Here is a 57,671-nt window from a genome sequence, read left to right as displayed (position 1 = left end):
AGAGCTCGTAGTAGTATTCCACCAGCTCAAGGTAGTCAAGGTCCTGCCCCGCAAGGAGCGCACAGAAGCGCGGATCGACAGCGAAGATCCCCGTATCGAGCCGCACCAACGCATGCGCGGGCAGCTCGTGCCTGCAAACGTGGCATTTGATGCCTGGCATGCGTCGGCGCTCTTTGGGCTCAGATACCAGCAACTCGAGTGTTTCGAGCTTCGATGCCGGGATGCCGTATGAGATGAGGAGCGCCCGCGCGCGGGCAACCTCATCCGCCTGCGGAGCACCCGTTTTGAGGGGACTCGACACCCCAGGAAACTTCGGCAGGTAACGGGGCCGCGCGGGCGCGCGGTACAGCAGACGAACGGCGCTATGTGACAGGACGATACTCATGCCCTTATGTTCGCGCGCGATCGAGTGCAGGTGACGACAATCTCATTTTTCTGGTCCCGTTCTTGCCAAAAGCTGTCACGAATCTAACCGCCCGGTTAGATTCCCGTTAGATTCGTGCAAGAACTGGTCAGAAACTAGTTAGACGTTCGCTGAAGCGGTTTAAGTTTGCTGGTTGAAACTTTACTTGAAGCGAATCGCCACGCAACCTCCATGCCCCGTCGCGCTTGCGTGCCCACACCGCTGAAGACACCCGGCGCTCTGGATTCGCGCGCACCCGAGAGCCGGGTTCACGAGCGGGTTCATTGCCGCAAGTCCTGCCCGGGTTTTTCGCTGTTTGGCGCGCGCCGTGAACCCGGCAATGAACCCGGTAGTGAACCCGCAGCTCAGCGCGGTGTCCAAAAGAGGCGTAATCGACCGGCTCGATGGGCCTGGCTAGGGCGACTGCGGGGCGGGTTTCGGTTGCGGGTTTCGAGGAGGCGGACGGCGGGGCGGGATGATCGCCGAGGAGGCTAGGGCGGCCGTCAAGGGCGGAGGTGGCATGCGGCTGGGTGGGCCGCTGCGGGGCGAGTTGCGGCTCGCCCCGCGCCCGCGCCCGTCGCGCGACCTACCTCGATGAGAGGCTCTCGTGGTAGCGACGGCCTATCGGCACGCGGGTGCCGTCCGCGAGCTCGACCTTTGCGTGGCGCGCTGCGGCCACTTCGGCGCGGTTGACCACGTAGCAGCGGTGAATCTGCACGAACCCCGCCCCGCGCAGGCGCTCGGCATATTCCGAGATCTTGCCCCGCATCCGAAACGTTCCGCAGCGGGCGTAGACCATCAGATAGTGCCGACGAGACTCCAGGTAGAGAATGCTCTCGAGCGGGATGCGCACAAGGGCATTCCCGCTTTGCAGTGTCAGGTGCGCGCTTGCCATGGCGCTCACCGCCCCTCGGCTCGGTCGCCGTCGCGCTTGCGACCCTCTCGGTCGAGCCCCTCGAGGTAGGTGTAGATGCGCTCTGCGCACAGCGCGTCCTCCCCCATCTGGGAGAGCAGATGGTCAGGATCCTCAAGCGCAACGTCCCGCTCATCGATGAGGTAGCGCAGCGCCCGTCCGAGCGTCACCACATCGTAGTCGAGATGGTAGAAGTCGACGCTGCCCCCGCCCGCCAGCGTCATCTCCACGGTGATGGGATACATCGGCGTCGGGATCCCGCGCGTCCACGGTGTGGTAACGATCTGCCGGCTCCAACTGAGGCGCACGCCCGTGACCGCCGCCGTGGCGATGCGGATGTCCACCTCGGGATTCCGCCCGCGCAGCACGTCCCAGGCATAGCGCGGCCAATCCGAGGTCACGCCCAGCGAGCGGCAACGGATCTCGTCTTCGGTAAGCTGCCAATAGCGAGCTGAGGTAATCACCACCGACAGCACGAGCATTCCGAGGAGCAGCGCTAGAAGCACGCTCAAAACGCAGCGCGCAACAGGCGGAAGGGAGGCTAGCGCCACCGCGTCGTTGCCCAGAAGGGCCCACTGCCCCGTGACTGCCGTGATGGCGGCCAGACACGTCAGTGCGCAGATCAAGACGATGGTTGCCCGCGAGCGCGTCTTTCCGATGGTAAAGGTCTTCATGGCTCCTCCCTGTCGAGCGTCTTCACATCGCCCGGCCGAGCGTTCGCCATGAGTATAGCCAGCCCGCACGGCGCCTACGCCGTCCGTGGCACGAACGACATACCAAAGCGGCCCGCTCCCCTTGCGGAAAGCGGGCCGCTGTCAGCGGACTATGGCGGTAAGCGTCCTTGCCTAGCCGATGGTCTCCTCGTCGTCAACGTCGGAGTCATCAGAGTCGACGAGCTCGTTCAGCAGCGCGTCGAGCGAGGCCATGTCCTCGTTGATCACGTCAGACGACGCGCTCTGGCTCGAGGTGTCTGCCGGAGCGCCGAGCATCTCCTCGTCGGAATCGAGGTGGTGGCGCGGGGCGCTCGTGCCGAGCAGAATCTCGTCCGGGCCGTCCGGCGAGAAGACCATCTGCAGCAGCTGCGAGAGGTCCTCGGCGTCGGCCTTGTCGCCGTCGTTGTCGAGGATGTAGAGCAGGTTGTGCTGCTCAAGGCCGGCGCGCAGCTCCTCGAGGGCTTTGTGGCCGATGCCGTCGATCCGCAGCAGGTCCTCCTCGGACTTACCCACCAGGTCGCCGACGGTCTCGATGCCCACCTCGCTGAACTTGTTGGTCCAGCGCTGGCTCACGCCGAGGTCGTCAAATAGGTAGAGCTTGGCCTCCTCCGCGGTGACCGTGCGGCCGTTGCGGGTGAGCGAGCCGTCGCCGCCGCCGAGCTCGTCGTAGCTCGTCCAGTCAACATCGGGCGGAAGCTTCTCGTCGAGCTCCTTGAGCTCCTCGGGCGCCCAGTCGGGCAGCGTCTTGGCCGCAGGCGAGGTCGGGCCTTCGATGGGCTCGTAGCCGTCGGCCGTGCGGTAGGTGAGCTGCGCCTGCGCGTAGGGCTTGAGGCCCGTGCCCGCGGGGATCTTCTTGCCCACGATGACGTTGCTCTTGAGGTCGAGCAGGTGGTCGACCTTGCCCTCGATGGCCGCCTCGGTGAGCACGCCCGCCGTACGGATGAACGAGGCCGAGGAGAGCCAGGAGTCAATGGACGCGGCAACCTTGAGGGTGCCCAGAATCGCGGGCTCAGCCGCGGGAGCCTGGCCACCCATGCGGGCGATGCGCTCCACCTCGTCGGCAAACTCGTAGCGGTCGACGTACTGACCGAGCAGGTACTTGGAGTCGCCGGGGTTGGTGATCTGCACGCGGCGCAGCATCTGGCGCGCGATGACCTCGATGTGCTTGTCGTTCAGCGCAACACCCTGCGAGGTATAGACCTCCTTGACGTTCTCCACGAAGGTATGCATCGTCGACTCGATGTCGGTGAGCTTGCGGAGGTTGCGGAAGTTGACGAAGCCCTTGGTGAGCTGGTCGCCGGCGCGGACCTCGCAGCCGTCCTTGATGTCGGGCATGAAGCGCACCGACGCCGGGACGCGGATCTCGTCGATCACGCGGCCGGGGTTGTCGATGTCGGAGATGGTGAGCACGTACTCGCTCTTCTCGGGCTTGATGGAGAGCAGACCCGAGTGCGGCGCGAGGTCGGCCTCGCGACCGAGGATCTTCTCGTTAACGTTGCCGACGACGTCGAACATACGGCCAACCGTAGGCAGACCCTGGGTAATGTCGTCAACGCCTGCAACGCCGCCGGAGTGAATGGTACGCATCGTGAGCTGGGTGCCCGGCTCGCCGATCGACTGAGCGGCGATGATGCCCACCGCGGTGCCGATGGCAACGGGGCGACGCGTGGAGAGGTCCCAGCCGTAGCACTTCTGGCACACGCCGTACTTGGAGCGGCAGGTGAGGAGCGCACGCAGCTTGACCTTCTTGAGCCCGGCGTTGAGCATCTTCTGGATGTCGGCCTCGGACTCGATGTAGTCGTCCGCATGGAAGAGCACCTCGCCCTCGGGCGTCACGACGTCCTCGATGAAGCAGCGGCCCACGAGGTCGGCGTTGAGCTTCTCCTCGCCGTTCTCGTTGGTCATGAGCTTGTAGGTCACGCCCTCGGTGGTGCCGCAGTCCTCCTCGCGCACGATGACGTCCTGCGCCACGTCGACCAGACGACGGGTGAGGTAACCCGAGTCGGAGGTGTGCGACGCGGTGTCGACCAGGCCCTTACGGGCGCCGTAGGTCGAGATGAAGTACTCGAGCGGCAGCAGGCCCTCGCGGAAGTTGGCCTTAATGGGAAGGTCGATCGTCTCACCGGACATGTCCGCCATGAGGCCGCGCATGCCGCCGAGCTGACGCAGCTGGGTCTTAGAACCACGGGCGCCGGAGTCGGCCATCATGTAGAGCGGGTTCTCCTCGTCGAACATGTCGAGCATGAGGGTCGACACCTTGTTGGTCGCCTCGGTCCAGGCGTTAACGACCTCGGTGTGGCGCTCCTGCTCGTTGATGAAGCCTTCCTCGAAGTAGGCGTTGATCTGGTCGACGTCCGCCTGGGTCTTGGCAAGGATCTCGGGCTTCTCGGACGGGATGAGCGCGTCCCACAGCGAGATGGTGAGGCCGGCGCGGGTAGCGTAGTGGAAGCCGGTGTACTTGATGTTGTCGAGGATCGGCGCCACCTCGGCCTGCGGATAGCGGTCGCAGCAGTCGGAGACGAGGCGCTTCACGTCGCCGGAGTTCATCTTGTAGTTGATGAACTCATAGTCGGCCGGCAGGCACTGCTTGTTAAAGATGATACGGCCGATCGAGGTCTCGAAGCGCGCGGTCTTGGCGCCCGTGACGTCGAGCTCAACGATGTCGCCGCCGCCGTTGTTGATGCGGAACGTGCGGGTGCCGTCCTCGGCGATCACGTTGGCGTCGGCGGCGCTCACGCGCACCTCGATCTTGGCCTGAAGGTCGATCTCGGTACGGGCGTCGTAGGCGTTGAGCGCGTCATCGAAGCTCGCGAACACGTGGCCCTCACCCTGCATGCCCTCGCGCATCTGCGTGAGGTAGTACACGCCGATGATCATGTCCTGACGCGGGGTGTTGACGGGCTTGCCCGATGCCGGCGAGCGCAGGTTGTTGGACGAGAGCATGAGCACGCGCGCCTCGGCCTGAGCCTGGAGCGAGAGCGGCACATGGACCGACATCTGGTCGCCGTCGAAGTCCGCGTTGAAGGGCTCGCAGACGAGCGGGTGCAGGTGGATGGCCTTGCCCTCCACGAGCACGGGCTCAAAGGCCTGGATCGAGAGGCGGTGCAGGGTAGGCGCGCGGTTGAGGAGCACGAGGCGGCCCTGAATGACCTCCTCGAGGATGTCCCACACGTAGCTCGCGGAGCGGTCGATAGCGAGCTTGGCGCCCTTGATGTTCTCGACCTTGCCGAGCTCGACGAGGCGCTTCATCACAAACGGCTTGAAGAGCTCGAGCGCCATGGTCTTGGGCAGGCCGCACTGATGGAGCTTGAGCTCCGGGTCGGTAACGATAACCGAACGGCCGGAGTAGTCCACGCGCTTACCGAGCAGGTTCTGACGGAAGCGGCCCTGCTTGCCCTTGAGGGCCTCGGCGAGCGACTTGAGCGGACGACCGCCACGACCCACGACCGGACGGCCGCGACGGCCGTTGTCGAAGAGCGCGTCCACGGCCTCCTGCAGCATGCGCTTCTCGTTGTTGACGATGATCGCCGGGGCGTCGAGGTCGAGCAGGCGCTTCAGGCGGTTGTTGCGGTTGATGACGCGACGGTAGAGGTCGTTCAAGTCCGACGCAGCAAAGCGGCCGCCGTCGAGCTGCACCATCGGGCGCAGGTCGGGCGGAATGACCGGGATGACGTCGAGGATCATGTTGGCCGGGTCGTTGTGGCCCTTGAGGAAGGCGTCGACGACCTCGAGGCGCTTCACGGCCTTCTCGCGGCGCTGCTTCTGGCCGTCCTCGTCGGCGATGATGGCCTTGAGGGTCGCGGCCTCCTGCTCGAGGTCGATGGCCGAGAGCAGCTCGCGGATGGCCTCGGCGCCCATGTCGCCCGAGAAGTACATCGAGTAGTAGCGCTTCATCTCGCGGAAGAGCGGCTCATCGGAGATGAGGTCGCGCTCGTGGAGCTTCATGAAGGCGTTGAAAGCGTCGGTGCGGAGCTCCTTCTCGTCCTTCGTCTCCTCCTCGATGTCAATGATCCCGGCGGCGATCTCCTCCTGGGTGAGGGGCTCCTCGTCGGAGAACTCATCGAAGTTCTCGGGGTTGCCCTGCTCTTTGAGGCTCTCGATCTGGCGGGCGCACTCGGCGTCGAGCTCCTCGAGGTCGGCGGCAAGCTCCTCGCGCAGGTCGTCAGCATCGGCCTCGCGGGCCTCGTAGTCCACGTGGGTCACGATGTAGCTCGCGAAGTAGAGCACCTTCTCGAGGTCCTTGGACTTGATGTCCAGAAGACGACTCATGGGGAAGCTCGTGGGGCTCTTGAAGTACCAGATGTGGCTCACGGGCGCGGCCAGCTCGATGTGGCCCATGCGCTCGCGGCGCACCTTGGCGGTGGTCACCTCAACGCCGCAGCGCTCGCAGACGATACCCTTAAAGCGGATGCCCTTGTACTTGCCGCAGGAGCACTCCCAGTCCTTTGCGGGACCGAAGATCTTCTCGCAGAACAGGCCGTCCTTCTCGGGCTTGAGGGTACGGTAGTTGATGGTCTCGGGCTTCTTGACCTCGCCGTGCGACCAGGAGCGGATCTGGTCGGCGGAGGCAAGCGAGATCTTTACCGCATCAAAATCAGTAGCTTCGAAATCTGCCACAGTCAACTACTCCTTCTCGGTGGTGGTGGCGAGCTCGTCGATGAGGGCGTCGACCGCCTCGACGGAGGTGTCGAGGTCGTCGATCTTGTCGAGGCCGACGAGGTCGTCGGACTCGCCCTCGGCCTCGGCCGGAGCCTCGTCGACGCTCTCGGCGCGCTCGGGCTCGGCGTCGTGCAGGGGCTCGATGTCGAGCGCGAGGGAGCGGATCTCCTTCACGAGCACCTTGAACGACTCGGGGAGACCGGCCGTGGGGATGTTCTCGCCCTTGACGATGGCCTCATAGGTCTTGACACGGCCCACGGTGTCGTCGGACTTGACGGTGAGGATCTCCTGGAGGACGTTGGCGGCGCCGTACGCGTAGAGCGCCCAGACCTCCATCTCACCAAAGCGCTGGCCGCCGAACTGGGCCTTGCCGCCGAGCGGCTGCTGGGTAACGAGACTGTAGGGGCCCGTCGAGCGCGCGTGGATCTTGTCGTCGACCATGTGGCCGAGCTTCAGGATGTAGGAGGTACCCACGGTGATCGGCTCGCGGAACTCCTCACCGGAGCGGCCGTCAAAGAGGCGGGTCTTGCCGCGCTCGTCGAGCTGGGTCACAAAGCGCGGGTCCATGTGCTCGCCGTAGCGCTCAGTAGCGAGGTTCAGCATGTTCTTGTTGGCACGGCGGATGACCTCGGCGATCTCGTCCTCGGTGGCGCCGTCAAAGACCGGCGTCGAGACAAAGAACGGGCCGGGCACGTACTTGTCGGAGTCGGCGCTCTCGGGGTCCCAACCGCAGGCAGCGGCCCAGCCGAGGTGGCACTCCAGCAGCTGGCCGACGTTCATACGCGAAGGCACGCCGAGCGGGTTAAGGATGATGTCCACCGGGGTGCCGTCGGCCATGTAGGGCATGTCCTCGACGGGCAGGATGGTGGAGATAACACCCTTGTTGCCGTGGCGACCGGCAATCTTGTCGCCCTGCTGGATCTTGCGGCGCTGCGCCACGTAGACGCGCACCTGCTCGTTGACGCCCGGGGTGAGGTCGTCGCCGTTCTCGCGGCTAAAGCGCACCACGTCGATAACGCGGCCGTAAGCGCCGTGCGGCATCTTGAGGGAGGTGTCGCGCACATCGTGGGCCTTTGCGCCAAAGATGGCCTTGAGCAGGCGCTCCTCGGCGGTCTGGGTGCTCTCGCCCTTAGGCGTGACCTTGCCGACCAGGATGTCGCCGGGGCCGACCTCGGCGCCGATGCGGATGATGCCGTCCTCGTCGAGGTTGGCGAGCATCGACTCGGAGAGGTTGGGCACCTCGCGGGTGATCTCCTCGGGGCCGAGCTTGGTATCGCGGGCATCGATCTCGTGGCGCGAGATGTTGATGGTGGTGAGCAGGTCCTCGGCCACCACGCGCTCGGAGACGACGATAGCGTCCTCGTAGTTGTAGCCTTCCCAGCTCATGTAGGCCACGGTGAGGTTCTGGCCGAGCGCGAGCTCGCCATGATCGGTCGACGGGCCGTCGGCGATGGGCTGGCCCTCGGTCACGGTGTCGCCCACGTTGACGAGCGGACGGTGGTTGATGCAGGTCGACTGGTTGGAGCGCTCGTACTTGGGGAGCACGTAGCTGTCCATACCGCCGGAGTGCTTGATGGTGATCTTGGAGGCGTCGGCAAAGATGACCTCGCCGGCGTGGCGCGCGAGCGTAACCTCACCGGAGTCGAGGGCGGCGCGGCGCTCCATGCCCGTGCCCACGTAGGGGGCTGCGGGGTGGATGAGCGGCACGGCCTGGCGCTGCATGTTGGCACCCATGAGGGTACGCTTGGCGTCGTCGTGCTCGAGGAAGGGAATGAGCGTGGCGGCGACCGAGATCATCTGGCGCGGCGAGACGTCCATGTAGTCGACGTCGTCCACCGGCACGTCGGCCGGGGCGCCGAAGGAGCCGTCGAAGTCGCGCGTACGGGCCACGATGGTGTGCGGGCGCACGAGGTTGCCATCGGCGTCGAGGGTCACGAAGTCGCCGGTCTTGGGGTCGACGGGCGTGGACGCCGGCGCGATGATGTGGTTCTCCTCCTCATCGGCGGTCATCCAGTCGATCTGGTCGGTCACGTGCCCGTTCTCCACGCGACGGTACGGAGCCTCGATAAAGCCGTACTCGTTTACGCGGGCGTAAAGGGCAAGACGACCGATAAGACCGATGTTGGGGCCTTCGGGGGTCTCGATCGGGCACATACGGCTGTAGTGCGAGTTGTGAACATCGCGGACGGCCGTCGGCACGTTGGTGCGGCGGCTCGAGCCCGACTTGTGACCGGCAAGGCCGCCAGGGCCGAGCGCGGAGAGGGTGCGCTTATGCGAGAGGCCGGTCAGCGGGTTGGACTGGTCCATGAACTGCGAGAGCTGCGACGAGCCGAAGAACTCCTTGATGGCCGCCACGATCGGGCGGATGTTGATGAGCGACTGCGGCGTGATCTCGTCGATATCCTGCGAGCTCATGCGCTCGCGGACGACGCGCTCCATACGGCTCATGCCGATGCGGAACTGGTTGGCGACGAGCTCGCCGACGGTGCGGACGCGGCGGTTGCCAAAGTGGTCGATGTCGTCGACCTTAAAGCCGGGCTCGCCGGCGGCAAGCGCGAGCAGGTAGCGCAGGGTGGCGACGATGTCCTCGTCGGTCAGAATCTGCACGTTCTCCTCGGTGGTAAGGCCGAGCTTCTTGTTGACCTTGTAGCGGCCCACGCGCGCCAGGTCGTAGCGCTGCTGGTTGAAGAAGAGGCCCTCGAGGAGGCTGCGGGAGGCGTCCACGGTGGGCGGCTCGCCCGGGCGCAGGCGACGGTAAATCTCGATGAGGGCGTCCTCGCGGGTGAGGGCCGTGTCGCGCTCGATGGTGCGGCGGACCACGTCGGAGTCGCCGAGGAGCTCAAAGATCTCGTCGTTGGTGACGGCAATGCCCAGGGCGCGAAGGAACATGGTGGCGGACTGCTTGCGCTTGCGGTCGATGGAGACCACGAGCTGATCGCGCTTGTCGACCTCAAACTCGAGCCAGGCGCCGCGGGCCGGGATGACCTGCGCCTTGTAGACCTGCTTGCCGCCGTCCATCTCCTGCGAGTAGTAGACGCCCGGCGAGCGCACGAGCTGCGAGACCACGACACGCTCGGTGCCGTTGATCACAAAGGTGCCCTGCTCGGTCATCATGGGGAAGTCGCCCATAAAGACGAGCTGCTCCTTGATCTCGCCCGTCTCGCGGTTGGTGAGGCGGACGTCGGTAAGCAGCGGCGCCTGATAGGTCATGTCCTTCTCACGGCACTCGTCGACGTCGTGCGCCGGGTCGCCAAACTGGTGCTCGCCAAAGGTGACCTCGAGCACGTGGTTCTGGCTGCGGATCGGGCTCGACTCGCGGAACGCCTCGCGAAGGCCGTCGGTCATGAAGCGCTCGAAGGACTCCTTCTGCACCGAGATGAGGTTGGGGAGCTCCATCGCGTCGGCGATCTTGCCAAAGTTGACGCGGGCGCGTTCCGTTGGCGTTGCTTGCGGGATTAACGTTGCCACCAGCTTGTTCCTCCTTCTACCAAAGGCGGTTTGTAAGATCGGGAGCCCACCTGCCCCGCTCGGCGCTGTGCCGACGGGACGCTTGGTGAGTTCTCGACCGAATTAACGCATCCTAGTAGTTTACGCACCGGGGTACCGTTCGGCAAGTTTGTTCTTGACGTTTGACCGTATTTGGAGTAGTCAAAATACTTAGTTGCATTTGCGCTGGTACCTGGCTTGTTTCGAACATGTGTTCATGCGTTTTATGTGAGCGGGCTTGGGATTTGCTGCGTCCGGCACCAAGTTGTAATGCAACGGGTCGACACGTGGCGCGCAGCCACGCCTAGCCGCATGCCCCAGATTCGCCCGGCGGCACCCCACGACACCCTTTCGCGCCCGCTGGCCACGCGTCCGGAAAACTCAACCCTCGATGTGAGTGCATCTTTTGGAAACGTCTTGTATCACTTTATTATACGAAAGCACTCAGCTGGGATGTTGTCGTGTTTTATCGCCCGAAAGCGCCGTGCTACTGGCACATCCCAAAAGATGCACTCACATCGGGGGTCGAGATTAATCAGGGCACCATCGCAATCGCCCACGCGGGCTGGTGAGTGCCACGCAGGGCCTCCGACTGCCCTATCGAGCCGCTCGGTCCGCCCGCAGCTGATTCCCCACCCGCTCTGCGACGATGTAGCGCGGGCGCGCCTTTGCCTCAAGGTAGGTCTTGCCCACGTACTCACCGATCACGCCGAGGCTCACGAGCTGCACCCCGCCCAAAAAGAAGATCGCGCAGATCATAGACGCCCAGCCCGAGACCGCGTGGCCCGTCGCCACGGTGACGATAGCCCAGACGATGCCCGCCACGCTGCCGAGCGCGATGATGAGTCCGAGCACCGTGATGAGGCGGATCGGCCGGATAGAGAGCGAGGTCACCCCGTCGAGGGCAAGGCCGAGCATGCGGCCCACACTGTAGCGGCTCCACCCTGCCGCGCGCGGCGCGCGCTCGTAGGCAACCTCGCAGCTTTTAAACCCCACGAGCGGCACAAGACCGCGCAGGTAGAGGTTGACCTCGGTAAAGTCGGCAAGGGCCTCGAGCACGGGGGCTGCCATGAGGCGAAAATCGGCGTGGTCGGGCACCACCTCGGCGCCGAGGAGCCCGAGCAGCCGGTAGAAGGCACGAGCCGTAAGACGCTTTACTGCGCCGTCGCAGTCGCGTCGCGAGCGCACGCCAAAGACCACGTCGTAGCCGGCACGGTAACGCGCGACCATCTCGGGGAGCACCGACGGGTCATCCTGCCCGTCGGCATCGAGCGTTATGACGGCATCGCAGTGGCCGCGCACCTCGTCGAGCCCCGCTGCGAGCGCGTTCTGCTGCCCGCGGTTGCGGCTCAAACGCACCCCGCGCACGCGACGGTCCGCTGTGGCAAGCGCCCGCACCACGGCCCAAGTGTCGTCGGTGGAGCCGTCGTCCACCACCATGAGATAGCTCGCCGGGTCCACCGCACCGTGCGCTGCAAGCTCGGAGAGAGCAGCTAGAAAGAGAGGCGCCGTGCGCGGGAGCACGGACGCCTCATTAAAGCAAGGTATGACGAGCGCGAGCACGGGAGCCGGACGGAGGTCGGCGGGGCAGAGCTTCTGCTCGACGCCCTCCTCCGTGTGCGCCGAGGACGCAGGGCCAGACTCGGCACCAGCGGCCGCGCCGACGCCAGACAGCACGTCCACGGGCGGCACGCTACCGCTTGAGTCCGCCGCGGGCGTCGACGGCCTCCCAGAACGCGCCCGAGAAGCGCGGGTCGGAGGCGGCCATGAGGGCGTTGGTGGCCATCCAGCCCGAGGGCGTGCCCGTGTCGTAGCCCGAGAGCGGGTCGATCACGACGGCGTACATGGCCTCGCGGTCGAGCGAGCGGGCCATGGCGTCGGTGAGCTGCACCTCGCCGCCGGCGCCCGGGGCCTGGTCCTCGAGGAGGTCCATGACGAGCGGCGAGAGCAGGTAGCGGCCCACGATGTAGAGGTTCGAGGGGGCCTCGGCCGGGTCCGGCTTCTCCACGAGCCCGGAGACGCGCCACACCGCGCCCGGCTCGGAGTCGCCCGCGCCCTCGCAGCCCGGCAGCGACCCGGCGCGCTCGCCGGCCACGATGCCGTAGCGGCTGACCTCGTCGGGGGCGCAGGCGGCCACGGCGATCACCGAGGCGCCGCCGCGGGAGGCCGAGACGGCGAGCATCTTGTCGCAGATGTCGCGCGCGGGAACCACGTAGTCGCCGAGGAGCACGAGGAAGCTCTCGCCGGCGACGGCGTCGGCGGCGGAGCGGATGGCGTGGCCCAGGCCCTTGGGCTTGTACTGGAAGCGGAAGTCCACGGGCATGGAGCCGGCCTCGGCCACGGCGTCGGCGTAGGCGCCCTTGCCGCGCTCGCGCAGGAGCTGCTCGAGCGAGAGGTCGGGCTGGAAGTAGCTGAGGAGCTCGGGCTTGTTGGGCGAGGTCACGATGATGGCGCCGTCGACCTCGTCGGGCTCGAGCGCCTCCTCCACCACGTACTGGATGACCGGCTTGTCGAGCACCGGCAGCATCTCCTTGGGGGTGCACTTGGTGGAGGGCAGGAAGCGCGTGCCGAGGCCGGCGGCGGGGATGATTGCCTTCATGGCTGGTGACTGGTCCTTTCTTGGGCGCGCCCGCGCGGGGCGCGGCACCGGGCCGGGGCCCGGACGTCGACTAGACTTATACGCGGGGTATCGTAGCGCAGGGTGCGCGGGCCCCCTCAAAACTCAAGCAAACTCCAGAGTGCCGGGCGCGCGGGCACCGCAAGCGGTCGCTTAGGCCGGGCGAGCGGTCGGCGGTGAGGTTGGATGTCCCGCGCTCGACGCGGCAGTCAGGACCGAAGGGCTGCACGCCATCGATCGCGTGGCACCTTCAGCGCTCGACGCGGCGGTACCAGCGGCCCCGCGCACGGCACAGGCAACCCGGCGCCCCGCGGCAACAACGGGGCGGCTCGCCTCTCCCCTGTTTGGAAGAAGCGAGCCGCCCGTCAACGTTCTTTCAACGGCGAGGTGCGGCGCCATATGCCCCTACGCCACATAAACCGCCCGCCTGCGCACCTTACCCTTGGCGGTAATGCGCAAAGAAGTCGGCCAGATCGGTGAGCGCCTCGTGCAGGACCTCCATGCGCGGCAGGTACACGATGCGGAAATGGTCGGGCTTGCCCCAGTTAAAGCCGCCACCGCGCGTGATGAGGATGCGCTTCTCGTGCAGGAGGTCGAGGGCGAATTGCTCGTCATCGGTGATGTTGAACCGCTCGACGTCCATCTTGGGGAAGATGTAGAACGCCGCCTTGGGCTTGACCACGCTGATGCCCGGAATCTCGTTGAGCGCCTTGTAGACATACTCGCGCTGCTCGTAGATGCGCCCGCCCGGCTCTACGTAGCGCTCTACGCTCTGGTAGCCGCCGAGCGCCGTCTGCACAACGGACTGCGCCGGCACGTTGGAGCACAGGCGCATATTGGAGAGCATGTTGATGCCGTAGATAAAGTCCTTCATGCAGCGCTTGTTGCCCGAGAGCACCATCCAGCCGATGCGGTAACCCGCGATCATATGGCTCTTGGAGAGGCCCGAGAACGTCACGCAGGGCAGGTCGGGCGCGAGCGAGGCGATCGAGATGTGCTCCACACCGTCCATGCAGAGGCGGTCGTAGATCTCGTCCGAGAAGATCATGAGACCGTGCCGACGGGCGATCTCGACAATCTGCTCGAGCACCTCGCGCGGGTAGACGGCGCCCGTGGGGTTGTTGGGGTTGATGATGACGATGGCCTTGGTATTGCTCGTGATCTTGGACTCCAGGTCGGCGAGGTCGGGGTTCCACTCGGCCTCCTCGTCACAGACGTAGTGCACGGGCGTGCCGCCGGCAAGCGTGGCGCAGGCCGTCCAGAGCGGGTAGTCGGGGCTCGGAATGAGGATCTCGTCGCCGGTGTCGAGCAGGGCGTTCATGCAGAGCTGGATGAGCTCCGAGACGCCGTTGCCGGTGTAGATACCGTCCATCGAGACGTTGGGGATATGCTTGAGCTGCGCGTACTGCATGATGGCCTTGCGCGCCGAAAAGAGGCCCTTGGAGTCGGAGTAGCCCTCGCAGTCGGGGAGCTGCTGACGCATGTCGGTCACGACCTCGTCGGGCGTGCGGAAGCCGAAGGGCGCCGGGTTGCCGATGTTGAGCTTAAGGATGCGCAGACCCTCGTCCTCCATGCGGGCCGCCTCGTCGGCCACGGGGCCGCGGACATCGTAGAGAACGTTATCGAGCTTGGTGGATTTTTTGAACTCGCGCATGGGGGTGCTCCTTTGGGTGGAACGCGGGCCGGGGCCACTTTGGAGGACGGACTCGGACGCCGCGGTGGATGACGGGAAGGGGGCTGCGGTCTCAGGCCGCGCGGCGGCTCGCGCCGGGGTGGGCGGGGCCGCGGCGAATGCAGAGGCCGCCGAGGCCGTGGCGGCCGCCGAGCTGGGAGCGGCGGGACCGCTGCCGTCAGTGGCAGTAGGGGCTCCGGAGGCCGCTGGGCCCTCCCCTGCGGCAAGCCAGCGCTCGTCCACGTTGAGGAGCTCGGCTAACAGGCGCATCACGCGCGGGCGCGGCAGGGTCTTGCCGCTCACGTACTGGCTCACCTGGCTCTTGCCGAGCTTCTGCCCGCGCGCACCCGCCGCGCGGATAAGGTCTGCTTGCTTGAGGCCGGCGGCGTCGAGCGAGCGGTTCAGCCGCTCGGCAAACGTGCTCCCGGTGCTCTCCCCCATCGCGCCTCCTCTCACCGAAAAATTGAACTCCTGCGCCTCAGCGGACGGTCAGAAGTTCAATTCGTTCAATTGCAGGCAAGTGTACCACGCCAGGAGCATCCTGCAAAGTTCAATTTTGTGACAGTGGGACATTTGGGGACGTGTTCCGTTTGACCCATTTGCAAATGGGTCAAACGGAACACGTCCCCAAATGCCCCACTGTCACGCTAGAGGGCCTCGTCGCCGTGCTCGCCCGTACGCACCCGCACCGCATCGATCACGTCGGTGATGAAGATCTTTCCGTCGCCAAACGACGCACTCCCCAGCTCCGCAACGAGCGTATCGACCACCTGCTCGGCAAGCGCGTCCTCCACCACCGTGCGCACCGAGACCTTGGGCAGGATCTTTACGCCGCGGTCGTCGTCACGCGTATAGACCTGCTTAAACCCATGCTGATGCCCATAGCCAAACCCCTGCGCCACAAAGATGCCGCTCTTGCTAAACGTCGACAGCAGCTGCATGACGCGGTCCAACTTGTCGCCGTTGATGATGAGCTCGATCGCCTTCATCGTGCACTTCCTTTCAGCTGTTTTATCCTGCGTGTCCCCGCCTTATCCAAAGAGCTTCAGATACCGGTCGACGAGCCCCATCGTTCCGTCCAGATACCCCTCCATATAGCCCTGCACGGGCGTTGAGTCCTGATGGCTCGCGAGCCACGCGAGCATCTGGATGCGGCGCTGCAAAATGAACGTGTCGATCTCTACAAAATCGGTATCGGTAAACGGCAGCACCTTGCGGTAACCGTCGAGCCACGCGTTCACCAGGTCGGGCACGTCGTCGCGCTCCTCGATAAAGGTGAGGGCACCGGCGAGGTCGTGCAGGTGCCAGCCAAAGCCGAAGTCGTCGAAGTCGATCACCTTCACCGCGTCGCCCTCCACGATGATGTTGGTGTCGCGCAGGTCGGCATGGATAACGCCGTAGTTTTGGGGCGTCTTGCCGTACCGCTCGAGCCGGCGGTAGATGATGCCCACGCAGCGCTCGATCGCCCCCTGCGTCTCGGGCGTGAGCTCGGGATAGGCCCGCCAGTCGCCCCAGATGGCGTGCGGCCCGATCATGTTGTCGCAGTCCCAGTGGGGGCGGACGATTTCTTTGGTGCCATTCCAAATCTCGGTCTGACGGTGCAGGTAGGCCGTGATCTCGCCGAGCATCTCAAAGTGCCGTGGAACGGCGGCGGGGTCGGTCTCGTGCTCGAGGGTCTCGCCCGAGAGAAATTCCGTTGCCATGCAGAAGTAGACGTTGCCCGTTGCGGGGTCGGTCACCTCCTGGATAAAGGACCCATCGCGCGCGGGAATGGGATTTGCCACGGTGAGCGGCGTGTAGTCGTTGATCTGCCGGAGCCAGCTGATCTCGCTCTCGTACTCCGGGCGGGTGTGGTAGCCGGGGCGTCCCACACGCAGCACGCAGAGCTTCTCACCGGTTACGGGGTCAAAGATGAGGTACGTGGCGTTCTCGGAGAAGGCCAGCAGACGGCAGCCCGGGTTATCGAAGGGGTAGCGCGCGGCCGCCTGCTCGGCCACCCATTGAAAGAGCTCGGGGTTATCAAAGTTGGTTGCCATGGGGGATCATCCTTTCCTGCGAGGGTGGACGGGGCGATGGGTTGTGGAGCCGTGCGAACGCAGGCGGGACGGGGCGTGGGCGCTCCGCACCCCGCACGCGGCGCGCAGGCGCTACACCCCCAGCGCCGTGAGCGCCCGCTCGAGCGCGGCCACAAAGAACGCCAAGTCGTCCTCATCAAACACGAGCGGCGGGCGAATCTTGAGCACGCTGCCGTAGGGGCCGCAGAGCGAGATGAGCACGCGCTCCTCGCGCAGCTGCTCGATAAGCCGCACCGCGAGCGCGCGGTCGGGCTCGGTCGTGCCCGGAACCACGATGTCCACGCCCACAAACAGGCCCGTCCCGCGCACATCGCCGAGCACGGGGTGCTTCAGGGCCATGGCGAGCAGCTCGTCCACCAGCTTGTCGCCGATCGCGTCCACATGCTCGAGCACGTGCTCATCCTTGAGGTAGTGGAGCACCGCCAACGCCGCGGCCATGGCCACGGGGTTTCCCGCAAAGGTGTTGAAGTAGGGATAGGTGCGCGCAAAGGCGTCGAGCACCTCGTGCTTGATCGCCATGCCTGAGCAAGCGATGCCGTTTGCCATGGGTTTGCCCATCGTCACGATATCGGGCACGATGCCGTGGCGCTCAAAGCCCCAGAACCCCTTGCCCGTACGGCAGAACCCGGGCTGCACCTCATCGGCAATGTAGACGCCGCCCTCGGCATGCACAAGGTCCACCACCGACTTGAGAAAGCCCGGCGCGCCGGGAATCACACCGTCGGACGAGAAGATGCTGTCAAAGATCACGCCTGCAAACTCGATCCCGTGCCGGCGCATATCGGCAATCTGCGCGCTTATCTGCTCGCACATCCACGGGCCGATCTCGTCGGTGCCGAGCCGGTAGGTGTCGGGGCTCTCGATCATGCGCATCGTCCGGCTCATGGGCACGTCCTTGCCGATGGAGGGCGAGACGCCCGAGACGAGCTCGGTGTTGCCGTGGTACGCCTCGGAGGTCACGATAATGCCCTCGCCGCCCGAGTAGAGCTTGGCGCAGCGCAGTGCGAGGTCGTTGGCCTCGGAGCCCGAGAGCATGAACATGATGCGGTCGATAGGCTCGGGCAGGGTCTCGAGGAGCTCGTCGGCGTAGTCGAGCAGATTCTCATGCACGTAGCGCGTGTGCGTGTTGATAAGCTCGAGCTGGCGCGTCACCGCCTCGGTCACCACCGGGTTGGCATGCCCGATCGAGGGGATGTTGTTATACATATCGAGGTACTCGGTGCCGTCGGCGTCAAAGAGCCGGCACCCCCGGCCGCGCACCAGGTGGAGTGGTCGCTGGTAGAAGAGCCGGTAGCAGGGGCCGAGCACCTCGCGGCGGGCAACGAGATCGTGGAGCTCGCCGGTGAGCGTGGGCAGGTCGGCCATGTCAAAGCTGTTGGAATTGAGGATGCCTACGTTCTCCTCGGGGACGGAAGGTTGAGCCATGGGAGGCCTCTTTTCGTGAGTGGGGTTTGGGCTGGGGCAAAGGAGCCGGACACCGGACGGTGTGGGACGGGGACTGTGCTAGGCGAGCTCCGCCTCGGCCGCGGCGAGGGCCGCGAACTCCTCGTCCGGGGCATTTGCCACCAGGTGGTGACGCGAGTAGACGAAGAAGTAGACCATGAGCGCCACGAGCACGGCGAGCGTGCAGCCGGCGGCGACCACATCCACGAAGAAGGTCGAGACCAGGGCCACCAGCGCGAGCACCAGCGAGATCGAGGTGAGCGCAATGCCGCCGGGCGCCACGAACGCGCGCTCCATCTGGGGCTCGTGGAGGTGCAGCAGGATGTGCGAGAGGTTCATCATGGCGTACGAGACGCAAGCAGCAAAGACAGCCATGTTGAGCAGGGCGCTGCCGTTGCCGATGCCTACGGCGAGGACGACCTCAATCACGCCGAGCACCACGAGCGAGACGAAGGGCGTCTTGCGCGAACCGGTATAGGAGAGGAACTTCGGCAGGTAGCCGGCGCGCGAGAGGGCGAACGCCTGGCGCGAGGCGCTGTAGATGCACGAGAAGAACGATGCCACGAGTCCGGCGAGGCCGGCCACGTTCACGAACGCGGCAAAACCGGGGGCGCCGACCTCGTTCAGGGCGTCGACGAGCGGGGCCGCGGCGGTTCCGGCAAAGAGCGCCCCCGCACCACCCGTGACCAGCATGACGGCCGCAAAGCCCGTGATAAAGAGCAGGAGCATCGCGCCGATGATACCGCGTGGCATGTCGCGCTCGGGGTCGCGCGCCTCCTCGGCCGCAAGGGGCACGCCCTCAACGCCCAGGAACAGCCACATGCCGAAGGGCAGCGCCGCGATCACGCCGCTCACGCCAAACGGCAGGGCCTCGCTCGCACCGGAGGCTGCAGGAGCGATATCAAAAAGGTTTCCCACCGAGAACGACGGGGTGATCCCCACGGCAAAGACCACAAGGGCGGCGACCGCGATGAGCGTGATGCCAAAGGTCACCTTGAGGGCCTCGCCCACGCCCACGATCTGCAGCCCCACGAACACGGCGAAGAAGACGGCGATGATGAGCGCCGAGGGCACGTTGGAGAACCAGCCCAGCGCGTGCACATAGTCGGCGATGAAGGTCGAGATGGCGGCGGGGCAGATGGCAAAATCAACCAGGATGGCAAACCCGGTGAAGGCGCCGCCCACCTTTCCCATCGCGCGGCGGGCGAAAGCGTAGCCCGCACCCGCCGTGGGCATGGCGCACGACATCTCGGCGAGGCCGAACGACATGAAGAGGTACATGGCGCCCATTACCAGAAACGCGATGAGCATGCCGACCCAGCCGCCCTGCGCGATGCCGTAGTTCCAGCCCGAGAAATCTCCCGAGATCGCGTAGGCCACGCCGAGCCCCATGAGCATCACCCAGCTCACCGAGCCCTGCGCAAGCGAGCGCTTCTCAAAGTATTCCGAGGTCTCGGCCGCTGGGGCGGCCTCCCTCCGTGCGTTTGTCGTCATATGGATCACTCCCCCTGTTCCGTTGGTTTGCGGGCGCGCAGCCGCTGGTACCGGGCAGGCCGCACGGGGCATGGGAGACGTCTCGGGCGCACCGGGATGGGAACGGGCCGAGCGCCCGGGACGTGTCCCCGAGTCGCGCGCGAGGGGTTAGCGGGCGCGCGACACGACCATCCTAGGGCGCGCTGGGAGAGGCTCCGGGCGGGCGACGGCAAGGTTACGGAAGCGCAACCGCGCCGAAAACGCGCAGAAAACGCCTCGTAACCGGCTTGTTATCTGTTTGTCAGCCCGAAATGAACCCGAAAACGGGGAGAAACATACGAAATGGGTCAAACGGAACACGTCCCCAACTGACCCATCCGCCGCACATGACAATGGGGACAGGTTGCTTTGTCACGTGACAAAGCAACCTGTCCCCATTGTCACGTCTCAGCAACGGAGCCGGCCCGCCGCAGTGCGCCAGATTGCCGTGAAGCGAGGCGGCATAGGCCTTCGTGCCATGCACGAAGGCTTGAGGGGCAAGGTGGCGTGCCCCTCCGCTACGGAGCCGGCCTCCTGTAGTGCCCGAGATTGGCCTGAAAGAGGAGGGAGGACGCCTTGCGTGCGCCGACCGACGATTGAAGGCCAAGATCAGGTGCTACAGGAGGCCGGCCGGGTCGAGAAGGCTACTCCCGGCCGTTCCAGCAGTACGTACACACCTGCGTGGGGTCGATGCCGATGGCCTCGAGCATGCCCGGCAGGCTCTGATAACCAAGCGAGTCAAAGCCGAGCTGCTCGCAGATCTTCTTCAGCATGCACTTGCCGCGCTCGGTGGAGCTGTCGGCGTACTCGTCCAGATGCTCGTCGCCCTCGGGCCCCTCGAGCTCGCGCACCACGCGGCGCGCAATGAGGTCCTGGTCGGACTTTCCGCGCGAGAAGCTCAGATACTTGCAGCTGAACATAATCGGCGGGCAGGCGGAGCGCATATGCACCTCAGACGCGCCGGCTCTGTAAAGAAAGTCGACGGTCTTGCCGAGCTGCGTGCCGCGCACGATGGAGTCGTCAACCAAAAGCAGGCGCTTGTCGCGGATGAGCTCCGGCACGGGAATCTGCTTCATCTCGGCGATGCGGTCGCGCACGGCCTGGTTCTGCGGCATAAACGAGCGCGACCAGGTGGGCGTGTACTTAATGAACGGCCGCGCAAAGGTGGCGCCGCACTCGTTGGCGTAGCCGATGGCGTGCGGCAGGCCCGAGTCGGGCACGCCCGCCACATAGTCGACCTCGGGAAGCGTCCCGGCGAGCGCCTCGTCGCGCGCCATAATCCGCCCGTTGCGGTAGCGCATGACCTCGACGTTCATGCCCTCGTAGTTTGAGTTGGGATAGCCGTAGTACACCCACAAGAAGGCGCAGATCTTCATCTGGCCGCTCGGCGCCACCACGCTCTCGTACCCCTCGGCCGTAACGCGCACGATCTCGCCGGAGCCCAGCTCATAGGCGTCCTCGTAGCCCAGCTTGTGGTAGACGAACGACTCAAACGAGATGCAGTAGCCATCGCCCGCTGCGTCGCGCCCGATGAGCACAGGCAGGCGCCCCATGCGGTCGCGCGCAGCGTAGATAACGCCATCTTCTGTCATAACGAGCAGGGTGAGCGAACCCTCAATCACCTGCTGCGCATAGACGATGCCCTCAACAAGGTCGTCCTTTTGGTTGATGAGCGCGGCCACGAGCTCGGTGTGGTTAACCTCGCCCGAGCTCATCGCCATAAACTGGGCGCCGCCCTCCTCAAAGTACCGCTCGATGAGCTCGTCGGCATTGTTGATGATGCCGACCGTGGTGATGGCAAAGGTCCCATGGCGCCCGCGAACGAGCAGGGGCTGCGGGTCGGTATCGGATATGCAGCCGATGCCGCTTGTACCATGAAAGCGGTCGAGGTCCTTCTCAAAGCGCGAACGGAAGGGCGCACTCTCGATGGAGTGAATCTCCTTCTGAAAACCGCCCGTACCCTCGCAGAAGACCATGCCCGCCCGGCGCGTGCCGAGATGCGAGTGATAATCGACCCCAAAAAACACGTCGAGCACCACATCGCGACGCGACGTCGCCCCAAAGAAACCGCCCATTGGCACCCCTCTCGCCCGGTTTTGCTACGGCAGCAGTATACCGGGTTGAGCGGTGCCGGAGCGGCAGGGTGGGGCGTCGATTAGATAGACGGGTGACAGGCGGGGCGGGATGGTGGACGGCAAGCAAACGTGGGCGGGCAGCGGACGGGGCGAGAAGGCTGATGATGGGGCAGCAAGCTGGAACGAGGCTCGGCGGTGCAGCAGCCCGCCGACCGACAGGGCGACCGGCACGGTACAATGGGCGGCAAGACTCGACCCTCAGGAGGACCCCATGGATATCCAGGCCATCATCGACCAAGTCGTGCAGACCGTGACCAACGCACCCGAGAAGATCAACGACATTCTCGCCGACCCCCGCGCCGCCATCGAGGACATCACCGGCCAGACGCTCGGCGAGGGCGACCTCACCCAGATTGTGGACGGGGTCAAGGACCGTGTGCTCTCCGGCGGCATCGACCTCTCGGCCATCGACCTTTCTCAGATCGACCTCTCCAAGCTCGGCGGCATCACGAGCCTCCTCGGTGGCGGCTCGGGCAGCTCGCCGCTCGGGGGCATCATGGGCGGCATCGGCAGCCTCTTTGGCAAGAAATAACCCACAGCATGCAAAGCGCCTCGGCACAGCCCGCCAAGCTGACAGACCGTACCGGGGCGCACATGGGCCAGTTGGAACACGTCCCCAACTGACCCAACTGACCCTTAGAAGATGCTGTGCGAATCGTGGCGCAGATAGACGGCGACCGTACCCGGCTCGTCGAGGTCGGCTACGAGCGTGACCGTCCAGTTGGAGGGGTTGAGCACCATGCCGCCATCGTCGGTGATAAGCACCAGATCGGCCTGGTCCACCCCGTAGGAGGCGAGGATGCGCTGCGCATTCGCCCAGTTCTCGCCCACAATGGCAAGAAGATCGGCGGCGCAGAGATTGTCGGGGTCGATGGCGTCGTCCTCATCCGCATCGTCCGCAGCCGCACCCGAGCCCGAGGTGCCGCCCACATCGTGTGATCCGGAAGCATCGGCCGAGCCGCTCGAGCCCACGGAGCTACCGCCCACAACACCTACCTCCGTCTGAGGCGTGCTGGGGTCGCTCGGCCCCCAGACAGACCAGGCAAGGGCACCAACTGCGCCCGCCAACAGCACCGCAACGCACGCGAGAACAACGACCGCCGTCCGCAGGCGCTTGACCCGCGCACCCAGGCCGCGCAGCTCCTCGCGGAGCTCATCCGCCTCGGGCAAGGGCGTCGCAGCTGGGGGCGGAACGGGAGCGGGCAGGGTCGCGTCGGGGACGGCGGCGGCAGCCTCCGCACACGGCGGGACGACGGTCGTCCGCGCGGCGTCATCAGCCGGCGCGGCAACACGGGTCGCTCCCGCGCCGCCATCGGCAGGCGCGGTAACACGGGTCGCCCCCGCATCGGAAGCACCCTCATGCATCCCCTCGTGGCGCTCGGGAGTAAGGTTCTCGGTCATACACGTTCCCTTTCGGTGTCGAGCGCCCGGCAGGGGCGCGGCACGCTATCGGGAGAGAGATACCCCGCGGCGCGGCCGCCCAATCAGCATCACGCAGCACACAAGACCCGCAAACGCCACCGCGGCGCCAACAACTCCCACAAGGCCGATGCCCGGGCACGTCACTACCGTGCCACCCAGCCACGTACCCAAGCTGATCCCCAGGTTAAAGAGCCCCGAGAAGATCGAAACTGCAACCGCGGCGGCCTCCGGCGGCGCCAGGCGGATGATCTCGGCCTGAAAGGCCACGTTAAACGCCGTGGCGCACAAACCCCAGAGCACGCAGACGGCGCAGGCGCTCGCAAACGAGGCGCTCGCCGGCAGCATGAGCGCGAGGGCCGCGGCAACGCCGCCCACCATGATGCGGATAAAGGCCGCGCGATGCCCGTCAAAGCAGCGCGAGAAGAGAAGGCTCCCCACGATACCCGCGCACCCAAAGACCGTGAGCGCAGCGGTGACCTCGCCCGCCGCCAGATGCGCAACCTGCTGCATAAACGGCTCGATGTAGCTGTAGCCGGTGTAGTAGCCCGTCGCCACGAGCACCGTCGTCACATAGATGGCCACGAGTCCGCCGTTTTTCATAAGCGACGGGAGCTCGCGCACGCTAAAAGGCTCGCCTCGGTCGAGCCGGGGCATCACTGCCGCCAGCAGCAGCAAGACCGCCCCCGCCACCACGGCAACGCATACGAAGGTCATACGCCAGCCGAGGGCAAGCCCGATCACGCGGCCGAGCGGCATGCCAAGAATCATGGCCACCGATGTGCCCGTAACAACCATGCTCATGGCGAGCGAGGCATGGCTCTCGTCGGCAATGCGCGAGGCATAGGGCGAGGCGATCGACCAAAAGACCGCATGCGCCGCAGCCACGAGCAGGCGCGCGGCCACTAGCAGCTCAAACGTGGGCGCCACCGCCGAGAGCACTTGTCCAGCAAGAAAGAGCCCAATGACTCCCAAGAGCAGCCGCTTGGGGTCAAAGCGCGAGCATACGACCATGAGCGGCACCGAGAGCACGAGCACGGCGAGCGCATAGACCGAAATCATGGTGCCGGCCTGCGCCTCGTTGAGCGCAAACGACGCTGCGATGTCACTCAGGAGCCCCGTGGGGATAAACTCCGACGTGTTAAAGATAAAGGCCGCGACCGAGAGCCCCACGAGCGGCGCCCACATGCCGAATCCTCCCGAGCCGCCCCCGCGGCGAAGCTGCTGGTTCACAATAGCCCCCTCATTACCCAAACGACGGCGGGCGGAGCGCCCATGCCGCTCCGCCCGTCTCGCGCGTCCTGTTCGTTCTGCCTGCTCCGACCGTTCGCTCGCCTATCCGAGCTCGATCGCATCCGCCTCGTCAATCGTAAGATCGGCCTCAAAGAAGGCCTGGAGTGCCTGCGCGGCAAGCGTCACGTCGCGCACACCGGCCGTCTCGTACGACGAGTGCATCGCCAGCTGCGCACAACCGACGTCGACCGCGTGCATGCTCGCCTGGATGTTAGAGAGGTTGCCGAGCGTTGAACCGCCCGCCATGTCGCTGCGGTTCGCAAAGGTCTGGTACGGCACCCCCGCACGATCGCACACGGCCTCAAACGCCGCGCGGCTAAAGGCGTCGGTGCAGTAGTGCTGGTTTGCCGCCTCCTTGATCACCAAGCCGCCGTTCAGCCGGCAACGGTTGCCCGCGTCGTGCTTCTCGGGGTGGTTGGGATGCACCGCATGCGCGTTATCGCAGCTCACGAGCATCGACTTGGCAAGCGCGCGGCGGTAGTCCTCCGGCGTGAGGCCGAGCGCGGCGGTGAGCCGGGTGAGCGTGTCGGCCAGAAGCGTCGACATCGCGCCCTGCTTGGTGTTGGAGCCGACCTCCTCGTTGTCAAAGCAGCAGTACACTGTCACGCACGCGGGGTTCTGCGCAGCGAGGAACGCCTCGAGCGAGACGTAGGCGCACATGAGGTCGTCGAGCTTGGGCGACGAGACAAACTCCTGCGCCGCGCCCCACACGCACGCCGGCTGACGGTTGACGAGAAAGAGGTCGCGCGCGAGCACCTGCTCGGGTTCAACGCCGACCGCCTTGGCCACATAAGCGTCAAAGGCGCCCTCGCCCAGCTCGCCCGCGGTAATGAGCGGGCAGAGGTCGACCGCGCGGTTGGGCGAGAAACCGTCGTTGACCGAGCGGTCGAGATGGACGGCGAGGCTCGGAATGAGCGCGATGGGCTCCTCGGGCGCGATGAGGCGGCTCTCCACCCGGCTCCCCTCGCGCACGAGCACGCGACCCGCCACCGAGAGCGGCCGGTCAAACCACGTGTAGTCAATCATGCCGCCGTAGGCCTCGACGTTGAGCCGACGAGTGCCCTCCGGACCCTCGAGCTCGGGCACGGCCTTGATCTTAAAGGTGGGCGAGTCGCCGTGCGCCGCGGTGAGCTGAAAATGAAAGCGCCCGTCCTTGGCAAGCGCGCGCTCCCCCACGCGGAAGGCGATCACGCTCGAATTGTTGCGCTGCGTGTAGTACGCCCCGCCCGGCTCGACCGTCCAGGCGTCGCCCTCCGGCAGATAGGTAAAGCCCGCCGCGTCGAGCCGGCGGCGGATCGCCGCGCAGGTATGGAACATGCTCGGACTCTCGCCGATAAACGCGAGCAGCCCCTCGGTAGCCGCGACCTCGTCGTGTGACATGAATGGCCTCCTCAGTGCGTGATGCCCGGTTGTGCGCACCCGGGCCAGCACAGGGCGGCCTGGGCGCAAAAGGCGGGCGCTAGACGAGCTTGCCCGCACAGTGGTCGATCGCGTGCTGCACGACCTCGGCCGTCCACCCGTTCAGGCGCTTCGTGCGGCTCACGAGGTTCTCGCCCGAGAGCACCTGGTACGACACGGTGACCATCTGGAAGCGGCGCACCTCGCTCGGCTCCTCGAGCGACAGGCAGCTCTCCTGCGTCTTGTAGGGCTGTGCGCCGCGCTTGATCTTGGGGTTGAGCATCACGGCAACGCGGTCGCCGTCGCGGTAGGCAATGACGGCCTTGGTGGAGCCGATCTGGTTGGCGGCGAGGCACACGGCGTCGTCGAGCGACTCGAGCGTGTCGCGCAGGTCCTGCACCACCTCGGCGTCGGCCACGGTGGCCTCCTCGGCCGGCTTGCTCAGAAACTCGCGATCCTTGACGATCTCTTTGATCATGAAACTACCCTCCACGAATCCGCCGCGTCCCGCGCGACGGCATCTTATAGCACCCGGCATGATACGAGACAGACGGGCCAGTGGCAAACGGTTTTGCCCGCAAAGGGACGAGCGGGCGGGTTGACGTGTCTGATTGTTTCTACTGGGGCGTCTGATTCCTTCTGTTAGCGGGTCCGACCCCCCCTGTCGGCGAACGCTACGCGAGCTCCTCGGCGATGTAGCGCCCCGTGACGCTCTCGGCGCAGGCTGCCACCTGCTCCGGCGTGCCCGCACACACCACGCGCCCACCCGCGTCGCCACCGCCGGGGCCCATGTCGATCACCCAGTCGGCGTTGGCGATCATGTCGAGGTCGTGCTCGATCACCACCACCGTGGCGCCGTTGGCGATAAGCCGCTCCAGCACGCCGAGCAGCACCTCCACATCGAGCGGATGCAGGCCGATCGTAGGCTCGTCAAACACAAAGAGAGCGTCTGCCTGGTCGCGCGTGAGCTCGCTCGCGAGCTTGAGGCGCTGGGCCTCGCCGCCCGAGAGCGCCGGCGTGGCCTCGCCGAGCGTGAGGTAGCCGAGCCCCAGGTCGGAGAGGGTCTGCAGCTTGCCGAGCACGCTTTTGAGCGTAAGGCCGACGAGCACCTCGCGCGCCTGGTCCACCGTGTACGACATGAGCTCGGGCAGGCTGAGGTCGCCCGCGAGCTTGATGTCGAGCGCCTCGCGACGGTAGCGCCCGCCCTGACAGTCGGGGCAGGGAATGTCCACGTCGGGCAAAAACTGCACGTCGAGCGAGATCTGGCCCGTGCCATCGCAGGTGGGGCACCTGAGGCTTCCCGTGTTGTATGAGAACGCGCCTGCCTTGAGGCCGCGCTCGCGCGCCGCGGGCGTCTTGGCAAAGGCGCGGCGCAGGTCGTCGAGAACACCCGAGTAGGTGGCCACCGTCGAGCGCACATTGGCGCCGATGGGCGTGGCGTCGATGAGGTGCACGCGCCTGAGGTCGCCGGGGTCCACACTGCGCACGTGGCCGGGCAGCGCCTCCCCCGCAATCGCCGCGCGAAGCCCCGGGATGAGGCTCTCGAGCACAAGCGTCGTCTTGCCCGAACCCGACACGCCCGTCACCGCCGTGAGCCTGCCGCGCGGCACCTCGACCGCCAGCGGCTTGACGGTGTGGATGGCCCCGGTCTCGAGCCGCACCGCCCCGCGGGCAAAGACCTCGTCCGCCGCGGCGCGCTCGCGCACCCGCACGCGGCGCACGCCCGAGAGAAAGGGCCCGATGCGCGTGGACGAGCTCTGCTCAACCTCCTCCACGCTCCCCTGCGCGATGACCGAGCCGCCCGCCGTGCCCGAGCCAGGGCCGATCTCTACCAGATGGTCCGCATGGCGGAGCACCCGCACGTCGTGGTCCACCAGCACCACGGAGTTGCCGTCGGCCAGAAGGTCGTCCATCACGCCGAGCAGACCCTCCACGTTGGAGGGGTGCAGGCCGATTGAGGGCTCGTCCAGCACGTAGAGCACGCCGCAGGTGCGGTTGCGCACGGCGCGGGCGAGCTGCACGCGCTGACGCTCGCCCGTGGAGAGCGTGGAGCTGGCGCGGTCGAGCGAGAGGTAGCCCAGGCCCAGCTGCTTGAGCCGCTCGATGGGCTCGGCCATCTCGGCGACGATGCTCTGGGCCATAGGGCGCATGGCCTCGGGCATAAGGGCGGGCACGCCGGGCACCCAAGCCGCAAGCTCGTCGAGCGTCATGCGGGTGGCCTCGCCGAGGTTCATGCCGTCGATGACGGGGCCGCGGGCACGCGCATTGAGGCGCGTGCCGTGGCAGTCGGGACAAACGTCCTCTTTGAGGAACTTTGCCAGGCGCGCAAGGCCCTTCTCGTCCTTGACCTTAGAGAGCGCGTTCTCCACCGTGTAGACCGCGTTGAAGTAGGTAAAGTCCATCTCGCCCACGTCGCCGGTCTTGGAGCTCTGATAGAACATGTGGTGCTTCTCGGCCGGGCCGTGAAAAACGATCTCGCGCTCCTCGGGCGTGAGGTCGCGAAACGGCACATCGGTGCGGACGCCCATCTCGCGGGCAATATCGCGCATGAGCTTCCACATGAGCTGCTGCCACGAGGCAACGGCGCCCTCCTCGATGGAGAGCGACTCGTCCGGCACGAGCGTGGACTCGTCCACCGTGCGCACGATACCCGTGCCGCCGCAGGTAGTGCAGGCGCCCGCGCTGTTAAAGGCGAGATCCTCGGCGCCGGGGCCGTAGAACTCCTGGCCACAGGAGGGGCAGGTGGTGGGGCGCATGAGGGCGACGTCCATGGAAGGCGGCACATGGGTGCCGCAGTGGGGGCACTGGTGGCTGCCGAGGCGCGAGAACATGAGGCGCAGGTAGTTGAGGAGCTCGGTGGAGGTGCCTAAGGTGGAGTGCACCCCGGGAATGCCCGGGCGCTGGCGCAGGGCGAGCGCTGCCGGCACATGGCGCACCTCGTCGACGGTGGCGCGGCCGACCTGTCCGATGCGCCGGCGCGTGTAGGTGGAGAGCGCGTCGAGGTAGCGGCGGCTGCCCTCGGCGTAGAGAGTGCCGAGCGCGAGCGAGCTCTTGCCCGAGCCCGAGACGCCCGCGATGCCCACGAGGCACCCGAGGGGAATGTCGACGTTGATGTTCTTGAGGTTGTGGACGCGGGCGCCGCGGACCTCGATGTGCGTCGGGGCTGTGTAGGCGTGCGCCGGTGCTGGGGCGGGAGGCGCCGGGGTCGGGGTCGGGGCGACCAACGCTCCGCTATTTTCCGCGCTGTTTCGAACCGATTCTCGCTCCATCGCGTCCCCTCTCTCATGTCGTTTTCGACGCCTACGGTACCACGTCGCAAGCGGCGCCGGCGCGAAACGTTGTTTCGCATTGGCCGGTGCCGATGGGCCTCAAACCGTGTGCAGATTTTGCGCGCGATCGCCACACACACGCGAGGGGGGGGGCGAGGCTATACTTGCCTCGTTTCGTTGCTTGGGGTGGCGGTCCAACCGCGTCCACGCGCGCTGACAGTCCGCCGGAGCCGCAGCTCCGGCCCACATCCGCCCGCCCTGCACTCGGAAAGGAGCCGAGATGGATACGATCCTACCCCTGGCCCTCGGCATTATCACCGCAGGTCTCGGCGTCTACATGTGCGTGACGGGCGACGTCCGCCTGCTCCACAGCTACCATTACGCCACCACGCCCGAGGCGCTCCGGCCCCGGCTCGCGCGAATGACCGGCGCGGGGCTCATCGGCTGCGGTGCGAGCATCGTGTTCCTTATCTCCAGCCTCCTGCCCGATTGGTTCACCATCTTAGGGATCGTGCTTCTGGTGCTGTCGATTGCCGAGATGCTCCTCGCCATCGTCCGCTGCAACGGCGGGCTCATGACCTTTCCCGGCGACTCTGTCACGCGCCGCGGCTTTCTGCCCAGCCTGAGCATGCCCGCCCGCATGGCTGTCTTTGCGCTCATCGGGGTGGTGTGCGCGCTCTTTACCATCGTGCCCGGCGTGCAGATGATCGCCACGGGCGACGTTACCCCGCTCCACAGCTACCATTACGTCAACGTCTCCCCCGCTAACCTGCCGCGCCTTGCCACGGCCGAGGGAGCGTGCATGATCGCGCTCGGCGTAGCCCTCGTAGCGGGCATGATCGGCTCGGCGGGTATGATGTCGGGCCAGAGGCCGACGCCGCTGTGGAGCAAGATTACCCTAGGGTTTGCCGTCCTGCTCCTCTGCGCCGCGCTCGCCGGGATGTTCGGCGCCATCATCTACTTCAACGGCTCGCTCATGGGCTAGCGCAGGGTCCGACGCGCCGCCCACCGTGCGGTGAAGCATCAGCCTGTGGACAGGCGCTCGCACTGCCAGACGGCGAGCGAGGCCTTTTACCCGGCAGACGGCCCGGACCCCCTCAAGCAGTGTTTCCGTTCCATTGCAAAGGGCGCCGTGCGCACATGCCGCTGCCGCGCGGGTACACGATGGGTGCACAACACGAGTACCGCGCGCCTCGAAACGCGCCCGCAGAAAGGCGAGCCATGACACGCACACCCCAAGACAACCAGATTGAAGTACATTCCCACGCTATCCGCTACGTCGCACCCGACGGCACCATGCTCGCCGAGGTCACGTTCCCCGAGGAGACGGAGGGCACGGTCCAGATCAATCACACCTTTGTGGACGAATCGCTCCGCGGCCAGGGCATTGCGGGCATGCTGCTCGAGCAGACCGCGCGCGAGCTCAAGGAGACCCACCGCAAGGCGCACCCGACCTGCTCGTACGCCGTGGGTTGGTTTGCGCGCCACCCCGAGTGGGCGGAGCTTGTGGCATAAACGGCGTGCCCCGCGCACGCTGGGGCGTTCTCCCTCGGTCCGCCGCCCATCCCACACAGCACCTCACTCCGCGACCAATCGCCCCTCAGAAGAGGCGTATGCCATCCTTCCCGCATATTTGATGCAAAAAAGCGCCACGATAGGGTCCGAGCAAGACCCATCGCGGCGCTTCTTGCATCAAATACTCCGTGCCGAGCGGTCGCCTCGCCCGAGAAAACGTCCCGGGACAACGCGACCGCTCGGCACGGGCTCCACGTCACACTACGCGTCAAACACCTCGGCGCACTTCTTGAGCAGCTCGATCACCGGAAGGCTCTGCGGGCAGGCGCCTTCGCACTGTCCGCAGGCGATACAGTCGCTCGCGCGTCCGGCGCCCTCGGCCGAGACCGCCTCGGCATAGCGCTTGCGCGCGCCCTCGTCGTCGTCCCACACCAGACGGCGGTTGTAGGCCGAGAAGATGTCGGGAATGGGGATGTTCTGCGGGCAGCCGTCGGTGCAGTAGTGGCACACCGTGCAGGGGATGGAGTCAACAGAGGTCAACTCCTGCCGCGCGTGCTCGATCACTGCGAGCTCGTCGGTGCTGAGCGGCGTGAAGTCGCGCATGTACGAGACGTTGTCTTCCACCTGCTCAAGATTCGACATGCCCGAGAGCACCGTGATGATGCCGTCGAGCGACGCGGCGAAGCGGATGGCCCACGAGGCGTACGAAGCATCCGGGTTGGCGGCGCGCAGGATGTCGGCAACGCGCGGCACGGGGTTGGCAAGGAGCCCGCCCTTAACCGGCTCCATCACCACCACGGGGACATTGTGCCGGCGCGCGACCTCCCAGTTGGCGCGCGATGCCTGCTTGGGGTCCTCCCAGTCGGCGTAGTTGATCTGCAGCTGAATAAAGTCAACGTCGGGGTGCTCGGTGAGGAGCTGGTCCAGAAACTCTGGCGAGTCGTGGAACGAGAAGCCCCAGTGCTTAATGAGGCCCGCATCGCGCTGCTCTTTGACAAAGTTCCAGGCGTCGTACTCGTCGTACTTGGCGATGTTGTTCTTCTGGACGGCGTGGAGCAGGTAGTAGTCAAAGTAGCCCGCGCCGGTGCGCTCGAGGCTCGTGAAGAACTGCTGGTGCGCCGCCTCTTTGGTGGGCGCCTGCATCCAAGCGTTGAGCTTGGTGGCAACGGTAAAGCTCTCGCGCGGGTAGCGGTCGATGAGCGCCGCCTTGAGGGCCGCCTCGGAGGCGCCGTTGTCGTAGACAAAGGCCGTATCGAAGTACGTGGGCCCGGCATCCATGAAGCGATCGACCATCTGCTTGGTCTGCTCGAGGTCGATCGTGCCGTCCTCGAGCTTGGGCAGGCGCATAAAGCCAAAGCCAAGCTTGGGCGTAGACTCTCCGAGATAGCGGTCCATGTTCTCCCCTTTCCTACCGCCGGCAGCCGCTTGCCGGCGACGGGCTCCGCGTATCCACCGCGGGATGTGGCAATCAGCTTCCTTATTCCCTTGAAGTGCACTCCAATAAACAGACGGAGATTCGAGCAGCAACATTGACTCTTGCCGTATCGAAAGGGTTGCGCAGAGCACACCGTAGCTCGCACCCCCATCAACCAATTATGTGCGCGGAGATATCCTCCAGCACATCGATAATCTCGTCCGCCTGATAGACACCCTGCAATGGGCGTTTCCAACCTTGCGCGGCATATCGTAACCGCATGCACACTCTAGGATGCATGCTTGGTTCTCCATGGCCTAGCGAATTTATCATAATCATGATAGTGTCTAAGCAAACAAAGTACGGAGGTGCGCGATGCAACAGATTCGTCCTATCTCGGATTTACGCAACAAGTTTGCGGAAGTCTCTCGCGATGTTCATGAAACGAACGAGCCGGTGTTTCTCACCAAGAACGGCGTGGGCGACATGGTGGTCATGAGCATGGAATCGTTTGCAGCCCTCGAATTTGATAGCACGGTTTACGCCAAGCTGCAGGAGGCAGAGCGTGAGGCCGAGGCCACCGCAACGCGCTATTCATCGGCAGAGGTCTTAGCAACACTTCGCGAAACACTGGAACCCCAGGTTATCGGCACTCCGCCCGCAGTTCCCTCATCCTCAAGTGTCGAATCGCGCACGGCCGACGTCAAAACAACAGCTCATGTATAGCGTCGCATATCTCCCGATCGCCCTGCGCGACCTTCAAGAAATCGTTCGCTATATCGCGGACTCGCTGCACAACCCTACCGCGGCGATGCAAGCCGCCGAGGGAATCGTCGCGGCGATAGAGCGTCTCGGCACCATGCCGTATCGCCGAGCCGTCTATGCGCCCATCTTGCCCCTCTCCCATGAATTCCGGACCATTCGGTACAAAAGCCATGTGGCCTTTTACTGGGTCGAAGAGGATTGCAAGACAGTCACGGTCGCACGCATCCTGTACGCAAAAGCGGACATTAGCAAGCGGCTTGCCGAAGCGGAGCGGCAGCTGCCGTAACGGCAATCGTGCCGCACCGCCCCGGGCTCGCCGAGGCGAGCATGCTGAGCGAACCGACGATCTGCGCCGCCTCGCCGAAGAACGGGTATCAGCCGCTCCTACCTCTGGAAGATCGAGACGGGAACGGCTGATATCGGTATCGATGTGCTTATCAAAATCGCACGCGCACTGGACGTGCGCGTGGGCGACCTCATTGAGTTTTAGTCATTGTGCTCCGACCGAAACACGATGCGACGCCGTTTTATACAACATCGCCATCTCAACAATAGAACTTGGCGCTCCCAAAATAGATCACCCATTGATCGATAATCTCCGAGCTTTTCGCTTCGATGATGCGCATTATGTTGCGCGGGGGTTTAGGTGGGATGCGAGAATTGTTATGACATACTTTTCCCAGCACCCCAGCGAAACCGTCGCAAATCTCGCCGCCCACCTCGGGTGTTCCAAACGCTCCGCAGAACGCATCGTGGCAAGTCTCCGCGATGAGGGCCTCTCCAGCGCGAGGGCCCCGCGCGAGGTGGAGTCTGGATTGTTAGACGCGATGCAACGGGCACGGCTCACAACGGGTGACGCTGGGCACCCTACGGTGCCCAGCGCAACAACAACCAATTTACTGCGTCACGCTAGCGAGCTTGGCAGTAATCCGTCCTGTCACCTCAATGTAGTACGCATAATCTGCCGCCGACAGGTTGTTCTCGTCGATGCTATCCATCGACTGCGTCATATCGGCATACCGTGCCATCATATCAGCATATTGAGCCAACAACTCAGGTGAGCTGGCATTCGCCTGATACGCCACCATGAAGTCGGCGTACTCGCTAAAAAACGCCTCGTAGCTGTCCATCGTCGCCTTAAAGTCGGGACTTACTCCGCCGGTGTCTGCAGGTGCCGCATCTGTCGCAGGCGTCTCCGCTGTGGTGGGCTCGGCAGAAGTATCCGCTTGATCAGTACTCCCCGTATCGGTCGACGCATCCTCCATCGAAGCAGAGATTGAAATCCCCATCATGCCGAACCGTTTCCACATAAGGCTCACGTGCACACCTGCAGCATTATCGGCGTGGAAGTAGTCGTCTCCCTTGTCGTAATCCACGGTGAAACCCGCCCCCATGCAGGTATCCGCGTAAGCGTTAAACGACTCCGCCGTGAGACCGTCAACGGTTGCGGTAAATTGCGATCCGCTGTTAACGGTAACCGAACCATGGGTCGAGGGAGGAACTGGCACCGAAGCCGCAGGTCCCACCGTAGGCCAAGCGAAATCAGCCATCTCCAGGGCAGCCTCGAGGTCGATATTCAATCTCTCGCTGCTCGAATAATAAGAGAGTGATAGGTGCTCGCCCTCTTCCGTGAAGCCATCGAAACTATCGGACTCGCTTTCGATATCCACCGTGAAGCCCTTGTCCTGGCACTCCTGAACATATGCCTCATATGCGTCCGCAGAAACCTCATCGATATGCACAGACAGCTGGTCTTCGTCATTGATCAGAACGGTTCCCTTGGTGCTCGGAGGATCGGGGAGGAGCTGCGCCAACCCGCTCGACGGCCACTGTAAATCTTCCGAGCCTCCTCCCGAACAGCGGCTTATCGCCCCTCCTACAATCGCTATCAGAATGATGACGGCAATTGCGATAAGGCAGCCACGACGCTTCCTCGGCGATTTCTTGCCTGTGGACGCTGCTTCCCACTCCACTGGTACTCCAATCCCCAAACGGCAATTCGTCAGCTTGATTGTGAGTTCGAAGCGCATTGAATTCCTCAGCTGGCAACTGAATCGAGTGCACGGTATTCAGTTGGCAACTGAGGAATTCGGAGTTATCATCACACAAACTTGAACTGTCGGCCCCATGGGACGGACTGCACACGGCTAAACAACGGGTTCGACGGGAAAGACTGCCAAGCCCGTTTTCAACGTGCACACGGGATGCTGACGAACAACTTGGGCCATCCCCATCGATGGCATCAGGCGCGTACAGAGTCATGCCGACGTGAGGGGAGGGTTATGGCAGACTGGCTGTCCACTGAGGAACTGCTTCAACGGCTGCGCAGCGTTGCTTCCCCTGACGACTATCTTGAGCATGGGGCGACGGTCGAATGCACGCTTCGGGAGTATCTCAACCGTTTGCTCGACAAGAGAGGAATGCGGCGCGCAGAGGTAATCCGAGCCTGTGGTCTTCATCCCACCGTTGTATATGACATCTTCGCAGGTAAAAGCCGTCCCGGCCGTGACCATGCCATCATGCTCGCCTTTGGTTTGCATGCTTCCCTTGATGAAGCACAGCAGATCCTGCATTTGGCAAACAATGCCGAGCTCTGGCCCAACACCAAACGCGACGCCATCATTATCTGGTGCCTTGAGAACGGCAAGACACGAGCCGAATGCGACGACGAGCTTTGGCGCTTACAAGAAAAGACACTGCTCAAAACAGATAAGAGAGCTAAATCCCTAGAATCTGGCGTTTCTTTGCCGCAAACTCCTCCTCAGTCACAACACCAGCGTCCATAAGACCCTTGAGCTTCTCGAGCAGCTCGAGCTGTGAAGCAAAGTCATCAGGAGATGACTGGTCCCCCGGTCGACCGTCCTGAGGCACAGAAGCCCCCGGTGCGCCCGACAACATCGCTCCCGCCTGAGACGCGTTTACTGGATTTAGCCCGCTCGCAAGGTTCATGCCAAACAGCATGCCGCCGGCATCTCCCAAGCCATTATCCCTAACTCCTTGAGCAATCATCTGCTGAGCGGCAATATTTGCGGCGGTCTGGGACACATCCTCATAAGCTCTGACGCTCATCCGCTGCTCGGCAAACTGCTGAATCAGCGCACGCGACTGCTCGGAAAGCTCGATATTCTCAATCCCAACCGAAACAAGCTCAAGACCAAAGCGCGCCGCCCAGGTTCCGGCGTTCGCCGTATCCTCCACGATTCGCCCGCGAATTTCATCTGCCTGCGAGGGCAACATGGACACACGGTACTGCGATGACAGCTCTCCCACTGCGACAATGAATGAGTGGAGAAACTCAGTAAGCATCTGAGAACGTACCGCCGGATCATTGAAACTATAAGAGACAACGCCTGCGGGAACATAATTCCGGACGAATAGGACCGGATCGGTTACCCTCACCGTAAAAGAACCATATGAGAAGATTTCGAGATCGCACTGGTAGTACGAGTCGTTATACACCAAGGGGCCACGCGTACCGAACTTTATGTTGCGAATCTCGCGCAGATTAACAAATGCAACGCGCTTCTCTTCGGGCGACATGCCAGAAAAGCCAAAGCGCTCCCCCGCTTCGTCGAGCAAGATCTTACCGATGCCCTTGCTCTTGCGGCTCTGCTCATCAAATACGCTCGCTTCACCATCGCGATACTCGTAACCACCGGGCTCAGTAATTACCTGTTCGATTCCCGATTGGCTGAAAATGAAGGCGGCCGTGTTCTCGGGAATAAAGATAATCGAACCGGTTGAGAGAATGTCATCGCTCCCTCGGTTTGCCCCAAACCCACTCTGCTCGCGCTTACGAATTCCTGGAGCAACGACCGTGTGCTCGTCAAAGGGAGCTGATGTGACAACATCCTTCCACTGGTCGGCAAGCATACCCTCAAAGGAATCGAATGCTGAATCCAAGATACCCATGATATCTCCTACAAGGTATACGGCGAATCGCAGTAGGGGCAGGTCACCCTTGTCCCCTTCCTTCCGCTGAGTGGCGCGTGGCAACTGGGACAAACCGCCGAAACCATGGCGGGCTTGTTCGCTTGTTTGCCGGCGCCTTCTCGCACCATTCTCGCACCCGCCCCGACGATGCTGCCGAGCAAATCCTTCGCTCCTCCAACAACACCCGCAAGCTCCGGAGGCATCACGCTCTCCGAAGGTACGCCGGAAAGATCACCCAGTGCCACGTTTTTGATGGCCGTTGCAAGACGCTCTGCCTCTAGACGATTGTTGTTGGCATTTCGCAAGCGAAGCACTTCGTTACCAAAAACAGCCTGAACCCACCAAACTCCTTTAAGCTTAGTGGTCATGACGGCTGGAGCGCCCTGCTCGTCGAGCACGCGATCCAAAGGGCACTTCATAACCATGGGGACCTTCTTAAACAGGCCCTGCTGAACCTCGTTGACCAAAACGAGATTGCGGCTAGTCAGCACGATTTCGCTCAGCTGCTTCTCGCGTCCCGCATCATCCAGAATCCAGCGTTCCCCATGTAGGACAACCAGTTCGTCAGGTGCCGGCTCATAGGCTCCCATCGCATGCTCCCATCAGCGATATCAATAGCACTGTCTTCCTATGCTATTGAGCCTCTGACTCATTTCATCAGTTGCCAACTGAATTCAAGCTGAGGGCGTGCAGATGTCGGCCTCTCCAAACAGCCTGTGACGTCAAACGACAACGGCACGAAGCGGAGCTCGTTATCCGTCTGTTACCACGGGTACGCATGGACCTCCACGGTCGTGTAGGCAGGCACATCACTCCCGAGCGACGTCACCTCGAACGGAACGGTTGCGCCCACCGCGGGCTCGGACACAAAGCCAACCTCGCCCCATACCATCTGTCCCTGTGCATCGCGGCCAATCGCCACGATCGCCACCTGGTTGCTCCCGTACGCCTCGTCCCCGCGCGCAACGAACGTCAGCTCCCCCGTCACTACCGTTCCGCCCAGCAGGTCCTGCGAGGTCATCACGCCCGATACGGTATAGGAGCTCGATGCACCCGACCCCTGCTCGACCTCCCAATCACCCGGACGCGCGATGCTAAACTCAACGCTTGCGGGTGCGGCCCCATTACCGGCCTGCCCTCCCCAATAGTGCGTCTCACCGGGAAACAGGCTGTTCAGCACCTGCGTGTCTGAAAAGAGGACGTTGCCGTCGGCATCGCGCCCTGTAATCAGAACGGTGGGAAAGAGGGCCGTCACATCATCGTCCGTGTTGGCGATACCGACCGCATAGCGCACGAAGCCCCCAGAGCTGACATACCACGAGCTCTCGGTAATCGTGAGGGCCTTCGCCGCCTCCTCCACCAGCTCGCCTGTGGAGGTACCGGCCCCGACGGTCGTCTGACCGCCTGATGGCGCGCGATCCTGCTGCTGCACGGCACCTTGCTGAGCGTCCCCGCCACGGTCGCCCGCAGGGTCAGCAGGGGCAAAGAGGCCGCCCGACGCAAACCACGCACCGCAGGCGATCGCCGCCACAAGCACCAGCGTCGCCACCGCAAGCAGCGGGCGGCGCATTGACCGCCGGGGGCGAGGGCTCGCGAAGTCTGGGGGCACGGTAGGCGACGGTGCGCCGCCGAACGCCGGCGCACCGGAAGCGGCCTGCACTTCGGCCGTCTGCTGCCCCGAGGCAGCCTGGCTCCCCGCGCCCGCGCCGGACGCTGCCCCGGCAAAAGCTGCGCCGAGGTCTGCCGCCGTCTGATAGCGCGCGCTCGGCTCAAAGGCGCATGCGCGCTCAATCACCGCGCGCAGGCCCTCGGGCAACCCTGCAATGTGCGCACGAAGCTCCCGGGCAGAGTTGCCCTCGGGCCGCGCCCCGGTTGCCGCGTACGCAACCACACGGCCCACGGCATACAGGTCCGCCCGCGCATCCACCATCGTGAATCCATGCTGCTCGGGCGCCGCAAAGCCCCATGTTCCCTGCGGATTCTTTTGGCTATCGTCCTCAAGCGCCGGCACGCCCGCGCACCCGAAGTCGATAAGATGCGCCCCGTCTTTTGCCAGCACGATATTGGCGGGCGCAACGTCCCGGTGCACCGCGCCGTGCGCATGCAGGTCGGCAAGCGCCTCGCACAGATCGTGCGCCAGGGCACGCGCACGCTCGGGGGCAAGCGCTCCCTCGCGCTCCACAACCTCGGCCAAGGTGTCTCCCGGCACATAGTCGCATACCACCACAAACTCATCCGGCAGCTCATAGGTCGTCCGAATCCTCGGCAAACGTGAGCTCTCGCATTGAGAGAGCACCGCCCACACCACGCGGTGGGCCCGCTCGCGCGGCAGGCGCTTGCGCACAAAGGGACCCACGTCGCCCAGCGTCACGAGCTCCGTCGTGCCCGCCGGACCGCACGCCAACCTCCGCTCGACCACGTAGGCGTCGTCGATATTCATGCCGTGCAGCGTTGCATGCTCGTCCATCGCAGATTGCCCGCCCCTCACGCGCGGCCGCCGTCGGCGTCGTCTTTGGGATCGAACAGGGGCCTCTCGCCCAAGCGGTAGAGTTCGTCGTCGCACGCCACGCGCGTCATGCCGTGCTCGATGCACCAGAGGATGATGGCGTCGCGCCGGCGCTTGGGCCACAGCTCGGAAACCCCGGCGAGCCGCAGCAGGCGCTGGGTCTCGCGCACGTCGCAGGAGAGCCCCAGCGCGAGCATGATGGCGTTATCGCGCCCCGGCATGCTCTTACCCTTGAAGATGTCGTACACGAACGTGATGTTGACGCCCGATCGACGCGATAGCTCGGAGCGGTTGATGCCGCGGTCGGCCAGCAGCTCGCGCAGGTAATCGGTAAGCGCGCGGTCGATCACGGCGTCGCGCTCGCCCAGATACGCTTCGGGCGCCTCGGCGGCGAGCAGGCGCTCGAGCAGGTCCTCGGTCAGGCGCTCCTGCTTCATACGCCCTCACGCCCTGCCCGCGCGCGTGATGCCCTCGCCCTGCGAGCGGCGGCGCGGCGGCGTCTTGAGGCTGGTCGCGCGCGCCTTCAGGGCGGCGGCAGGCGCCTCGATGTTGATGCCGAGCAGAAGATTTGCCATCCACAGGTAGAAAACCAGCACGAGAACGGGAATGAGGCACGACGTTACGATCATGACCGCAAACTGCTCGATGAGGTTGTTGAGCTGACCCAAGATCTCGCCGGACACGCTCGCAAGACCGCTCGCCACCGCGTCGGGAATGCCCTGGAAGAAACCGAAGAGGCTGTCGATGGGGTTCCCCGCGCCCCCCGACTCCCCCTGTTGCGCCTCATCCGCACCGGCCGCGTCTTCGGCCGCCTCAGCCGCCGCCGAGGCCTCGAGCGACGTCTGATACGTTTTGTCGATGGTGTTGGTGACCCACACGCTCGTGGGGATCGTGCAGAGCAGAACCGCCGCAAGCACCACGAGCTTGAGAGCGAGCTTGGCCATGACGTTGCTGAGCGTCAGGCGCCCGTACGTCATGACGGCGATGATGCCGAAGACGCACCCCACAGGCACCAACAGCCCAAACGCCGCCGCCCCAAAGATTGTGAGCAGGTATTTCTCCAAAAAGACGATGGCGAGGATGATTCCGAAGTTACCGGCCAGCTCGATGAGCTTCTCTGCGATGGGCGTGCCCGCATCGCCGGGTATGGCCGAGAGGCCGGCCGATGCCGCCGCAGACGCCGCCGTAAGCCCCATAACGTTATCGATCTTGGTGTCGAGCGTCTGCGTAAGCCCCACGTACGTATCGGGGTTGGAGAACACCATGCGCAGCGGGATGAAGGAGATGAGCGCGACGACGACGAGGACGGCCGCCACGATGCGCCGATGGCGCGACAATATCTCGCCCAGAATAATCGGACCGTCGCCCGCAGAAACCTCGACCGTAACCGCCTCGTAGGTATCCGCGGGCTCCAGCTGCCCCTGAGGATCGTTGTTCACATCCGCCATAGCTCCCCCATTCCCCGCGAGGCGCGCCGCCGCCCCCGCAACCTCTTCGTTGGGTCCACTATAGCAGGCAGAAAACCCCTCGCGAACGATGCCTTGCCATGCCCGCGAGTACTTATCTGCCGTTTGAGGCCCCTTGAGGGGCGTCGGATGGCAGATAAGCACTCGTCAGCGAGCCGGGAGCGTGGGAAAACGGACCTGCCGCCCCTTGCCCGCTGGCTAGACTGAACGCCCCACAGAGAGGGCAAGAGCCAAACAGGTCGAGCGTTACTACCATCTCTGGCGGAATAGTGAAGTAGCCGGCGCGAGGCGGATAAAGAACCCGCAGGTAGAGCGTGTACGCATGCATGGGCCTACTCGGAGGCGCCTCCGGAAATTGCAGTAAACCTCGATGTAGCGCCCGCGCACGTGGCAAAAGAGGCTCTATGCGGCCTGCGCGAGCGCGATCTACCACCACCCCTCGGCGTCACCCCCTATTCGACGTTTCCCAAGGGCGCACGGCCTCCTAGCATGCACAACACGTTCGCCGAAGAGCCTCGATTCAGTCCACCCTCTCACCCTCCTCAACCGCATCATTGATAACCACCGCTTCAACCTCATCGGGGTCAACAACACGGTCGGCGAGGGTGAGGTCGTACGTCACAACGGCTTGGCCGTTGGCATTCCTACCAATGCTTGAGGGCATTGCGCCAACGTATTGGTCGTCATCAATGCCCAGCACCCGGATGCGCTCACCATCTCGCATGACTACATCAAGCGATGCGAGTGCAAGCCGCTGAGCCTCCCGATTGATCGACCCGGCATCAGGCTGAACGCCCTGGCCATCGGAGCTCTGCGCCCCATAAGTGACAAGCGGCGCTGTATCCACCGTATAGCGCACATGTATGCTCACTGGAGACATCTCGAGTGCGGTAACCTGCGCATCATGACCGCCCACGGAAACGGTCTGGCCTGCCGTGAACGCGCAAGGCCCCTGCGTATAGGCCAACGGAACCTCCAGCTCCCAAGTGCCGTCGGCGACGGTCTCCTCTCCCGAGGTGTCCCACGTGCACAGACGGGAGAACCGAACGGACGCCGCTGGCACCGCATCCCACGCCCCATCAAGCTGCCCCTCGCCAAACACGAGGCGCTGCACCACTTGAACGGCGTTGTCAGAGGGGTCGGCGTCGTAGAGCGAGAGACTCGTCTCACAGGGCATCTCCCCGTTCACACGCGCCTCAACCTCAGAGAACGCCAAGCGCAGCAACGGATATGCGTCCCCCTCCCCTCCGACGCTCAGCAGGTACGCATCGCCCGTCCTGCTTTTTACCACCAGTCCCGCCGTATCAAATGCGTCGCCATCTACCGTGGAAAGCGAGTACACGATAACGCAAGAACGCGCATCTCCCACCACCGCCTCAGCCGTGAGCGTGAGACCGGCATCGGTGCAGGATACACCTGGGACAGCGGCAACACCCTCGGACTGCGCGGTCTCGGCCGATACGGGGCCAAACAGATCGGACAAAGCCGCCCCAAGAGTGCGGAACACGCCTGCCGCCTGCACCGATGTCACTCCCGCAAGGCACATCAGGAGCAAAACCGTCGCAGCGATACGGTACGGATATGTCCAGGAAGCACCGGCGCGCTGGAGACGTCCGGTGCGCCTGGGCTGCCAGGGCAGGACAGCGCGCTGGGGCCGCCCGGAGGGCGACGGCGCCAGGCCCGACACCGCTGGTGGGTGAGACGCAAAAGGCACACGCACGCTACATTCGGGCATCGTTGGATCCGCACCGCCGACCTCCCCCTCATTCTCCAGCGCGGCGACCAATCGCGTGACCATGCGCGCCTTCACCTCAGGCGCAAGCGCAAAACCGTCGAGAGCCTCCCGATACAGCTCAGAAGTCGAACTCATCCCCTACAACCCCCTTCAACATGCCGCGCAGCCGCCTGCGACCGCGCGAGAGCCGTGCCGCGACCGCGGCCTCGGTGCAGCCGAGCGCACGGGCAATGTCACGGACCTCGTACTCTTCGTAATAGCGCAGGTAGATGGCAATGCGCAGAGATGCCGGCAACCGCATGACCGCATCTAGAACGCATGCCATCCGGTCTTGCTCCGCCGCCTCGCTCTGCACGCGCGGCGCGACAAGCTCCGGAGCATCCTCCAGCGAGACCGAGCTGCGCAGCCGATTGCGCCGCAGAATGTCCTTGCAGGCGTTCATGGCCACGCGGAGAACCCAGGCGCGCTCGTGCTCCTCGCTCTCAAAAGGCTCCTGGCGTCGGAGGGCCTTCAAGAGCGTCTCTTGGCAGATGTCCTCCGCATCCTGCGTAGAGTGCAGATAGGTGTAGCTCAGGCGCAAGATGCAGTCCGCATACCTCTGCACCAACTGCTCGGCCCGAGCCGCCGCGACATGGCCCCTCAAAAGCTGCCGGTCTCTCCCGTCGCCCGAAGTAGACAGCTCCTCTTCGCCACGCATCGTCTCACCCCCTGAGGAGATTGCCTCCCTTTACCTACTACACGAAGAAAGCCCGCGGTTCTGACAGATTATTTCGGCGTCGGCGCTTGTGCACTTTGCCCGCGCCGCGCACGACGGAAAACCGAGCACCGGAGCGGAAGGCGAAGGTGCGCGACATGGGCTTTGCAGGGAGATGGCACACTCGCGACGGAAAACTGCACGAGAGACGAGGCACCCCGCGCAGCCGCATAACAAATAACGCCCTGACCTGCAGCATCATCATGCAGATCAGGGCGTGTATGCGGGCAGGTCCCGTTCTTACTCAGTTTTCCGTCGCGAGTGGGCCAGAGGGCGCGCGGCACTCGGCAGGCACCCCACGCGCAGGGCGCGCGATCTGCGCGGCGGCCGCAGCTGCGCCTCCGTAGGACTCTACAGGTGCGCCACCACCTGGTCGCCCATGGCTGCGGTGCCGAGCACGCACTCGGCGGGCGTCTCGGCGTCAGCGATGTCGCGCGTGCGCCAGCCCTCATCGAGCACGACGGTCACCGCGGCGCGCACGGCGTCGGCAGCCTCGCCCATGTCAAAGCTATAACGCAGCATCATCTCAACCGAAAGGATCTGCGCAAGCGGGTTGGCAATCCCCTGGTCCGCGATATCGGGTGCGCTGCCGTGGCTTGGCTCGTACAGTGCCACGCCGTCGCCCAGGCTCGCCGAGGCGAGCATGCCGAGCGACCCCGTGATCTGCGCCGCCTCGTCGGAGAGGATGTCGCCAAACATGTTCTCGGTCACCACCACGTCAAAGCTCGCCGGGCGGTTGATGAGCTGCATGGCGGCGTTGTCCACGAGCACGTCCTCGAGCTCCACGTCCGGGTACTCCGCCTCGCCGATGCGGTGGACGATCTCGCGCCACATGCGGCTCGTCTCGAGCACGTTGGCCTTGTCCACGCTCGACACCTTACCGCGACGCTTGCGCGCAGCCTCAAACGCCTGCCGCGCGATGCGCTCGACCTCGTACTCACGGTACTCGAGCGTGTCGTAGGCGCGCTGACCGGCCGCGCCGTCCGTGCCGGCGCCGGGCTCGTCGTAGAAGCGCTCGCGGCGGCCAAAGTAGAGTCCGCCCGTGAGCTCGCGCACGATCATCATGTCCACGCCATCGATGATCTCCGGGCGCAGCGTCGAGGCGCCGGCGAGCGCGCCGAAGATCTGCACGGGGCGCAGGTTGGTGTAGAGGCCGAGCTCCTTGCGGATCTTGAGGAGCCCCTGCTCTGGTCGAGGTGCGGCGGGGTCGGTGGTGTCCCACTTGGGGCCGCCCACCGAGGCCAGGAGCACCGCGTCGGCCGCCCGGGCCGCCTCGAGCGTCTCGTCGGGCAGAGGGTTGCCGCACGCATCAATCGCCGCACCGCCGATGAGCGTGTCCTCGCAGGCAAACGTCACGCCATAGCGCGCGCCCACGGCGTCGAGCACCTTCTTGCCCTCGGCGATGATCTCGGGGCCGATGCCGTCTCCCGGCAGGCAGCAGATCTGGTAGGTCTTCTTCACGTTGCAACTCCAATCTTGCGAGCTCGGACCCGCGGCAAAGGGGTTATCGAGCGGCATGACGGCTCCTTTCTGAATGGGTTAACGGAACACGCCCCCAAATGACCCATGGGCTTGAGCGCCAAAATACGGTGCCTCAGTTCCCGCTGGCGAGCTTCTGGCGCGTGCGCTCCACCAAACCGCCCGCCTCGATGATCTCGGCGATGAACGGCGGGAACGGTTCGGCCGTAAAGGTCGCCCCGGTGTCGAGGTTCGTGATGGTGCCGGTCTCGGTGTCCACCGCCACCCGCGCGCCGTCGGCAATGGCGTCCACCGCGTCCGGACACTCCATGATGGCAAGCCCGACGTTGATGGCGTTACGGTAGAAGATGCGCGCAAAACTCTTGGCGATCACGCACGAGACGCCCGCGGCCTTGAGCGCCACCGGCGCATGCTCGCGGCTCGAGCCGCAACCAAAGTTCTCCTCGGCCACCACGATGTCGCCCGGCTTGACGCGCGTGGCAAACGTGGGATCGATGTCCTCCATGGCATGCGCAGCAAGATGCGCATGGTCAGAGCTGTTGAGATAGCGCGCCGGAATGATCACATCGGTATCAACGTCGCGCCCATACTTAAAAACAGTGCCTTCAAAGTGCATGGCTGCGTTCCTTTCGAAATGACTGAAAACAACCCCGTCCCAAATGACCCATTACAGGTCGCTCGGCAGGGCGATATGGCCGGCCACGGCGCTCGCGGCGGCAACCGCCGGGCTCGCCAGGTAAACCTCGGAGGTCGGGTCGCCCATGCGTCCCACAAAGTTGCGGTTGGTGGTCGAGACGCAGCGCTCCCCCGCCGCGAGGATGCCCATGTAGCCGCCAAGGCACGGACCGCACGTGGGCGTGGAGAAGACGCAGCCGGCATCGATGAAGGTTTCGGCCAGGCCCTCAGCCATGCACTGCTTAAAGACGGCCTGCGTGGCGGGGATCACGATGCAGCGCACGTTCTCATTCACGCGGCGGCCGGCGAGCACCTCGGCGGCGGCGCGCATGTCCTCGATGCGCCCGTTGGTGCAGCTGCCGATAACCGCCTGATCGATCTGAATGTGGCGGCTCTCCTCCACGAGATGGGTGTTGCTCGGCAGGTGCGGCCAGGAGACGCACGGCTTGATGTCCGCCGCGTCGATGCGGATCACGCGGGCATACTCGGCGTCCACATCGGCGTGGTACTCGACGTACGGGCGCTCCGTGCGGCCCTCGAGCCAAGCGCGCGCCACGTCGTCAACCTCGATGATGCCGGCCTTGCCGCCTGCCTCGATCGCCATGTTGGAGATGCACATGCGCCCCTCCATAGAGAGGTTGCGGATGGTGGAGCCGGTAAACTCCATCGCCTGGTAGAGCGCGCCGTCCACGCCGATGAGCCCGATGATGTAGAGGATGATGTCCTTGGCGGTGGCGCCGTCGGCGAGCTCGCCCTCAATCTCGAACTTGATGGTCGGGGGCACCTTGAACCACGCGCGGCCCGTGGCGAGGCCCACGCCGGCGTCGGTGGAGCCCACGCCGGTGGAGAACGCGCCCAGCGCGCCATAGGTGCAGGTGTGACTGTCGGCGCCGATCACGAGGTCGCCCGGCACCACAACGCCCTGCTCGGGCAGAAGCGCGTGCTCAATGCCCGCGCACCCCTGCTCCCAGTAGTGGCGGATCTTCTGCTCGTGGGCAAAATCGCGCATCTTCTTGGTCTGCTCAGCGCTCTTGATGTCCTTGTTGGGCGCGTAGTGGTCGGGCACGAGACACACGCGGTCGCGGTCGAAGACTTCGGTCGCGCCGAGCTCGCGGAACACGTCGATCGCAATCGGGGCGGTGATGTCGTTGGCGAGCACGAGGTCGAGGTCGCACTCAACGAGCTGGCCGGGGCGCACCTCGTCGAGGCCGGCGTGGGCCGCGAGGATCTTCTCGGCTACGGTCATGGGTCGTGGCATGGATGCTGTCCTTCCTAGGGTTGTTCTGACGCTCCGGACAGGCAGGGGCCCGCCCGGCTGGCGCGGACGAGAGGGTTAGGCGCTGGCGACCTCGCGCTTCTCGCGCTGGACCGAGATGAGGCGGTTGAGCGCGTTGATGTAGGCCTTGGTGGACGAGACGATGATGTCGTTATCGGAGCCGCGGCCGGTGTAGACCTGGCCGTCGGCGGCCGTTACGCGCACCGTGACCTCGCCCAGCGCGTCGATGCCGCGGGTGATGGCCTTGATCGCAAACTCCGAGAGGTCGTTCTCCACCGAGACGATCTGGTTCACGGCCTTGTAGACCGCGTCGACCGGGCCGGTGCCAAACGCCGCAACCGTGTGCTCGGCGCCGTCCTCGCCCACAAGCGTGAGCGTGGCCGTGGGCGTGAGCGGGAAGCCGCACGAGACCTGCACCGCGCCGAGCGTCCAGATGGCCTTGGTCTCGCGCTCGCGCTCGTGCACGATGGACTCCAGGTCCTCGTCGTAGACCTCCTTCTTCTTGTCCGCGACCTCGAGGAACGCCTGGTAGATGTTCTCAAACTCATCGTCGGCAAAGGTGTAGCCGAGCTCGGCCATGCGGTGGCGCAGCGCCGCGTGCCCCGAGCGCGCCGAGAGGATGATCTGCGAGCCGCCGGCGCCCACGTCGGCCGGGTCGATGATCTCGTAGGTGTCGCGCGCCTTGAGCACGCCGTCCTGATGGATGCCCGAAGAGTGCGCAAAAGCGTTGGCGCCCACGATGGCCTTGTTGGGCTGCACGTTGATGCCCGTGATGGAGCTCACGAGCTTGGAGGCGCGAGTGAGCTCGGTGGTCACGATATCGGTATGCGCGTCGAGCTCCTCGCCGTGCATGCGGATGGCCATGACGACCTCCTCGAGCGCCGTGTTGCCCGCGCGCTCGCCGAGCCCGTTGATGGTGCACTCGACCTGCGTCGCGCCGTTGCGCACCGCCTCGATGGCGAGCGCCGTGGCCATGCCGAGGTCGTTGTGGGTGTGGACCGAGATGGTGGCGTCCTCGATCCCCGCCACGCGGTTGCGCAGGTCGGCGATGCGCGCGCCAAAGGACCACGGCATGTTGTAACCCGTGGTGTCGGGGATGTTTACCACCGTGGCGCCCGCCTTGATGGCGGCCTCGATGATGCGGCAGAGGAAGTCCTGGTCGGCACGACCGGCGTCCTCGGCGTAGAACTCGACATCGTCCACAAAGTTGCGCGCGAGCTTGACGGCGCGGACCGCGCGCTCCACGGCTTCGTCCTCGGTGAGGTGGAGCTTATCGTGCAGGTGGCTCGGGCTCACACCCAGACCGGTGTGGATGCGCGGACGCTTGGCGGTCTTGAGCGCATCGGCGGCTACCTCGATGTCCTTGTCCACCGCGCGCGTGAGGCCGCAGACGGTGCAGGCGTCGCCCGCGATGCGGCCGATCTCGGACACGCTCTTAAAGTCGCCGGGGCTCGAAATGGGAAAGCCCGCCTCGATAACATCCACGTTCATGCGGATAAGCTGGCGCGCGACAATGAGCTTCTCCTCGGTGTTCATGCTGGCGCCGGGCGACTGTTCGCCGTCGCGGAGCGTGGTGTCGAAGATGGCGATCTTGCGGGTCATACGGTCCTCCTGTTGCTCGTGCCGGTGCGAGGTGCTCGCCCGGCATGTGGCCTTGGTCGGGCTCTGCAGGAGGTGGCGTGATGGCCGATATCGTTACACGGAAAAGAGCACCCCGTCGCGCGACGCCCTGCAGGGCAGTGGGTAGATGCGCGGTGGGGTGCTCGTAGACGGTCGAGGAATCAGACGCGGTGACGGCGTACCCTAGCGCACATCGGCAGCAAGTAGTAGCTCGTCAAGGGATAGCGGGCACGCGGCAGCGCAGACGGGGCGGAGCGCCTCGCGTGCGATGATGTCTGCCTGGTTGCCCATGCGTCGTCCCTTCAGTCGAGCGTGCCGGACGGCATGCTCATGTGCTGTAGTGTAGCAAAGTGTGCCCGCCGCGCAAGGGACTTTGCGGCGAGCGGCGGTTTGCGTGGGGCAAAACGGTAGGCGGTAGGGCGGGCAACAAGGCTCACGACACGCCGCACTGCCCCCGCAGCCAAGCGAAGCTCGAGCTAAACGAGGTAGCGGGCGCGCAGCGTAGCCTGGGCGTCGGCGTCAACGCCGAGCACATCCTCAAGGTAACGCTCTATGCCGCCAAATTCGCGGTTGAGCGCATCAACTGCCGCAGCGAGAAAGCGCGGGTCCACGCCCTCGAGCGCCTCCATGGGCTCGCAGGTCTTGGGGTCGATGCCGTAAAAGATGTTGGTGGCGAGGTAGTCGCGCTCCACGAGCTCCCACGGTACCCCGAGCGCGACCTCCGTCAGCACGCTCGCCATGCCGCAGCGGTCCTTGCCAGCCGAGCAGTGCCAAATCGCAGCACCCTCCTCGTGGGCGAGGAGCTCGCGGAAGAACGTGGTGTACGCATCGATGCCCGACTGGTCGAGCACGATATGCGGATAGAGCGCGATCATGAGGTCTGCGGGCTGAATCTCCCCTGCACGGACGCGGGCCTCGACCACATCCATATCCTCGGCGCTGCGCGACACGCCCGCCCCACCCTCCGAGAAGACCGGCAGATGCACGTAGCGAAGCCCGGGAAAGGCGTCGACCGGGTCGGGGCGCTCGGCGCACTCGTCGTTGCTGCGCAGGTCGATATCGAGCGACAGGTGGTACTCATCACGCAGGCGGGCGCGATCATGCTCCGTGGCCGGAAAGAGCGTGTCCGAGCGCAGCAGCGCCCGCGGGCGGATGTGCCGCCCGTCCGCGGCCGGCAGGCCACCGAGATCGCGCGCGTTGCGCAGTCCCTCAAAAACGATCTTGCCGTGGTTGACGTGCGTGCTTGCAGTCCCGGTCGCCTCGCTCATGCGGTCTGTCCTCTCATATCGAGTTGTTCGGGCATCACCTTACCAGAGCCGGCCACCCGCGCCTGTCAGCGTTCCGTAATATCCACGGCGCCTTCAGCGCGCGACGCCCCGCCGTATAACGACGGGACGCCGCGCCACTTCATCTCATCTTCGTCTTGGGACAGCTCACACTCCGCGCATGCTAGTTGGTCTCTGACCAATCGGCCACGTTCTCAGCAAACTCATGATGGTCCATGATGAAGCCCTTCACCTGGTCCCATGCGTCGGTACTCTCGAGCAGCGAGCTGTTGAGCTGGGTGACGGCATTGCCGCTCGTGTTGGCAAAGCACTGCTCCACCCGCGTGCGGTCAAAGAGGTACGTGTCTGCATCCCATTGGCTGTCGTACGCCTCCTGGAGCGTCGCCCGCACCGCGGAGATATCCGGATAGACCGCAAAGATCGCCGCGACGTTGTAGACGAGCGCGCGGTCGAGGGCATCGCCCTCGATATCGCCCGAGACCTCGGTGTAGTCGAGATAGGCGGTAGCGGCGTTGGCGGTGTCGATACCCGCCTCGCGGAGGTTAGCGCCGAGCGGAAGCTCCGCGGCGAGCGCTGCCACCTCGGAGGTGTTCGCGCGGCCCGCATATGCCTGCAGCGGCGTGACGGGGCTGTCAGCAATCTCGTTGACGAGCGCCGTCGTCGTCTCGTACTCACGTTGATCCTCAGGGTCGACGTACTGTTGGGTTCCCTGATTGCTCGCGCCGTTGCCCGATCCGTTACCCGAACCCTTGCCGTTGCTCGTCCCCTGCTGAGCGCCTGTCCCCGCGCCCGTTGAGGAGTCGATAACGTTCTCCACTGTGTCCTCAGCGTAATCGAACGCAGGCTCCACCACCACGTTAAAGAGCAGCATGAGTGCTAGGCCCACCACGGCCACAGCGGCGATGATCCCCACCACGATCGGCCAGCGCTTGCGGGTAGGGGCAGGGGCTGCTACCACTTGGCCGTCAGCGGCGGCACCCGGGGGCACCGGCGCACCCTCCACACGCGGTATAGCTGTCGTTGGGGCAACACCCTCCCCCGACTGAACGTCAGCCGCGGAAGCATTTGCATCCCCATCAACCGCGCCGGAAACTGAAGCCCCGCCGGCCATCACCCGCGTCTGAGCCGCGCCCTCCTCAGGCGAGCCCTCCTCCGCGAGCACGTCGTCCACGCTTGTAAAGCTCGCCTTAGTCTTCTCGAGCGCCTCAGCCTCAGAGAGACCGCTAGCCACGTAGTCCTCGTAGCGCGCCACGAGGTTGCCATAGATCTCTTCTTTAAGCTCGATATTCTCCGCAGTCAGCACCTTGCCCTCAAACAGGTGCTCGACGTACATCCTAAGCTCGTTCATCGGTCTCCTCCATCCTGGTTGAGCAGCTGATCGATAATGTTGCGCACGCGCACCCAACGCTTCGTCGCCTCGACAAGTTCGCGCATGCCCTCCTCGGTTACCCGGTAGTACTTCCGACGCGCGCCCTGGGTCTCGTCGCCCCAGTAGCTCACCACAAAGCCTTGGCCCTCCAGGCGCTTCAGGCTCGTGTAGAGCGAGGGTTCCTTCATCTCGTACTCGCCCCGGCTCGCCGCTGCTATCTCCTTGAGCACCTCATAGCCGTAGCTGTCGCTCCGCGAGAGGACATTCAGAATGATGGCATCGATGTTGCCCCGTATCAGATCGCTCACCGCGTCCCGCGTCGCCATGCCGTCACCTCCTAGATGGCAGCCCAACCTGTCCTCTACAAGGTAACACAAACTACTATGTGTGTCGATGTACTTTTTTAAATGAAATATCTCTAGCGGATTCGGAATCAATACTTATGCGTTGTAGGGCACTTTTTTACAAACGACAGGCATAGGTGCCCGATGCCCTCTCGATTGTTCGATAAAACACCAGCTGAGCACTTTACCTAACTAAAGCTCTGTCGATCTCCGCCTAGAAAGTGCCCTACAACGCGACATCTTTGCGCAGAACATCGCCCCGCGCCCGCATCCGCCGGACAACCGACGGGAACGGGGCGACGGTTCCCCGCCGTGTCGCTAGAGACGGGGCAGCACGATCTCAAAGCACGTGCTCCAGGGTTCGGGAGCCTCTTCGAGGAGACGCAGCGAACCCCCGTTGAGTTCCACGAAGCGCCGTGCGATGGAAAGCCCCAACCCGGAGCCCTTACCGATGGAGCGCGCGGCGTTGCTGGTCACAAAGGGCTCGAACAGCGTCGAGACGAGACCGGGATCGATACCCGAACCGGTGTCCGCCACCTGCACGCGCACCACCGGACGCCCCTCGTCATCGGTGTCGCAAAATCCGATGACCCCGACCCGCGTGCCCGGCGCGTTATGCACGCACGCGTTGGAGACGAGGTTGGTGATGGCCCGGCGCACCAGCTCGATATCCACCTCCACCTCGATCGGTCCGGTCTCGATCCGCGCCTCGAAGCCGTCTCCGTACTGGTCGGCAATCGGCTCGAGGCCGGCGCAGATCCGCTCGAGGTCACAGGCGAGGTCCGTCCGCTCGAGCTCGCAGCGGTATTCGGGGTGCTCCGCGGCAGCGTACTCCCCGAGCGCCTCCACCATCGAGGTTGCCACCTCTGCCTTAGCGCAAAGCGCCTGGGCATACGCGGCCGTCCGATCGGGAGGAACCACCCCGTCGCGAAAAGCCTGCGCGTAGCCGCGGATCGCCGTGAGAGGCGTCTTGATATCGTGCGAGATATCGGCGATCATACGCTGCTTCTCCGCCTGCGCGCCCTCGAGGCGCTGCGTCAGGTCGACGAAACCGTCGTAAACGGGAATGAGCTCGGAGGCGATCTTCTCGGGCTCCGCCTCCACCCGGTGCGTCGCGCTGTATTCCTCGATCGCGCGCACCAAGGGCCGCGTCGACGAGCGGATGAGGCGCGTCTCGACGACGAAGAGCACGATGGTCGACACCGCAATCACTGGTACGAGGGCGAGCATGATGCCCTGCGACTCCGCGAAGACGCGGTCGTAGTCGGCACTGTTTATTACCGGAATCGCCTTGACGATGATCCGCGTCTCCCCCTCGTCGTTAACCCCCTGCGTGCGGCTGATCACGTACTGTCCCTCCCGCAGGATCATGTTGAACGGGTAATCGTCACCACTGGAATCGTCTACCGCGGCGGTGGAGACATTGGGGAACTCGATGACGCCGTTCAAGAGACCGAACTGCTCCGGGGTGATCGACGTGCGATCTCCGAAGATCGTGCCCTCGACGATATTGAGGTCGTGGTCGATGAGGGCATATCCCATGATGGTCTCGAAGCCCGTGTTGTCGTGACCGCCGAGCCATAGCACCCGGTACATGGTCTCGCCGTCGACCCGCTCTTCGAACACGCTGAAGCGCGCGTCCCATTCCTCCTCGTTGATGAAGGCGATATCGTCCTTGCTGATCGCCTGGGAGAACATGGAGCTCGATGAGTAGAGGGTCTTGCCCGACTCGTCCAGCACCAGCACCTCCATGCCGGCGAATCGCTTCTCGGCAAGGACGGAATAGTCATCGTTCAGGACCGTCTGCTTGACCTCGTCGAACTCAGCGTCGGATACGAAGGCATTCGAGATGTGGGCATCGGAAAGACCCGCCACCGTCATGACGCTCAGCGCGACGAAGGCGGCGTAGAGCCCTGCAACCGTGAGGCAGCGAGCGGTGAGGCTCGACCCGACGCCCTTCAGAAAGGATCCGAGCGATGCGACGCGGCGGCGGATGGATCCGCGCACGCGCTTGTCGACGGCGCCTCTGTGATCTTTAGGCTTCAAGGCGGTACCCCAATCCCCGCACGGTCTTGATGTAGCGCGGATGAGACGGGTCGATCTCTATCTTGGCGCGAATGTTCGAGATATGCACCATGACACTGCTCTCGCATCCGGCGGCGGGGGCCGACTCGTCGCCGGTAACGCAGGCGTAGAGCTGCTCTTTGGTGAATACGCGACCCGGCGCGGAGAGGAGCCTCGTTATGATCTTGAGCTCCGCCGCGGTAAGGGGCACCGGCTCTCCGGCGCGTGTGAGGGTGAGGCGCTCGGTATCGAGCGCAAGGTCGCCCGCATGCAGCACCTGGCCCTCGTCCGCGACGTCCACGCGGCGCAGCACCGCCCGGATGTAGGCGGTCACCTCCATGGGATCGAACGGCTTGGTGATGTAGCCGTCCGCCCCGAGATCGAGCCCGAGCACCTTGTCGGCAGCCATGCTGCGCGCCGAGACGATGATGATGGGGGCACGGGAGAACGCACGGGCCTCGCGAATGAAGTCATAGCCGTTCATGCGGGGCATCATGATATCCGCGAGGACGACCGACACCGGCTGCTCGCGCAAGATCTCGAGGGCGCTCGCCCCATCGGGGGCGGCGAGCACGCGGTAGCCCGCCCCCATGAGGTAAAGACGCAGGATCTCGACGATGTCGGCATCGTCCTCGGCGATGAGCACGGCCACGGTAGCGTCATCGGACATGGTCATCCTTTCATCCGGGAGGGCGGAGAGCGGCGGCGGGCCGGATCATCCTGCCCAAAAGGTACCACGCCCAGCGGGCTCAGAGGGGCGGTGAGCGAAGCCTAAAGAAATACTTAGACTGCGCTCAGGCTCGCTTAATCGGGCGCGCGCATCATGGTTGCCACCTTGAAGTCCGACCAAAGGAGCCGCCATGTGCGCCAGCGCCCTCACCCTGTTGGAAGATGCCGCCGAGCGGTATCCCGATAAGCCCGCAATCGTCGATGAATGGGGCGCGTCGACCTTCGCCGAGCTACGAGACCTCGCCCGCCGCATCGGGAGCGGCCTCGTCGAGCGCGGGTACGCCGCATCCCCCGTCGTCGTGGTGCTCGAGAAGGGCTCCCGCGCCCTCGCCGCCATGATGGGCGTACTCTATGCCGGCGGCTGCTACGTGCCCATCGACCCCGTTGCCGCACCGGCGCGCCTCGCCCCGGTCTGCCAGGTCCTCGCCGGCCCTGCCGTCATCACGGACGCACGGGCAGGAGAGCTCCCGGCCGGAGATGCTCGTGAGACGTTCGATGTGGAGGAGCTCCTGCGCTCCGCGGTCGACCCCGTCGAGCTCGAGCGCATCCGCGACCACGCGCTCGACACCGATCCCGCCTACGTCCTCTTCACCTCGGGCTCGACCGGCACTCCCAAGGGCGTCGCGGTGTGCCATCGTGCCATCGTGGAGTTCATCGACTCGTTCACCTCGCTTTTCGGCATCGCCGAGGACGATGTGATCGCAAACCAGGCCCCCTTCGACTTCGACGTATCCGTCAAGGACATATACAGCTCGTTCGCCACCGGAGCCACCCTCGTCATCCTGCCCCGGCGCCTGTTCTCTGAGCCGGCGCGCCTGGTCGAGGCGCTCGTGGAGCACCGGGCGACGACCCTCACCTGGGCGGTGGCCGCCCTCTGCCTGGTGAGCAGCCTGCATGCCCTCGAGGGCGTCGACCTCAGCGGCCTGCGGCGTGTGCTCTTCAGCGGCGAGACCATGCCCGCAAGGCATCTCGCCACCTGGCTCGAACATGCCCCTGAGGCGGAGTTCGTGAACCTGTACGGCCCTACCGAGGTCACCTGCAATTGCCTCTATCACCGCATCGACCGGAATCGCTCCTATGCCGAGGGGATCCCCTTGGGCGTCCCCTTTCCCAACCACGAGGTCATGCTGCTCGATGAGCAGATGCACCCCGTCACCGAGCCGGGCGGCGTGGGCGAACTCTATGTGCGAACCCCGCAGCTCGCCCTGGGTTACATGGGCGATGCGGAGCGCACCGCCGAGGCCTTCATCCAGAACCCCCTCAACCCCTGGGTGCCCGAGACCGTGTATCGCACCGGCGACCTCGCGCGCCTGACCGCAGGGGGCGAGCTCATCTTCAGCGGAAGGCACGACAACCAGATCAAGCACCTGGGCCACCGTATCGAGCTCGAGGAGATCGACGGGGCGATCGAGCGCCTGGACGGTGTGAGTCGGTGCCGCTGCGCCTACGACGAGCGGCGCCATCGGATCTTCGCCTTCTTCGAGGGCACCGCCGGGCTCGACGAGCTCGCCCATGCCGCGCAGGCATCGCTGCCGTCGCACCTCACACCGAACGCCTTCGTATCCGTCGAGCGCATGCCGCTCACCAAAAACGGCAAAGTCGACCGCCGCGCCCTCCTCGAAACCGTGCGCGCGAGAAGACGGCGCTGAGCGAGCCTGTAACCTTCCGATCATCTGCAAGACCGCCCAAGGAGGCAACCATGACCGACACCGAGCTCCTCGACCTCGCACGCACCTTCGGAACGCCGCTCTACCTGTTCGACGAGCGGAGCCTGCGCAGCCGCGTCGAGACCATCGCCCAAGCCTGCCCGGACCGCACCGAGCTCTGCTTCGCCATCAAGGCGAACCCCTTCGTCGTCCCCCAGATGGCGACGCTCGTCCCTCGGCTCGAGGTGTGCTCGCCCGGCGAGCTCTCGATCTGCGAGTCCTGCGACATCGACCCCGACAGCATCGTCGTCTCTGGCGTCTACAAGGACCCCGTCCTTATGGACGAGCTCGTCGCGGCACCGAAGCTGCCGCACCGCTTCACCATTGAGTCCCTCGGCCAGCTCGAGCTGCTGCACGGGCTCGCCGTCCGTCACGCGCGCATCGTGCCCGTGCTCATCAGGCTCACCAGCGGCAACCAGTTCGGCATCGACGCCGAGACGCTGCGCGAGGTGATCGATGCACGTGAGCGCTATCCCAACCTCGCCATCAAGGGAGTCCAATTCTTCTCGGGAACCCAGAAATCGGGCCCGCGGCGCATCGTCCGCGAGATCGAGCGTCTCGACGAGATGCTGGGCCGTCTCGAGCTCGAGTACGGCTGGCGTGCCGAGGAGCTCGAGTACGGCCCCGGCCTGCCGGTCGCGTACTTCTCCGACGACGCGTTCGACGAGCAGGCGCTTCTGGACGCCATGGGAACGGCTCTCGCAAACCTGCGCTTCCCGGGCAAGGTGACGCTCGAGGTCGGCCGTTCGCTCGTCGCCGCCTGCGGGACCTACCTCACGCGCGTGGTGGATACCAAGTGCGACCGGGGCCAGCGCTACGCCATCGTTGACGGCGGCATCCACCACCTCGTGTACTACGGGCAGTCCATGGCCATGCGCCAACCCCCCTGCCGCATTCTCCAAGACGGGTCCGGGGACGGAGGGGCCGAATGCGAGACGACTTGGAACGTTTTCGGCTCCCTGTGCACCGTGAACGACATCCTTGCCAAGCAGCTCCCCCTCGCCGGCCTGGAGCCGGGAAGGATCATCGCCTTCGAGCAGGTGGGCGCCTACAGCATGACCGAGGGGATATCCCTCTTCCTCTCGCGTGACCTACCGGCCGTCGTCACCGTGGGAATCGACGGAGCTCCGCGCCTTTCGCGCGCCGCCGTTCCCACCCACCCCTTCAACACACCCTATTGCTAGACCATCCCGAACAACCATCTGATCCATTCACCGAACGATCCGCAGCCATACGAAAGGAACAGCACCATGGACACCATCATCGACATTCTCGAAGAGCTCAAGCCCGGCATCGATTTCGAAACCGAACAGGGGCTCGTTCGCAGGCGCGTCCTCGATTCGCTCACCATCATCGCCCTCATCTCCGAGCTCGAGGATGAGTTCGACATAACCATCCCCGCAGTCGAGATCGTTGCGGACAACTTCGATTCCGCCGAAAGCATCCATGCGCTCATCGAGCGACTGCTCGATGAGGACCTGTAGGGCGCTCCCCCATGAACGGACATATCATCAACTCCTTCTGCTCGCTCGCCTTCCTCGGCGCCTTCGTGCCCGCCACGGCGCTCATCTACACGCTCTCGCCTCAGCGGGTGCGCCCTTGGGTTCTTCTCTTGGCGAGCTACGCCTGCTTCTGGCTCATCAGCGGCAAGCTCCTGGTACTGCTCATCGCAACGACGCTCGTCACCTATCTCACCGGCCTCGTCCTGGGTCGCGTGCGCGCCGAGCAGCGCGAGGCCGTGGCGGGCACGCGTGACCGCGCCGAGCGACGGGCCATCAAGGCGCGCTATCGGAACCGAAGCCGCATGGTCGTCGGATTCTCCGCGCTCGCGAGTGTAGGCATCCTCGTCTCGGTCAAATACCTCGGATTTCTCGGCGGGATCGCGTCCTCTCTCGGCACGCTTGTGGGATTTGAGTGGCATCTCGTGCCGCCCAAAATCGGCGTCCCCATCGGCATCTCGTTCTACACGCTGCAAGCGCTCTCCTATGTGTTCGATGTCTACCGCTCGACGATCGAGCCTGAGCGCAA

46 protein-coding genes (2 of these 46 cut by a window edge) are annotated in these 57,671 nt (G+C 64.7%); 10 read left to right on the top strand and 36 right to left on the bottom strand.

Translation table 11 applies throughout. The features are described from left to right. The 13 genes from B5G20_RS01515 to B5G20_RS01455 all read right to left on the bottom strand — a co-directional run. A protein-coding gene (locus B5G20_RS01515) for a DUF559 domain-containing protein (RefSeq protein ID WP_158094356.1) crosses the window boundary here: on the bottom strand, nucleotides 1–160 show its start. It extends 587 nt beyond the left edge of the window; only the first 160 of its 747 coding nucleotides appear in the window; the start codon lies at nucleotides 158–160; its stop codon lies beyond the left edge, outside the window. Nucleotides 161–989: 829 nt separating this feature from the next. After that, entirely contained in the window at nucleotides 990–1,298 is a 309-nt protein-coding gene (locus tag B5G20_RS01510; RefSeq protein WP_087354327.1) for a LytTR family DNA-binding domain-containing protein, read from the bottom strand. Nucleotides 1,299–1,303: 5 nt separating this feature from the next. Then, nucleotides 1,304–1,990, bottom strand: coding sequence for a hypothetical protein (locus B5G20_RS01505; protein ID WP_087354325.1), 687 nt, complete (start codon nucleotides 1,988–1,990; stop codon nucleotides 1,304–1,306). Nucleotides 1,991–2,161: 171 nt separating this feature from the next. Next, a complete protein-coding gene (locus tag B5G20_RS01500) occupies nucleotides 2,162–6,646 on the bottom strand; it encodes a DNA-directed RNA polymerase subunit beta' (RefSeq protein WP_204207613.1) in 4,485 nt (1,494 codons plus the stop codon). A gap of 6 nt (nucleotides 6,647–6,652) precedes the next feature. Further along, a complete protein-coding gene (locus B5G20_RS01495) occupies nucleotides 6,653–10,156 on the bottom strand; it encodes a DNA-directed RNA polymerase subunit beta (protein ID WP_255376933.1) in 3,504 nt (1,167 codons plus the stop codon). A 615-nt stretch (nucleotides 10,157–10,771) separates the two neighbouring features. Continuing rightward, nucleotides 10,772–11,857 (bottom strand): glycosyltransferase family 2 protein, encoded by a 1,086-nt coding sequence (locus B5G20_RS01490; protein ID WP_239286822.1) that lies wholly within the window; start codon nucleotides 11,855–11,857, stop codon nucleotides 10,772–10,774. 10 nt (nucleotides 11,858–11,867) lie between these two features. Continuing rightward, nucleotides 11,868–12,773 carry a UTP--glucose-1-phosphate uridylyltransferase gene (locus B5G20_RS01485; protein ID WP_087354319.1) on the bottom strand — a complete coding sequence of 302 codons (906 nt, stop codon included), beginning with the start codon at nucleotides 12,771–12,773 and terminating at the stop codon, nucleotides 11,868–11,870. Nucleotides 12,774–13,227: 454 nt separating this feature from the next. Beyond that, the gene (locus B5G20_RS01480) at nucleotides 13,228–14,904 is read right to left on the bottom strand and encodes an aminotransferase class I/II-fold pyridoxal phosphate-dependent enzyme (RefSeq protein ID WP_087354317.1); all 1,677 of its coding nucleotides are present in this window, start codon (nucleotides 14,902–14,904) and stop codon (nucleotides 13,228–13,230) included. Between the two features lie 206 nt (nucleotides 14,905–15,110). Further along, nucleotides 15,111–15,452: a P-II family nitrogen regulator gene (locus B5G20_RS01475; RefSeq protein WP_087354315.1), complete on the bottom strand. Its 342-nt coding sequence runs from the start codon at nucleotides 15,450–15,452 to the stop codon at nucleotides 15,111–15,113. Between the two features lie 42 nt (nucleotides 15,453–15,494). Further along, entirely contained in the window at nucleotides 15,495–16,499 is a 1,005-nt protein-coding gene (locus B5G20_RS01470; RefSeq protein WP_087354313.1) for a phosphotransferase, read from the bottom strand. 111 nt (nucleotides 16,500–16,610) lie between these two features. Beyond that, nucleotides 16,611–17,963: an aspartate aminotransferase family protein gene (locus B5G20_RS01465; RefSeq protein ID WP_087354311.1), complete on the bottom strand. Its 1,353-nt coding sequence runs from the start codon at nucleotides 17,961–17,963 to the stop codon at nucleotides 16,611–16,613. A gap of 78 nt (nucleotides 17,964–18,041) precedes the next feature. Beyond that, the gene (gene eat / locus B5G20_RS01460) at nucleotides 18,042–19,475 is read right to left on the bottom strand and encodes an ethanolamine permease (protein ID WP_239286821.1); all 1,434 of its coding nucleotides are present in this window, start codon (nucleotides 19,473–19,475) and stop codon (nucleotides 18,042–18,044) included. A gap of 662 nt (nucleotides 19,476–20,137) precedes the next feature. Continuing rightward, nucleotides 20,138–21,568, bottom strand: coding sequence for an amidophosphoribosyltransferase (locus tag B5G20_RS01455; RefSeq protein WP_087354307.1), 1,431 nt, complete (start codon nucleotides 21,566–21,568; stop codon nucleotides 20,138–20,140). Between the two features lie 271 nt (nucleotides 21,569–21,839). Here B5G20_RS01455 and B5G20_RS01450 point away from each other — a divergent pair, with 271 nt between their 5' ends. Continuing rightward, on the top strand, nucleotides 21,840–22,160 hold the full coding sequence (locus tag B5G20_RS01450) for a hypothetical protein (RefSeq protein WP_087354305.1): 321 nt from the start codon (nucleotides 21,840–21,842) through the stop codon (nucleotides 22,158–22,160). Between the two features lie 104 nt (nucleotides 22,161–22,264). On the opposite strand, the gene B5G20_RS01445 is transcribed toward B5G20_RS01450, so the two are convergent. From B5G20_RS01445 to B5G20_RS01425, 5 genes are all read right to left on the bottom strand, one after another. Continuing rightward, a complete protein-coding gene (locus tag B5G20_RS01445; protein ID WP_087354303.1) occupies nucleotides 22,265–23,029 on the bottom strand; it encodes a hypothetical protein in 765 nt (254 codons plus the stop codon). Between the two features lie 45 nt (nucleotides 23,030–23,074). After that, nucleotides 23,075–24,280, bottom strand: coding sequence for an MFS transporter (locus tag B5G20_RS01440; protein WP_239286820.1), 1,206 nt, complete (start codon nucleotides 24,278–24,280; stop codon nucleotides 23,075–23,077). A gap of 102 nt (nucleotides 24,281–24,382) precedes the next feature. Further along, the gene (locus B5G20_RS01435; protein WP_087354299.1) at nucleotides 24,383–25,720 is read right to left on the bottom strand and encodes a M18 family aminopeptidase; all 1,338 of its coding nucleotides are present in this window, start codon (nucleotides 25,718–25,720) and stop codon (nucleotides 24,383–24,385) included. Nucleotides 25,721–25,799: 79 nt separating this feature from the next. Next, nucleotides 25,800–26,216, bottom strand: coding sequence for a peptide deformylase (locus tag B5G20_RS01430; protein ID WP_087354297.1), 417 nt, complete (start codon nucleotides 26,214–26,216; stop codon nucleotides 25,800–25,802). 196 nt (nucleotides 26,217–26,412) lie between these two features. After that, nucleotides 26,413–28,962, bottom strand: a complete 2,550-nt coding sequence (locus tag B5G20_RS01425; RefSeq protein ID WP_239286819.1) for an excinuclease ABC subunit UvrA — start codon at nucleotides 28,960–28,962, stop codon at nucleotides 26,413–26,415. A 325-nt stretch (nucleotides 28,963–29,287) separates the two neighbouring features. Here B5G20_RS01425 and B5G20_RS01420 point away from each other — a divergent pair, with 325 nt between their 5' ends. Together B5G20_RS01420 and B5G20_RS01415 are read left to right on the top strand one after the other, a co-directional pair. Next, the gene (locus B5G20_RS01420; RefSeq protein ID WP_087354293.1) at nucleotides 29,288–29,992 is read left to right on the top strand and encodes a hypothetical protein; all 705 of its coding nucleotides are present in this window, start codon (nucleotides 29,288–29,290) and stop codon (nucleotides 29,990–29,992) included. A 236-nt stretch (nucleotides 29,993–30,228) separates the two neighbouring features. Then, complete coding sequence (locus B5G20_RS01415) at nucleotides 30,229–30,522, top strand: GNAT family N-acetyltransferase (protein WP_087354291.1); 294 nt, start codon at nucleotides 30,229–30,231, stop codon at nucleotides 30,520–30,522. Between the two features lie 261 nt (nucleotides 30,523–30,783). On the opposite strand, the gene B5G20_RS01410 is transcribed toward B5G20_RS01415, so the two are convergent. Beyond that, nucleotides 30,784–31,917 (bottom strand): aldo/keto reductase, encoded by a 1,134-nt coding sequence (locus B5G20_RS01410; protein WP_087354289.1) that lies wholly within the window; start codon nucleotides 31,915–31,917, stop codon nucleotides 30,784–30,786. Between the two features lie 394 nt (nucleotides 31,918–32,311). Between B5G20_RS01410 and B5G20_RS01405 the strand changes: the two genes are divergently transcribed. Both B5G20_RS01405 and B5G20_RS01400 read left to right on the top strand, forming a co-directional pair. Further along, entirely contained in the window at nucleotides 32,312–32,662 is a 351-nt protein-coding gene (locus B5G20_RS01405; RefSeq protein WP_087354287.1) for a type II toxin-antitoxin system Phd/YefM family antitoxin, read from the top strand. Next, on the top strand, nucleotides 32,655–32,987 hold the full coding sequence (locus tag B5G20_RS01400) for a type II toxin-antitoxin system RelE/ParE family toxin (RefSeq protein ID WP_087354286.1): 333 nt from the start codon (nucleotides 32,655–32,657) through the stop codon (nucleotides 32,985–32,987). Before B5G20_RS01405 ends, B5G20_RS01400 begins: the two co-directional genes overlap by 8 nt. 610 nt (nucleotides 32,988–33,597) lie before the next feature. On the opposite strand, the gene B5G20_RS01385 is transcribed toward B5G20_RS01400, so the two are convergent. Next, nucleotides 33,598–34,731: a DUF6591 domain-containing protein gene (locus tag B5G20_RS01385; protein WP_087354284.1), complete on the bottom strand. Its 1,134-nt coding sequence runs from the start codon at nucleotides 34,729–34,731 to the stop codon at nucleotides 33,598–33,600. A gap of 252 nt (nucleotides 34,732–34,983) precedes the next feature. Here B5G20_RS01385 and B5G20_RS01380 point away from each other — a divergent pair, with 252 nt between their 5' ends. Then, nucleotides 34,984–35,487, top strand: a complete 504-nt coding sequence (locus tag B5G20_RS01380; protein WP_204207612.1) for a helix-turn-helix transcriptional regulator — start codon at nucleotides 34,984–34,986, stop codon at nucleotides 35,485–35,487. On the opposite strand, the gene B5G20_RS01375 is transcribed toward B5G20_RS01380, so the two are convergent. The 16 genes from B5G20_RS01375 to B5G20_RS01300 all read right to left on the bottom strand — a co-directional run bounded on the left by B5G20_RS01375 (nucleotide 35,420) and on the right by B5G20_RS01300 (nucleotide 53,878). Continuing rightward, nucleotides 35,420–36,613: an SPFH domain-containing protein gene (locus tag B5G20_RS01375; protein WP_087354282.1), complete on the bottom strand. Its 1,194-nt coding sequence runs from the start codon at nucleotides 36,611–36,613 to the stop codon at nucleotides 35,420–35,422. The genes B5G20_RS01380 and B5G20_RS01375 overlap by 68 nt on opposite strands. An 8-nt stretch (nucleotides 36,614–36,621) precedes the next feature. Continuing rightward, nucleotides 36,622–37,224, bottom strand: a complete 603-nt coding sequence (locus B5G20_RS01370; RefSeq protein WP_087354280.1) for a hypothetical protein — start codon at nucleotides 37,222–37,224, stop codon at nucleotides 36,622–36,624. A gap of 173 nt (nucleotides 37,225–37,397) precedes the next feature. Then, nucleotides 37,398–39,101 carry a serine/threonine-protein kinase gene (locus B5G20_RS01365; protein ID WP_087354278.1) on the bottom strand — a complete coding sequence of 568 codons (1,704 nt, stop codon included), beginning with the start codon at nucleotides 39,099–39,101 and terminating at the stop codon, nucleotides 37,398–37,400. 17 nt (nucleotides 39,102–39,118) lie between these two features. Beyond that, the gene (locus B5G20_RS01360) at nucleotides 39,119–39,577 is read right to left on the bottom strand and encodes a helix-turn-helix transcriptional regulator (RefSeq protein ID WP_087354275.1); all 459 of its coding nucleotides are present in this window, start codon (nucleotides 39,575–39,577) and stop codon (nucleotides 39,119–39,121) included. A 6-nt stretch (nucleotides 39,578–39,583) separates the two neighbouring features. Then, nucleotides 39,584–40,588, bottom strand: a complete 1,005-nt coding sequence (locus B5G20_RS01355; protein WP_087354272.1) for a hypothetical protein — start codon at nucleotides 40,586–40,588, stop codon at nucleotides 39,584–39,586. 538 nt (nucleotides 40,589–41,126) lie between these two features. Next, nucleotides 41,127–42,089 carry a hypothetical protein gene (locus B5G20_RS01350; protein ID WP_143750189.1) on the bottom strand — a complete coding sequence of 321 codons (963 nt, stop codon included), beginning with the start codon at nucleotides 42,087–42,089 and terminating at the stop codon, nucleotides 41,127–41,129. 370 nt (nucleotides 42,090–42,459) lie between these two features. Then, nucleotides 42,460–42,945 carry a sigma-70 family RNA polymerase sigma factor gene (locus B5G20_RS01345; RefSeq protein ID WP_239286818.1) on the bottom strand — a complete coding sequence of 162 codons (486 nt, stop codon included), beginning with the start codon at nucleotides 42,943–42,945 and terminating at the stop codon, nucleotides 42,460–42,462. 501 nt (nucleotides 42,946–43,446) lie between these two features. Further along, the gene (gene leuB / locus B5G20_RS01340; RefSeq protein WP_087354610.1) at nucleotides 43,447–44,556 is read right to left on the bottom strand and encodes a 3-isopropylmalate dehydrogenase; all 1,110 of its coding nucleotides are present in this window, start codon (nucleotides 44,554–44,556) and stop codon (nucleotides 43,447–43,449) included. A 133-nt stretch (nucleotides 44,557–44,689) separates the two neighbouring features. After that, entirely contained in the window at nucleotides 44,690–45,190 is a 501-nt protein-coding gene (locus B5G20_RS01335) for a 3-isopropylmalate dehydratase small subunit (protein ID WP_087354266.1), read from the bottom strand. A 51-nt stretch (nucleotides 45,191–45,241) separates the two neighbouring features. Beyond that, the gene (gene leuC / locus B5G20_RS01330; protein WP_239286816.1) at nucleotides 45,242–46,507 is read right to left on the bottom strand and encodes a 3-isopropylmalate dehydratase large subunit; all 1,266 of its coding nucleotides are present in this window, start codon (nucleotides 46,505–46,507) and stop codon (nucleotides 45,242–45,244) included. 75 nt (nucleotides 46,508–46,582) lie between these two features. After that, nucleotides 46,583–48,127, bottom strand: coding sequence for a 2-isopropylmalate synthase (locus B5G20_RS01325; RefSeq protein WP_087354260.1), 1,545 nt, complete (start codon nucleotides 48,125–48,127; stop codon nucleotides 46,583–46,585). A 494-nt stretch (nucleotides 48,128–48,621) separates the two neighbouring features. Continuing rightward, nucleotides 48,622–49,413, bottom strand: coding sequence for a tyrosine-protein phosphatase (locus B5G20_RS01320; RefSeq protein ID WP_087354257.1), 792 nt, complete (start codon nucleotides 49,411–49,413; stop codon nucleotides 48,622–48,624). A 181-nt stretch (nucleotides 49,414–49,594) separates the two neighbouring features. Next, complete coding sequence (locus tag B5G20_RS01315; RefSeq protein WP_087354253.1) at nucleotides 49,595–50,779, bottom strand: permease prefix domain 1-containing protein; 1,185 nt, start codon at nucleotides 50,777–50,779, stop codon at nucleotides 49,595–49,597. Further along, on the bottom strand, nucleotides 50,776–51,126 hold the full coding sequence (locus B5G20_RS01310) for a PadR family transcriptional regulator (RefSeq protein ID WP_087354249.1): 351 nt from the start codon (nucleotides 51,124–51,126) through the stop codon (nucleotides 50,776–50,778). The genes B5G20_RS01315 and B5G20_RS01310 overlap by 4 nt, the downstream gene beginning before the upstream one ends. Before the next feature lie 336 nt (nucleotides 51,127–51,462). Then, nucleotides 51,463–53,190, bottom strand: coding sequence for a HAMP domain-containing sensor histidine kinase (locus B5G20_RS01305; protein ID WP_143750188.1), 1,728 nt, complete (start codon nucleotides 53,188–53,190; stop codon nucleotides 51,463–51,465). Then, entirely contained in the window at nucleotides 53,180–53,878 is a 699-nt protein-coding gene (locus B5G20_RS01300) for a response regulator transcription factor (RefSeq protein ID WP_087354242.1), read from the bottom strand. Before B5G20_RS01300 ends, B5G20_RS01305 begins: the two co-directional genes overlap by 11 nt. Before the next feature lie 190 nt (nucleotides 53,879–54,068). On the opposite strand from B5G20_RS01300, the gene B5G20_RS01295 reads away from it, so the two are divergent. From B5G20_RS01295 to B5G20_RS01280, 4 genes are all read left to right on the top strand, one after another. After that, nucleotides 54,069–55,586 (top strand): amino acid adenylation domain-containing protein, encoded by a 1,518-nt coding sequence (locus B5G20_RS01295; RefSeq protein ID WP_087354239.1) that lies wholly within the window; start codon nucleotides 54,069–54,071, stop codon nucleotides 55,584–55,586. A 50-nt stretch (nucleotides 55,587–55,636) separates the two neighbouring features. Then, nucleotides 55,637–56,827 carry an alanine racemase gene (locus B5G20_RS01290; protein ID WP_087354236.1) on the top strand — a complete coding sequence of 397 codons (1,191 nt, stop codon included), beginning with the start codon at nucleotides 55,637–55,639 and terminating at the stop codon, nucleotides 56,825–56,827. A 66-nt stretch (nucleotides 56,828–56,893) separates the two neighbouring features. Next, a complete protein-coding gene (locus B5G20_RS01285) occupies nucleotides 56,894–57,127 on the top strand; it encodes a phosphopantetheine-binding protein (RefSeq protein ID WP_087354233.1) in 234 nt (77 codons plus the stop codon). A gap of 11 nt (nucleotides 57,128–57,138) precedes the next feature. Next, nucleotides 57,139–57,671: the 5' portion of an MBOAT family O-acyltransferase gene (locus tag B5G20_RS01280; protein ID WP_239286815.1), read on the top strand. It continues 1,078 nt past the right edge of the window; the window shows 533 of its 1,611 coding nt (coding positions 1–533); its start codon is at nucleotides 57,139–57,141; its stop codon lies off the right edge, out of view.

The sequence above is a fragment of the Collinsella sp. An7 genome, from assembly GCF_002159335.1.
GTDB lineage: Bacteria > Actinomycetota > Coriobacteriia > Coriobacteriales > Coriobacteriaceae > Coprousia.
The sequence above is the reverse complement of the archived record's forward strand: the minus strand, read 5'-3'. Positions and strand labels throughout refer to the sequence as shown.

Coding starts and splice junctions, on each gene's coding strand:
- B5G20_RS01510 (WP_087354327.1), bottom strand. CDS start 1,298: ATGGCAAGCGCGCACCTGACACTGCAAAGCGGGAATGCCCTTGTGCGC.
- B5G20_RS01505 (WP_087354325.1), bottom strand. CDS start 1,990: ATGAAGACCTTTACCATCGGAAAGACGCGCTCGCGGGCAACCATCGTC.
- B5G20_RS01485 (WP_087354319.1), bottom strand. CDS start 12,773: ATGAAGGCAATCATCCCCGCCGCCGGCCTCGGCACGCGCTTCCTGCCC.
- B5G20_RS01480 (WP_087354317.1), bottom strand. CDS start 14,904: ATGGGGGAGAGCACCGGGAGCACGTTTGCCGAGCGGCTGAACCGCTCG.
- B5G20_RS01475 (WP_087354315.1), bottom strand. CDS start 15,452: ATGAAGGCGATCGAGCTCATCATCAACGGCGACAAGTTGGACCGCGTC.
- B5G20_RS01470 (WP_087354313.1), bottom strand. CDS start 16,499: ATGGCAACCAACTTTGATAACCCCGAGCTCTTTCAATGGGTGGCCGAG.
- B5G20_RS01465 (WP_087354311.1), bottom strand. CDS start 17,963: ATGGCTCAACCTTCCGTCCCCGAGGAGAACGTAGGCATCCTCAATTCC.
- eat (WP_239286821.1), bottom strand. CDS start 19,475: ATGACGACAAACGCACGGAGGGAGGCCGCCCCAGCGGCCGAGACCTCG.
- B5G20_RS01455 (WP_087354307.1), bottom strand. CDS start 21,568: ATGGGCGGTTTCTTTGGGGCGACGTCGCGTCGCGATGTGGTGCTCGAC.
- B5G20_RS01450 (WP_087354305.1), top strand. CDS start 21,840: ATGGATATCCAGGCCATCATCGACCAAGTCGTGCAGACCGTGACCAAC.
- B5G20_RS01445 (WP_087354303.1), bottom strand. CDS start 23,029: ATGACCGAGAACCTTACTCCCGAGCGCCACGAGGGGATGCATGAGGGT.
- B5G20_RS01435 (WP_087354299.1), bottom strand. CDS start 25,720: ATGTCACACGACGAGGTCGCGGCTACCGAGGGGCTGCTCGCGTTTATC.
- B5G20_RS01430 (WP_087354297.1), bottom strand. CDS start 26,216: ATGATCAAAGAGATCGTCAAGGATCGCGAGTTTCTGAGCAAGCCGGCC.
- B5G20_RS01420 (WP_087354293.1), top strand. CDS start 29,288: ATGGATACGATCCTACCCCTGGCCCTCGGCATTATCACCGCAGGTCTC.
- B5G20_RS01415 (WP_087354291.1), top strand. CDS start 30,229: ATGACACGCACACCCCAAGACAACCAGATTGAAGTACATTCCCACGCT.
- B5G20_RS01410 (WP_087354289.1), bottom strand. CDS start 31,917: ATGGACCGCTATCTCGGAGAGTCTACGCCCAAGCTTGGCTTTGGCTTT.
- B5G20_RS01405 (WP_087354287.1), top strand. CDS start 32,312: ATGCAACAGATTCGTCCTATCTCGGATTTACGCAACAAGTTTGCGGAA.
- B5G20_RS01400 (WP_087354286.1), top strand. CDS start 32,655: ATGTATAGCGTCGCATATCTCCCGATCGCCCTGCGCGACCTTCAAGAA.
- B5G20_RS01385 (WP_087354284.1), bottom strand. CDS start 34,731: ATGCGCTTCGAACTCACAATCAAGCTGACGAATTGCCGTTTGGGGATT.
- B5G20_RS01380 (WP_204207612.1), top strand. CDS start 34,984: ATGGCAGACTGGCTGTCCACTGAGGAACTGCTTCAACGGCTGCGCAGC.
- B5G20_RS01375 (WP_087354282.1), bottom strand. CDS start 36,613: ATGGGTATCTTGGATTCAGCATTCGATTCCTTTGAGGGTATGCTTGCC.
- B5G20_RS01370 (WP_087354280.1), bottom strand. CDS start 37,224: ATGGGAGCCTATGAGCCGGCACCTGACGAACTGGTTGTCCTACATGGG.
- B5G20_RS01365 (WP_087354278.1), bottom strand. CDS start 39,101: ATGGACGAGCATGCAACGCTGCACGGCATGAATATCGACGACGCCTAC.
- B5G20_RS01360 (WP_087354275.1), bottom strand. CDS start 39,577: ATGAAGCAGGAGCGCCTGACCGAGGACCTGCTCGAGCGCCTGCTCGCC.
- B5G20_RS01355 (WP_087354272.1), bottom strand. CDS start 40,588: ATGGCGGATGTGAACAACGATCCTCAGGGGCAGCTGGAGCCCGCGGAT.
- B5G20_RS01335 (WP_087354266.1), bottom strand. CDS start 45,190: ATGCACTTTGAAGGCACTGTTTTTAAGTATGGGCGCGACGTTGATACC.
- leuC (WP_239286816.1), bottom strand. CDS start 46,507: ATGCCACGACCCATGACCGTAGCCGAGAAGATCCTCGCGGCCCACGCC.
- B5G20_RS01325 (WP_087354260.1), bottom strand. CDS start 48,127: ATGACCCGCAAGATCGCCATCTTCGACACCACGCTCCGCGACGGCGAA.
- B5G20_RS01320 (WP_087354257.1), bottom strand. CDS start 49,413: ATGAGCGAGGCGACCGGGACTGCAAGCACGCACGTCAACCACGGCAAG.
- B5G20_RS01315 (WP_087354253.1), bottom strand. CDS start 50,779: ATGAACGAGCTTAGGATGTACGTCGAGCACCTGTTTGAGGGCAAGGTG.
- B5G20_RS01310 (WP_087354249.1), bottom strand. CDS start 51,126: ATGGCGACGCGGGACGCGGTGAGCGATCTGATACGGGGCAACATCGAT.
- B5G20_RS01300 (WP_087354242.1), bottom strand. CDS start 53,878: ATGTCCGATGACGCTACCGTGGCCGTGCTCATCGCCGAGGACGATGCC.
- B5G20_RS01295 (WP_087354239.1), top strand. CDS start 54,069: ATGTGCGCCAGCGCCCTCACCCTGTTGGAAGATGCCGCCGAGCGGTAT.
- B5G20_RS01290 (WP_087354236.1), top strand. CDS start 55,637: ATGACCGACACCGAGCTCCTCGACCTCGCACGCACCTTCGGAACGCCG.
- B5G20_RS01285 (WP_087354233.1), top strand. CDS start 56,894: ATGGACACCATCATCGACATTCTCGAAGAGCTCAAGCCCGGCATCGAT.